At 74.0% G+C, this 56,138-nt stretch carries 55 protein-coding genes (1 of these 55 running past the window's edge); 16 read left to right on the forward strand and 39 right to left on the reverse strand.

All coding sequences use genetic code 11. The features are described 5' to 3' along the window. The coding region (locus tag AB0E62_RS10445) for an alpha-1,6-glucosidase domain-containing protein (protein WP_362191309.1) at positions 1-142 on the forward strand (142 nt) is incomplete at its 5' end. Positions 143-174: 32 nt separating this feature from the next. Further along, the gene (locus AB0E62_RS10450; RefSeq protein WP_362190783.1) at positions 175-537 is read left to right on the forward strand and encodes an isomerase; all 363 of its coding nucleotides are present in this window, start codon (positions 175-177) and stop codon (positions 535-537) included. Positions 538-544: 7 nt separating this feature from the next. Here the strand turns inward: AB0E62_RS10450 and AB0E62_RS10455 are convergent, their stop codons facing one another. The 12 genes from AB0E62_RS10455 to AB0E62_RS10510 form a co-directional block, all read right to left on the reverse strand. Beyond that, positions 545-1,234 carry a TetR/AcrR family transcriptional regulator gene (locus tag AB0E62_RS10455; protein WP_362190785.1) on the reverse strand — a complete coding sequence of 230 codons (690 nt, stop codon included), beginning with the start codon at positions 1,232-1,234 and terminating at the stop codon, positions 545-547. A 36-nt stretch (positions 1,235-1,270) separates the two neighbouring features. Further along, the gene (locus AB0E62_RS10460; protein ID WP_362190787.1) at positions 1,271-2,332 is read right to left on the reverse strand and encodes a PDR/VanB family oxidoreductase; all 1,062 of its coding nucleotides are present in this window, start codon (positions 2,330-2,332) and stop codon (positions 1,271-1,273) included. Then, on the reverse strand, positions 2,329-3,207 hold the full coding sequence (locus AB0E62_RS10465) for a metal-dependent hydrolase (RefSeq protein ID WP_362190789.1): 879 nt from the start codon (positions 3,205-3,207) through the stop codon (positions 2,329-2,331). The genes AB0E62_RS10460 and AB0E62_RS10465 overlap by 4 nt, the downstream gene beginning before the upstream one ends. A gap of 70 nt (positions 3,208-3,277) precedes the next feature. Next, positions 3,278-5,191 carry a hypothetical protein gene (locus AB0E62_RS10470; protein ID WP_362190791.1) on the reverse strand — a complete coding sequence of 638 codons (1,914 nt, stop codon included), beginning with the start codon at positions 5,189-5,191 and terminating at the stop codon, positions 3,278-3,280. A gap of 49 nt (positions 5,192-5,240) precedes the next feature. Continuing rightward, positions 5,241-5,741 carry a tetratricopeptide repeat protein gene (locus AB0E62_RS10475; protein ID WP_362190793.1) on the reverse strand — a complete coding sequence of 167 codons (501 nt, stop codon included), beginning with the start codon at positions 5,739-5,741 and terminating at the stop codon, positions 5,241-5,243. Between the two features lie 449 nt (positions 5,742-6,190). Further along, complete coding sequence (locus AB0E62_RS10480; RefSeq protein ID WP_362190795.1) at positions 6,191-6,844, reverse strand: response regulator transcription factor; 654 nt, start codon at positions 6,842-6,844, stop codon at positions 6,191-6,193. Further along, positions 6,829-8,106 carry a sensor domain-containing protein gene (locus AB0E62_RS10485; protein WP_362190797.1) on the reverse strand — a complete coding sequence of 426 codons (1,278 nt, stop codon included), beginning with the start codon at positions 8,104-8,106 and terminating at the stop codon, positions 6,829-6,831. Before AB0E62_RS10485 ends, AB0E62_RS10480 begins: the two co-directional genes overlap by 16 nt. 51 nt (positions 8,107-8,157) lie before the next feature. Beyond that, the gene (locus AB0E62_RS10490) at positions 8,158-9,180 is read right to left on the reverse strand and encodes an NAD-dependent epimerase/dehydratase family protein (protein ID WP_362190799.1); all 1,023 of its coding nucleotides are present in this window, start codon (positions 9,178-9,180) and stop codon (positions 8,158-8,160) included. A 61-nt stretch (positions 9,181-9,241) separates the two neighbouring features. Beyond that, a complete protein-coding gene (locus AB0E62_RS10495) occupies positions 9,242-9,832 on the reverse strand; it encodes a winged helix-turn-helix domain-containing protein (protein ID WP_362190801.1) in 591 nt (196 codons plus the stop codon). 121 nt (positions 9,833-9,953) lie between these two features. Continuing rightward, entirely contained in the window at positions 9,954-10,076 is a 123-nt protein-coding gene (locus AB0E62_RS10500; protein ID WP_362190803.1) for a hypothetical protein, read from the reverse strand. 262 nt (positions 10,077-10,338) lie between these two features. Continuing rightward, on the reverse strand, positions 10,339-11,370 hold the full coding sequence (glnII, locus tag AB0E62_RS10505; RefSeq protein WP_362190805.1) for a glutamine synthetase: 1,032 nt from the start codon (positions 11,368-11,370) through the stop codon (positions 10,339-10,341). Positions 11,371-11,620: 250 nt separating this feature from the next. Further along, on the reverse strand, positions 11,621-11,989 hold the full coding sequence (locus tag AB0E62_RS10510; RefSeq protein ID WP_362190807.1) for an ArsC/Spx/MgsR family protein: 369 nt from the start codon (positions 11,987-11,989) through the stop codon (positions 11,621-11,623). Positions 11,990-12,210: 221 nt separating this feature from the next. Between AB0E62_RS10510 and AB0E62_RS10515 the strand changes: the two genes are divergently transcribed. Next, positions 12,211-12,525: a hypothetical protein gene (locus tag AB0E62_RS10515; protein WP_362190809.1), complete on the forward strand. Its 315-nt coding sequence runs from the start codon at positions 12,211-12,213 to the stop codon at positions 12,523-12,525. Positions 12,526-12,574: 49 nt separating this feature from the next. Here the strand turns inward: AB0E62_RS10515 and AB0E62_RS10520 are convergent, their stop codons facing one another. Then, positions 12,575-13,315 (reverse strand): alpha/beta fold hydrolase, encoded by a 741-nt coding sequence (locus AB0E62_RS10520; RefSeq protein WP_362190811.1) that lies wholly within the window; start codon positions 13,313-13,315, stop codon positions 12,575-12,577. A gap of 172 nt (positions 13,316-13,487) precedes the next feature. Between AB0E62_RS10520 and AB0E62_RS10525 the strand changes: the two genes are divergently transcribed. Further along, a complete protein-coding gene (locus AB0E62_RS10525) occupies positions 13,488-13,763 on the forward strand; it encodes a hypothetical protein (RefSeq protein WP_362190813.1) in 276 nt (91 codons plus the stop codon). Between the two features lie 19 nt (positions 13,764-13,782). Here the strand turns inward: AB0E62_RS10525 and AB0E62_RS10530 are convergent, their stop codons facing one another. The 4 genes from AB0E62_RS10530 to glnA all read right to left on the reverse strand — a co-directional run bounded on the left by AB0E62_RS10530 (position 13,783) and on the right by glnA (position 17,497). Continuing rightward, a complete protein-coding gene (locus AB0E62_RS10530) occupies positions 13,783-14,367 on the reverse strand; it encodes a hypothetical protein (protein WP_362190815.1) in 585 nt (194 codons plus the stop codon). Between the two features lie 316 nt (positions 14,368-14,683). Next, complete coding sequence (htpX, locus tag AB0E62_RS10535; protein WP_362190817.1) at positions 14,684-15,604, reverse strand: zinc metalloprotease HtpX; 921 nt, start codon at positions 15,602-15,604, stop codon at positions 14,684-14,686. A 74-nt stretch (positions 15,605-15,678) separates the two neighbouring features. Continuing rightward, the gene (locus AB0E62_RS10540; RefSeq protein ID WP_362190819.1) at positions 15,679-15,936 is read right to left on the reverse strand and encodes a hypothetical protein; all 258 of its coding nucleotides are present in this window, start codon (positions 15,934-15,936) and stop codon (positions 15,679-15,681) included. Positions 15,937-16,087: 151 nt separating this feature from the next. Continuing rightward, positions 16,088-17,497, reverse strand: coding sequence for a type I glutamate--ammonia ligase (glnA, locus tag AB0E62_RS10545; RefSeq protein ID WP_362190821.1), 1,410 nt, complete (start codon positions 17,495-17,497; stop codon positions 16,088-16,090). A 210-nt stretch (positions 17,498-17,707) separates the two neighbouring features. Between glnA and AB0E62_RS10550 the strand changes: the two genes are divergently transcribed. Next, positions 17,708-18,175: an RDD family protein gene (locus tag AB0E62_RS10550; RefSeq protein ID WP_362190823.1), complete on the forward strand. Its 468-nt coding sequence runs from the start codon at positions 17,708-17,710 to the stop codon at positions 18,173-18,175. Between the two features lie 79 nt (positions 18,176-18,254). On the opposite strand, the gene AB0E62_RS10555 is transcribed toward AB0E62_RS10550, so the two are convergent. Then, on the reverse strand, positions 18,255-19,913 hold the full coding sequence (locus tag AB0E62_RS10555) for an FAD-dependent monooxygenase (RefSeq protein WP_362190825.1): 1,659 nt from the start codon (positions 19,911-19,913) through the stop codon (positions 18,255-18,257). A gap of 202 nt (positions 19,914-20,115) precedes the next feature. Here AB0E62_RS10555 and AB0E62_RS10560 point away from each other — a divergent pair, with 202 nt between their 5' ends. Genes AB0E62_RS10560 through AB0E62_RS10590 form a run of 7 tightly spaced genes read left to right on the forward strand, consistent with a single transcriptional unit; the run spans position 20,116 to position 25,295 of the window. Beyond that, positions 20,116-21,198 carry a SchA/CurD-like domain-containing protein gene (locus AB0E62_RS10560; RefSeq protein WP_362190827.1) on the forward strand — a complete coding sequence of 361 codons (1,083 nt, stop codon included), beginning with the start codon at positions 20,116-20,118 and terminating at the stop codon, positions 21,196-21,198. Positions 21,199-21,233: 35 nt separating this feature from the next. Beyond that, complete coding sequence (locus AB0E62_RS10565; protein ID WP_362190829.1) at positions 21,234-21,674, forward strand: cupin domain-containing protein; 441 nt, start codon at positions 21,234-21,236, stop codon at positions 21,672-21,674. Continuing rightward, positions 21,671-22,930, forward strand: a complete 1,260-nt coding sequence (locus AB0E62_RS10570; protein ID WP_362190831.1) for a beta-ketoacyl-[acyl-carrier-protein] synthase family protein — start codon at positions 21,671-21,673, stop codon at positions 22,928-22,930. The genes AB0E62_RS10565 and AB0E62_RS10570 overlap by 4 nt, the downstream gene beginning before the upstream one ends. A gap of 9 nt (positions 22,931-22,939) precedes the next feature. Next, a complete protein-coding gene (locus AB0E62_RS10575; RefSeq protein WP_362190833.1) occupies positions 22,940-24,184 on the forward strand; it encodes a beta-ketoacyl synthase N-terminal-like domain-containing protein in 1,245 nt (414 codons plus the stop codon). Between the two features lie 21 nt (positions 24,185-24,205). After that, positions 24,206-24,460: an acyl carrier protein gene (locus tag AB0E62_RS10580; protein ID WP_362190835.1), complete on the forward strand. Its 255-nt coding sequence runs from the start codon at positions 24,206-24,208 to the stop codon at positions 24,458-24,460. 1 nt (position 24,461) lies between these two features. After that, positions 24,462-24,941, forward strand: coding sequence for an SRPBCC family protein (locus AB0E62_RS10585; RefSeq protein ID WP_362190837.1), 480 nt, complete (start codon positions 24,462-24,464; stop codon positions 24,939-24,941). 21 nt (positions 24,942-24,962) lie between these two features. Beyond that, positions 24,963-25,295: a TcmI family type II polyketide cyclase gene (locus AB0E62_RS10590; RefSeq protein WP_362190839.1), complete on the forward strand. Its 333-nt coding sequence runs from the start codon at positions 24,963-24,965 to the stop codon at positions 25,293-25,295. A 75-nt stretch (positions 25,296-25,370) separates the two neighbouring features. On the opposite strand, the gene AB0E62_RS10595 is transcribed toward AB0E62_RS10590, so the two are convergent. The 6 genes from AB0E62_RS10595 to lipB form a co-directional block, all read right to left on the reverse strand. After that, complete coding sequence (locus AB0E62_RS10595) at positions 25,371-26,363, reverse strand: methyltransferase (RefSeq protein ID WP_362191311.1); 993 nt, start codon at positions 26,361-26,363, stop codon at positions 25,371-25,373. 112 nt (positions 26,364-26,475) lie between these two features. After that, positions 26,476-27,561, reverse strand: coding sequence for a right-handed parallel beta-helix repeat-containing protein (locus AB0E62_RS10600; RefSeq protein ID WP_362190841.1), 1,086 nt, complete (start codon positions 27,559-27,561; stop codon positions 26,476-26,478). A 123-nt stretch (positions 27,562-27,684) separates the two neighbouring features. Further along, positions 27,685-28,386, reverse strand: a complete 702-nt coding sequence (locus AB0E62_RS10605) for a DUF4191 domain-containing protein (RefSeq protein WP_362190843.1) — start codon at positions 28,384-28,386, stop codon at positions 27,685-27,687. 76 nt (positions 28,387-28,462) lie between these two features. Next, on the reverse strand, positions 28,463-28,660 hold the full coding sequence (locus AB0E62_RS10610) for a hypothetical protein (RefSeq protein WP_362190845.1): 198 nt from the start codon (positions 28,658-28,660) through the stop codon (positions 28,463-28,465). Positions 28,661-28,916: 256 nt separating this feature from the next. Beyond that, entirely contained in the window at positions 28,917-29,882 is a 966-nt protein-coding gene (lipA, locus tag AB0E62_RS10615) for a lipoyl synthase (protein WP_362190847.1), read from the reverse strand. Between the two features lie 114 nt (positions 29,883-29,996). Beyond that, positions 29,997-30,794 carry a lipoyl(octanoyl) transferase LipB gene (gene lipB, locus AB0E62_RS10620; RefSeq protein WP_362190849.1) on the reverse strand — a complete coding sequence of 266 codons (798 nt, stop codon included), beginning with the start codon at positions 30,792-30,794 and terminating at the stop codon, positions 29,997-29,999. Between the two features lie 239 nt (positions 30,795-31,033). Between lipB and AB0E62_RS10625 the strand changes: the two genes are divergently transcribed. Beyond that, a complete protein-coding gene (locus tag AB0E62_RS10625) occupies positions 31,034-32,503 on the forward strand; it encodes a regulator (RefSeq protein ID WP_362190851.1) in 1,470 nt (489 codons plus the stop codon). Positions 32,504-32,526: 23 nt separating this feature from the next. Here the strand turns inward: AB0E62_RS10625 and AB0E62_RS10630 are convergent, their stop codons facing one another. Further along, the gene (locus AB0E62_RS10630; RefSeq protein WP_362190853.1) at positions 32,527-33,975 is read right to left on the reverse strand and encodes an NAD(P)/FAD-dependent oxidoreductase; all 1,449 of its coding nucleotides are present in this window, start codon (positions 33,973-33,975) and stop codon (positions 32,527-32,529) included. A 180-nt stretch (positions 33,976-34,155) separates the two neighbouring features. Next, positions 34,156-35,052, reverse strand: coding sequence for a TIGR01777 family oxidoreductase (locus AB0E62_RS10635; RefSeq protein ID WP_362190855.1), 897 nt, complete (start codon positions 35,050-35,052; stop codon positions 34,156-34,158). A gap of 74 nt (positions 35,053-35,126) precedes the next feature. Here AB0E62_RS10635 and AB0E62_RS10640 point away from each other — a divergent pair, with 74 nt between their 5' ends. Then, complete coding sequence (locus tag AB0E62_RS10640; RefSeq protein WP_362190857.1) at positions 35,127-35,630, forward strand: GNAT family N-acetyltransferase; 504 nt, start codon at positions 35,127-35,129, stop codon at positions 35,628-35,630. A 19-nt stretch (positions 35,631-35,649) separates the two neighbouring features. Here the strand turns inward: AB0E62_RS10640 and AB0E62_RS10645 are convergent, their stop codons facing one another. After that, the gene (locus AB0E62_RS10645) at positions 35,650-36,675 is read right to left on the reverse strand and encodes a trypsin-like peptidase domain-containing protein (RefSeq protein ID WP_362190859.1); all 1,026 of its coding nucleotides are present in this window, start codon (positions 36,673-36,675) and stop codon (positions 35,650-35,652) included. A gap of 149 nt (positions 36,676-36,824) precedes the next feature. Between AB0E62_RS10645 and AB0E62_RS10650 the strand changes: the two genes are divergently transcribed. Continuing rightward, entirely contained in the window at positions 36,825-37,817 is a 993-nt protein-coding gene (locus AB0E62_RS10650; protein ID WP_362190861.1) for a peptidoglycan recognition protein, read from the forward strand. Positions 37,818-37,867: 50 nt separating this feature from the next. On the opposite strand, the gene AB0E62_RS10655 is transcribed toward AB0E62_RS10650, so the two are convergent. The 11 genes from AB0E62_RS10655 to cobT all read right to left on the reverse strand — a co-directional run bounded on the left by AB0E62_RS10655 (position 37,868) and on the right by cobT (position 53,958). Continuing rightward, the gene (locus AB0E62_RS10655; RefSeq protein WP_362191313.1) at positions 37,868-38,386 is read right to left on the reverse strand and encodes a DUF4240 domain-containing protein; all 519 of its coding nucleotides are present in this window, start codon (positions 38,384-38,386) and stop codon (positions 37,868-37,870) included. Positions 38,387-38,444: 58 nt separating this feature from the next. Further along, on the reverse strand, positions 38,445-39,428 hold the full coding sequence (locus tag AB0E62_RS10660; protein ID WP_362190863.1) for a WYL domain-containing protein: 984 nt from the start codon (positions 39,426-39,428) through the stop codon (positions 38,445-38,447). Between the two features lie 386 nt (positions 39,429-39,814). After that, positions 39,815-42,517: a pyruvate dehydrogenase (acetyl-transferring), homodimeric type gene (gene aceE / locus AB0E62_RS10665; protein WP_362190865.1), complete on the reverse strand. Its 2,703-nt coding sequence runs from the start codon at positions 42,515-42,517 to the stop codon at positions 39,815-39,817. 259 nt (positions 42,518-42,776) lie between these two features. Continuing rightward, positions 42,777-43,400, reverse strand: a complete 624-nt coding sequence (locus AB0E62_RS10670; protein ID WP_362190867.1) for a GntR family transcriptional regulator — start codon at positions 43,398-43,400, stop codon at positions 42,777-42,779. A 209-nt stretch (positions 43,401-43,609) separates the two neighbouring features. After that, positions 43,610-45,418, reverse strand: a complete 1,809-nt coding sequence (sucB, locus tag AB0E62_RS10675; RefSeq protein WP_362190869.1) for a 2-oxoglutarate dehydrogenase, E2 component, dihydrolipoamide succinyltransferase — start codon at positions 45,416-45,418, stop codon at positions 43,610-43,612. A 63-nt stretch (positions 45,419-45,481) separates the two neighbouring features. Then, a complete protein-coding gene (gene lpdA / locus AB0E62_RS10680; protein WP_362190871.1) occupies positions 45,482-46,870 on the reverse strand; it encodes a dihydrolipoyl dehydrogenase in 1,389 nt (462 codons plus the stop codon). A 299-nt stretch (positions 46,871-47,169) separates the two neighbouring features. Further along, on the reverse strand, positions 47,170-48,708 hold the full coding sequence (locus tag AB0E62_RS10685) for a leucyl aminopeptidase (RefSeq protein WP_362190873.1): 1,539 nt from the start codon (positions 48,706-48,708) through the stop codon (positions 47,170-47,172). 204 nt (positions 48,709-48,912) lie between these two features. Further along, positions 48,913-49,683, reverse strand: a complete 771-nt coding sequence (locus AB0E62_RS10690; protein WP_362190875.1) for an adenosylcobinamide-GDP ribazoletransferase — start codon at positions 49,681-49,683, stop codon at positions 48,913-48,915. A gap of 569 nt (positions 49,684-50,252) precedes the next feature. Next, positions 50,253-50,975: a hypothetical protein gene (locus AB0E62_RS10695; RefSeq protein ID WP_362190877.1), complete on the reverse strand. Its 723-nt coding sequence runs from the start codon at positions 50,973-50,975 to the stop codon at positions 50,253-50,255. Between the two features lie 21 nt (positions 50,976-50,996). Then, a complete protein-coding gene (locus AB0E62_RS10700; protein WP_362190879.1) occupies positions 50,997-52,778 on the reverse strand; it encodes a phosphatidylglycerol lysyltransferase domain-containing protein in 1,782 nt (593 codons plus the stop codon). A gap of 58 nt (positions 52,779-52,836) precedes the next feature. Next, entirely contained in the window at positions 52,837-53,958 is a 1,122-nt protein-coding gene (gene cobT / locus AB0E62_RS10705) for a nicotinate-nucleotide--dimethylbenzimidazole phosphoribosyltransferase (protein WP_362190881.1), read from the reverse strand. A 133-nt stretch (positions 53,959-54,091) separates the two neighbouring features. On the opposite strand from cobT, the gene AB0E62_RS10710 reads away from it, so the two are divergent. Continuing rightward, the gene (locus tag AB0E62_RS10710) at positions 54,092-55,075 is read left to right on the forward strand and encodes a class I SAM-dependent methyltransferase (protein WP_362190883.1); all 984 of its coding nucleotides are present in this window, start codon (positions 54,092-54,094) and stop codon (positions 55,073-55,075) included. Between the two features lie 88 nt (positions 55,076-55,163). Here AB0E62_RS10710 and AB0E62_RS10715 read toward each other — a convergent pair whose 3' ends face one another. Beyond that, positions 55,164-56,138, reverse strand: partial view of a bifunctional adenosylcobinamide kinase/adenosylcobinamide-phosphate guanylyltransferase gene (locus AB0E62_RS10715; RefSeq protein ID WP_362190885.1) — the 3' portion only. It continues 228 nt past the right edge of the window; 975 of the gene's 1,203 nt are visible here — the last part of the coding sequence; its start codon lies beyond the right edge, outside the window; it ends in the stop codon at positions 55,164-55,166.

The following is a 56,138-nucleotide window of genomic DNA, read 5'->3' on the forward strand; positions in this document are numbered from 1 at the left end:
CACCGGCACCCCCTACCACCTCCACCCCGTACAGGCCACCGGCACCGACGAGACCGTCAAGTCGGCCTCGTACACGACCGGTTCGGGCACCTTCAGCGTTCCGGCGCGAACCGTCGCTGTGTTCAGCCGGGCGGGGAACTAGGGTGAGGCGGTTGCCGTAGAACAGGAGCGCGCATGCCGCAGATCACCATCGAGTACTCCGACCTCATGGAGGACGCCTTCGACCGCGAGGGCTTCGCGCGGGCGCTGCACGAGGCCGCCGTGGAGATCGCGGCGGCGAAGCCGCACGCCTGCAAGACGCAGTTCCGGCCGAGCACGTTCACGGCGTTCGGGTACGAGGACCCCGGGGTACGCGCGCACGCCGTCGCGCACGTGACCATCGGGCTGCTCGCCGGGCGCAGCGAGGAGACGAAGGCACGGCTGACCGAGGCGGCCGTGGAACTGCTGCGGGGGCATGTGAAGGGGGAGGCGTTCACCCTGCACGCCTCCGCCGAGGTCCGGGACCTCGACCCGTCGTACCGGAGTGCCGCGGGATAGCGCCCGCTCAGGAACCGAGGGCGATGAGCCGGCCGGCCAGCACCGCGAAGGGGCCGTCGGCCGGCTCGTCCTTCAGCATCGCGCGCAGCAGTTCGGCCATGCCCTCGTCGTGGGCGGCGCTGACGGCGGCCAGCGCGGCGAAGTCGTGCACGAGCTGGAGCTCCAGCTCGGCGCGCGGCACCCGCCGGCCCTCCAGCCAGATCAGGGCCGTGGACTCGGCGAGCGAGATCCAGGAGCGGACCACCAGCTCCAGCCGCGGGGACGCCTCCGACACGCCCAGATGGGACAGGATCTGGTCGTAGGCGGCCTGCCGCACGGAGTCGATGAGCGCGTTGGTCGCCGACGAGCCGACCGCCGGGCCGCCCCGCAGCAGCGCCGAGAAACCGGGGCCGTGCTCGTCCACGAAATCGAAGTAGCGGCCCATCACCCGCAGCAGACGGGCGCCGAGGGAACCCTCGCGCGGCTCGTCGAAGCGGCTCGCCAGATCCTCCGACGCCCGCTTCAACGCGGCCTCGTACAGGCTGAGTTTGCCCGGGAAGTAGTGGTACACCAGCGGACGCGAGATGCCCGCGGCGGTGGCTATCTCGTCGATCGAGACCTCGTCGGGCGAGCGCCGGCTGAACAGCTCCAGGGCGACGCCGATCAGCTGCTGCCGACGCTCCTCGACGCCCATCCTGCGGCGAACCCCGGTCTTCATACGAACACCTTACCGAGCGGATTCGGCCGCCGTTGATCACATGTCGAGCACCAGCCGGTCACCCCGGGCGCGGGAGACGCAGATCAGCATCGAGTCGTGCCGTTCGGCGTCCGTCAGCAGCTCGTCCCGGTGCTCGACCTCGCCCTCCAGCACCCGCTGCTGACAGGTGCCGCAGAAGCCCTGCTCGCAGGAGTAGGCGGTGTCGGGCAGTTCCCGGCGTACGGCGGCCAGCACGCTGGAGCCCGCCGGGACCGTGACCGTCCGCCCGCTGCGGCGCAGTTCCACCTCGAACCCGGTGTCGCCGCCGGGCGCCGTGCGCGGCGCGAACCGCTCCAGGTGCAGCGTGGCCCCCTCGGGCAGCGCCTGTCCGACGGCCGTCATCAGGCCCTCGGGGCCGCAGCAGTACACCGCCGTGCCCTCGGCCGTGTCCGCGAACAGCGCGGCCAGGTCCGGCCGCCCGTCCTCGTCCTCGGCGACGACCGTCAGCCGGTCGCCCGCGAGCCGCGCCACCTCGTCCAGGAACGGCATCGAGGCCCGCGACCGCCCGCCGTACAGCAGCCGCCACTCGGCGCCGTCCGGCAGGGCCCGCAGCATCGGCAGGACCGGGGTGATGCCGATGCCGCCGGCGATGAAGACGTAGGCGGGCGCCGTGACCAAGGGGAAACGATTCCTCGGTCCGCGTACCTCCAGCTCCATGCCCACGGTGAGCCGCTCGTGCACCTCGCGGGAGCCGCCCCGGCCGTCCGCCACCAGCCGGGCGGCGAGCACGTAGGCCGAGGCGTCCCCGGGGTCCCCGCACAGGGAGTACTGCCGGACCAGCCCCGACGGCAGTACCAGGTCGACATGCGCCCCCGGCTCCCAGCGCGGCAGGCCGCGGCCCTCCAGACGCAGCCGTACGACCCCCTCGGCGACGGTCTCGTGCCCGGTGAGCAGCAGCCGCAGCGGCCGGGGGCGGGGGTGGCCGGAGACGGGCGGGTCCAGGGCGGGCAGCGGCCACAGCGGCGAGACGCCCACCCGGCGGCGCAGGGCCCGCCGGGTGAGCCAGGCGGCGGCCGTGGCGCCCGCGATCAGCGCGGTGGTGCGCGGCGCCGGGCTCACGCGGCCCTCCGCTCCGCCGCCATGGCCGCGGGAGAGGCGGCCAGATAGGCGAGGGCCTGCTCGGTGTCGCCCTCCTGGGAGGGGTGGTAGGCGCGGCTCAGATAGCGGGGGACGGACCGCAGCATGTCCCCGGTCCCGGGCAGCAGGCCCTGCCGGCCCCGGGCGTGGAAGTCCCTGAGCGTGGCCCTGCCGTCGGTGAGCGTCGGATCGTTCGCCAGGAAGAACCGGGTACCGCGCTGCCACAGGAACACCAGCGCCGCGAAGGCGGTGGCCCAGGTCCGCACCCGCCGGCGGTAGCTTCCGTCGAGATGCGTGAACAGTTCGAAGGCGACCGAGCGGTGCTCGACCTCCTCCGCACCGTGCCAGCGCAGCAGGTCCAGCATGGTCGGGTCGGCGCCGCGCCGGTCCAGTTCCCCGGCGTTCAGCACCCAGTTCCCGAGGAACGCCGTGTAGTGCTCGATGGCCGCGATCAGCGCCACCCGCTCCAGCAGCCACCACCGGCGCGGCCGGCCCGGCGGCAGGGTCCGGTCGCCGAGCAGCTTCTCGAAGAACCAGTCGACCTGCGCGGTGTACGGCGTCGGGTCGAGCCCCAGCTCCCTCAGGCGGGGCAGCACCCCGTCGTGCGCCTGGGAATGGACGGCCTCCTGCCCGATGAAGCCGATGACGTCCTCGCGGAGCCGGTCGTCCCGGATCAGCGGCAGTGCCTGCTTGTACACCCGCACGAACCAGCGCTCCCCGGCGGGCAGCAGCAGGTGCAGCACATTGATGGTGTGCGTGGTGACGGGATCCCCCGGCACCCAGTGCAGCGGTGTGTCCTCCCAGGAGAAGGACACCTGGCGTGCCTTGAGCGGCACCCGGGCCTGCGTATTAGACATGGCGTCAATGTACTGACGGGTAGCGCGGCTGAGAACCCCCCGCGCCCCACCTCGTACGACGCCGCGCCGGCTACCCCAGGCCGCTGATCTCCCGCCCGTCCGCCGAGACGCCCTTCAGCTCGGCCCGCGCCCCCTGCTCGGCCCGCGCCACCAGCAGCGGCCCCGGCCCGGACGCGGTGACCCCGCCCGTGGCCTCGATCGACGCCGTGTCCTTGCTGCCCGCCGCCAGCAGGTACCAGTTCCCGCCCGCCGACTTCCACAGCACCCCGGCCAGCACCCGCGGATCACGCGCACCGCAGGCCGGCACGTCCGCGCCCTTGGCGACGACCGCCCCGGCCGCCCCGCCCGGCGCCCGGAACTGGGCCAGCGCGGTCGTTCCCTCCCCGCGCCAGGTCTCCGCCCGGGTGCACACCCAGGCGGCGGAACCGGTGCCGTCCGGCAGCGGCTGCTCGGCGTACGCCCAGGCGTTCACGCTGCGGACACCCGCCGAGCGCTCGGCCGCCAGCGAGCAGGCGAACGGCGCCCAGGTGCGCAGCCCGCGCGCGCCGGAGGCGTCCCGGGCGGCGCCGGGCCGGCCGGCCGTCAGCCGGGCCGGGACCAGCTCGCCGAGATCGGTGCCGAGGTGGGTGCCGGAGGCGTCGGTCAACTGGAGCACGGTCCACGAGGCGCAGCCGCCGGACTGGAGGGCGGGGCTGGCCAGCGGCCCGGTCACGCCGTCGGCGAGGGGCAGCGGAACGGCGGCCGAGTCCGGCTTCACCAGGTCCCGCTGGGCCGCCTTCGTCACCCAGGGCGCGGTCAGGTAGCGGACGTTGCCGTCGGAACGGCCCAGCACCAGCGCGCTCGCCCCGGGACCCGTCGCGCCGTCGACCCGGGCGAAGTCCAGGGCCGCGCCCTGCGTGCCGTCCTTCGGCTCGGCGTACCGGGCGATGCGCAGACCGTCGTACAGGAGCACCACGCGGGCGGCGTCGACCTCGCCCGCGTACAGCAGCTGCGGCGGGCCGGCCGGGCCGCCGGAAGGGGTGCCGGGGGTCGCCGAGACCCGGACGCTCCTGCCGGGACGGGCCCATACGGCGAGGGCGCGGCGCAGCAGGGCCTGATCGCCGGTGAGCGGGCCGCGCGCGGGCCACACGGAGAAGTCGGTGCGGTCCGCGGTCTTCCAGGCGGCGGGGGAGACCCGGGTCAGCCTGCCGGGATCCAGGGCGGCCTCGGCGGCGGGGTTCCCGGCGTACACGGGGGCGGCGGCGCCGTCCGGGCCCCAGCCGGCGCCCGGCAGGGCGACCAGCGCGGCGCACACCGCGAGCGCGGCGGCCGCGGCCAGGGCGGCCTTGGTGTGCTGGCGGCGGCGCAGCAGTTCGGTGGGCCGGGCCTGGAGCGTGCACGGGTCGAACTCGGGGGAGGAGAGCAGGCCCGGATGCGCGGGCACGCTGTTCGCCGAGGCCAGCGCGCCGCCCGGGTCGGACACCCCGGCCGCCTTCAGCAGCTTGCGGATGTCCGGGTCGGACAGCTGCTCCAGGCCGCGCAGCACATAGGCGGCGCGGGCCGGGCCCGAGAGCGTGGACAGCCGCTGGTCCAGGGCGAGTTCGTCGGCGCCGCCGGAGCGCGGGAACAGCCTGAGCCCCCACACCTGCGGCAGCGGCGGCGGCAGCTGGGCCAGGCGGGGCAGGCCCCGGCGGGGGCGGGCCGCCGCCAGGGCCGTGCGCAGCACCCGCTCGCGCAGGAACGCGTACCCCGGGTCGTCCTCCCGGCCGCCGCCCTGGGCCGGGATCGGCGAGGGCCGCTTGCGGCCCCGGGGCAGCGCGCGCTGGGCGAGGGCGTGTGCGGTCAGTACGCGGCGGCCCCGGCCGAGCCCCGGTGGCAGCACGAGGTAGGCGAGCCGGACCAGCCGGGGGTAGTGCTCGGCGAGCGTGGCCTCGGCCTGCTCGGCGTCGGCCGGGCCCGGGGCGGCGGAGGGTGCGTGGCGCGGGGAGAGATCCTGTGACTGCACGTCCGGAAGAACGAGCGAGCCGGTGGAGGGTCACCGCCGGGCGGCCGGTTCAGGCCTCCGGTTCGACCAGGGCGCGCGCGTAGTTGGCCATCGACCGCTGGTAGCGCGGCAGATGCGGGGCGAGCGCGCCGAGCACCAGGGACAGGCCCTCGCGGTCGCGGCCGAGACTGGACAGGCACAGGGCGAGGGTCGCGCGCACCGCGTCGTCCAACTCGTCACAGGGCGCGTCCAGTTCGGGGGTGAGCAGCTTGACGCCCTCCTCCGGCTGCCCGGTGTTCCGCAGGGAGCTGGACAGCTGGATCCTCGCCCGGCGGCCCTTGTATCCGGTGAGGCCGCGGGCCAGCGCCTCCCGGTACAGCGGTACGGCCTTGTCGGAGTGCCCGGTCGAGTCCCAGGCACAGGCCTGCTCGAAGGGGCCGAGCGGGCTGCCGTCGGGCAGTTCGGCGACGAGGGCGTCGATCAGCGCGCGGAACTCGTGCGCGCGCTCCTGCGGATAGTCGTCGAGGGTGGCCCAGGCGGCGGTCACGCGGTCTTCCCAGTCTTGGTTCACCGCGTCACTCTCGCACGCGTGTCCGCTTCCGGTCACCGGATTCGAGCACCCCGGCCCCGGGAGCCGGATCCGTGGGGGCGCCCGTCGCGGCCGTGCCGCTCGCGCCGGCCGACGCGGCGCCGGTCCGCACGTCCGGTGCGCGGCCAGGTCCGCCGGGCCGTCCGCCGCACCGCACGAGGCCGGTCCGTGCCCGCCGCCCTCACCACCGGCCGGGGCCGGGCCGAGCGGAGTGGACCGCCGGCGCGAAGGACCGCGGCGGCCACCGCCCGGTCGGCCGCACACGGGCCGCCGCCGGCTGCGGGAGGGCGGTCAGGGCGCTGCGCGGCGTGCCGGGCGGCGTGCTCCACGCGGGCGCCGGCCGCCCCGCGCCCGGCGGTTGACGCGGCGCGCGGGCAGGGTGAAGCCCGGTGACGAGGCGTGGGGGTGGCGGGCCGGTCCGGGCGGAGAGATCACCGGTCCCGGTCCAGATGGGCGAGCACCGCGAGGACCCGTCGGTTGTCGTCGTCGGAGACCTCCAGGCCGAGCTTGGCGAAGATGTTGGAGGTGTGCTTGGCGATGGCCCGTTCCGTCACCACGAGCTGGGCCGCGATGCCCGCGTTGGACCGGCCCTGGGCCATCAGCTCCAGCACCTCCCGTTCGCGCGGCGTCAGCCGGGCGAGCGGCCGGTCGGCGGCCGACCGCCGGGCCAGCAACTGCTGGATCACCTGCGGGTCCATGGCCGTACCGCCCGCCGCCACCCGTCGTACGGCGTCCACGAACTGCTCCGCGTCGAACACCCGGTCCTTGAGCAGATAGCCGATCCCGCCCTCGCCGTCGGCGAGCAGCTCGCGCGCGTACAGCTGCTCCACGTGCTGGGAGAGCACCAGCACCGGCAGCCCGGGCCGGGCCCGGCGGGCGGCGAGCGCGCACTGCAGGCCCTCGTCGGTGTGCGTGGGCGGCAGGCGCACGTCCACCACGGCCACGTCCGGCGTCAGCTTCTCCAGGGCTTCGGCGAGTTCCGGGCCGGACTCGACGGCGGCGGCGATCTCGAAGCCGAAGGCCTGAAGCATCCGCACCAGCCCGTCGCGCAGCAGGAAGAGGTCTTCGGCTAGGACAACACGCACGGGATCTCCATGGTCACCATGGTGGGACCGCCAGCGGGGCTGCTGACGGCCAGGACGCCGTCGAATGTACCGAGCCGGCGCTCGATGCCCGCGAGCCCGGAGCCGGCCCCGGCCGCCGCACCGCCCCTCCCGTTGTCGGTCACCGTGAGCCGCAGCCGGCCGTCGGTGTGGTGCACGTCGATCCAGACCCGGTCGGCCCCGGAGTGCTTGACGGCGTTGGTCAGCACCTCGTTGACCGCGAAGTAGGCGGCCGACTCCACCGGCGCCTGTGCCCGGCCGGACAGCTCCACGCTCACCTCGGCCGGCAGCGGCAGCCGCAGCGCCAACGCCCGTACCGCGTCGCCCAGTCCGCGTTCGGCGAGGACCGGGGGATGGATGCCGCGCACCAGGTCGCGCAGCTCCTCCAGGGCCTCGGCGGAGTTCCGGCGGGCCTGCGCGATCAGCTTCTTCGCCGCCGCCGGGTCCCGCTCGACCAGCATCTCGACGGTCCCGAGGTCCATGCCCATGGCGACCAGCCGGGCCTGCGCGCCGTCGTGCAGGTCCCGTTCGATCCGGCGCAGCTCGGCGGCCGAGGTGTCCACCGCGTCCCGGCGGGTCTCGGTCAGCACCCGGACCCGCTCGGTGAGGTCGCCCCGGCCGCCGCCGAGGACGGCCCGGGTGAGCAGGAAGTGCGCGGTGAGCAGCCGCGGGGCGAAGCGGTGGGCGACCACCAGCAGCACGACGGCGAGGGCGCCGGCGAGCAGCGCGGTCGCCTGCCCGGTGACCGGCACGAACGTGTACCAGTACGTGTCGTCGGGGCCCTTGACGAACGCCCGCCACAGCCCGGCCGCCACCAGGAGCCCCTGGACCGGCAGGAACACCAGCACGGCCGGGAGCACCGCGGTGACCGTGCCCGCGGTCAGGTCGGTCAGCAGCCACAGCACGTCCCGCCAGGACTGCGGGTCCCGGAGCACGGTGACCGTGCGCGTCCACGGACCCGCACCCGGCGGAACGGGCCGGTAGACCACCGGGATCGCCACCCCGCTCCACTCGGCGGCGATCCGGCGCCGGGCCTCCGCGTACCTGCGCACCGCGCCGAACACCGGCGGCACCAGGAACAGGCCGAGGCCCAGCGGGAGGAGTTCGAGGGACACGAGGGTGAAGGCGAAGCACAGCATCGTCACGGGCGGCATGGCCAGGGCCAGTACCAGGCCCTGTACGGCGGCCAGCACCGCCTGCCGGGTACGGGTGCGGAAGTCGTCCCGCTGGACGTCGGTGTTCATGGCGTCAGTCTGGCCGACCCCACGGGCCCGGTCACGGGGCGGAAGCCCACGTCAGGGGGTGGTGCCAGGTACACCTCCGGCCAGGCCCAGCACCTGCGCCTCCACTCGGGGGTCCAGTCCCGGGCGGCCGCGGTCCGGCCGGTGCGGCCCGGCGCCGCCCAGCCCGCTCAGCCAGCGCCAGGTGTCCGCGACCGTCTCCTCGGCCGGCCGGCACACCAGGCCGGCCGCCACCGCCCGCGACACGTCCGCACCGTGCACGGCACCGTGCGCCTCGCCGCCCGGCGGCATCCACACCGGCAGCTCGGTCCACGGTTCGATCCCGGCGGCCAGGATCGTCTCCGGAGCGGTCCAGCGCAGCTCCGCGTCCGCGCCGGTCGCCCGTACACAGGCGTCGAGCAGGGCGCCCATGGTGGTGTGCCCGGGCGGGCTGACCAGGTTGTACGGCCCGCTCAGGCCGCGTTCCAGCGCGCCGAGCAGCCAGCCGGCGAGGTCGCGGGCGTCGACGTACTGGAGCGGCAGCTCGCGCGGGCCGGGGGCCAGGACCGGGCCGCCGCGCGCGATCCGGTTCAGCCACCAGGGCAGCCGGCCCACGTTCTCGTACGGCCCGAGGATCAGCCCGGCCCGGACCAGCAGCGAGCGGGCCGCGCCGAAGGCCTCCACGGCGGCCAGTTCACCACCGCGCTTGTCCGCCGCGTAGTCCGTGGCCCCGGCGTCGGCGGCGCCGTCGACCAGCGGGGCGTCCTCCGCGGCGCCGGGCGGCCAGGGCCAGGCGTACACCGACCGGCTGGAGACGTACGCGTACCGCCCGGCCCGGCCGCGCAGCAGCCGGGCCGCCTCGCGCACGGCGCGCGGGGCGGCCGACCAGGTGTCCACCACCGCGTCCCAGCCGGCGCGGTCCGCGGTGAGCGCGGCGAGCCCTCCGGGTGCGGTGCGGTCGCCGCGCAACGACCGCGCCCCGGGCGGGGGTTGGTGCCGTCCCCGGTGGAAGACGGTCACCTCCCAGCCCCGTCCGAGCGCGGCCTCCACCACGGCGCGCCCCACGAACTCCGTACCGCCCAGCACGAGAAGTCTCATGCCGGTGATCCTGCCCGGTCCGGGGCCGTGGGCGCGCGGGCCTCTGCCGTGGGCAGAACGGTCAGCGGGCCGTCGGCGGGGTGTACTTGTAACCGACCCGGCGCACGGTCTGGATCGACTGGCGGTGCCGGTCGCCGAGCTTGCGGCGCAGCCGGGCGATGTGCACGTCCACGGTGCGGCCGTCGCCGACGTGGCCGTACCCCCACACCGTGGTGACCAGCTGGTCGCGGGTGTGCACCCGGTGCGGGTGCGCCACCAGGTGGGCGAGCAGCTCGAACTCCAGGTATGTCAGGTCGAGTTCACGGCCGTCCACGCTGGCGGTGCGCCGCACGGGGTCGATCCGCACCGGCGGCTCGGCGCCGGGCTCCGCGTCGGCGTGCCCGGCCGGTGCCGCCGGCTGGCCGGGGACGGCGACCGGCAGGAACGGGGGCCGCTGGTCGGCGGGGACCAGCACCAGGTAGCCGACCATCGGCGGCTGGCCCGGCAGGGTGGGCAGGGTGTGCTGCGGCGCGGGCAGCCAGGTGGCGCCCGGCGGCAGGAAGTCCGCGACGTCCACCACCTCGTCCCGGTCGACGGCGCGCAGCCGGTGCCGGGTGCCGTTCGGGGCGGGGGTGGGCAGGGTCGCGGTGGAGAGGGATCGGGTGGTCGCCATGAGAGGTCAGCTCTTTCGCGCGAGAGGAGTTCGTCGGACGGTGCGGCGGCCCCGATTCGTGGTCGGGCGTCGCCGGAGGACGTACGTCGTTTCGCGCTGGCCGAAGGCCGGGGGTACGGCTTTAGAGGGCCCGCGCGTTCATCGCGGGGCGACACACACGGTCGAAGTCGTGGTGCTGACGGGAAGGCCAGAACGGCTGGAGGTCGTAGCGACCCGTCGCGGTGATCTGCTGGAGGCTGGCCATGGTCCCATTGAAGCAGAGCCGCGCGGCGGGCAGGAGTCTTCTCTCACTGCTTGGACGTTTCCGCAGTGAGAAATCGACGCCGAAACCTCGGGTGAACCCGGCTTTCCGCGCTGGTCAGCGGGTTGGCGGCGGGCCGCGGGAAGGTGGAGTGCCGTCTCACTCCTCGGACAGCGGTACCGGGCCGGCCACCGCGCCGGGGTACGGGGTACGCGACGGGGGCGCCCGCCGTGACGGCGGGCGCCCCCGGGTGGCGCGGGACGGATCAGACCTGGCCGGCCTTCTCCAGCGCGGCGCAGCAGGTGTCCACCAGCAGGCGGGTCACCACGTACGGGTCGACGTTGGCGTTCGGACGGCGGTCCTCGATGTAGCCCTTGCCGTCCTTCTCGACCTGCCACGGGATGCGCACCGAGGCACCCCGGTCCGAGACGCCGTAGGAGTACTTGTCCCAGGGGGCCGTCTCGTGCAGGCCGGTCAGGCGCTCGTCGATGCCGGCGCCGTAGTTCTTCACGTGGTCCAGCGGCTTCGAACCCTCGCCGAGCGACTCGCAGGCGGTGATGATGGCGTCGTAGCCCTCGCGCATGGCCTTGGTGGAGAAGTTGGTGTGCGCGCCCGCGCCGTTCCAGTCGCCCTTGACCGGCTTGGGGTCCAGGGTCGCGGAGACACCGAAGTCCTCGGCGGTGCGGTACAGCAGCCAGCGGGCCACCCACAGCTGGTCGGAGACCTCCAGCGGGGCCAGCGGGCCGACCTGGAACTCCCACTGGCCGGGCATGACCTCGGCGTTGATGCCGGAGATGCCGAGGCCCGCCTTCAGGCAGTTGTCGAGGTGGGCCTCGACGACGTCCCGGCCGAAGATCTCGTCGGCGCCGACACCGCAGTAGTAGCCGCCCTGCGGGGCCGGGAAGCCGTTCTCGGGGAAGCCGAGCGGACGGGAGCCCTCGAAGAAGGTGTACTCCTGCTCGATGCCGAAGATGGGCTCCTGCGCGGCGAACCGTTCGGCCACCTCGGCCAGCGCGGCGCGGGTGTTGGTGGGGTGCGGGGTCAGGTCGGTGTCCAGCACCTCGCACAGCACCAGGATGTCGTCGCCGCCGCGGATCGGGTCCGGGCAGGTGAACACCGGCTTGAGCACGCAGTCCGAGGAGTGGCCCGCGGCCTGGTTGGTGGAGGAGCCGTCGAAGCCCCACAGCGGCAGCGCGTCGAGACCGGCCGGGGCACCCGTGATGATCTTCGTCTTGGAACGGAGCTTGGCCGTCGGCGCGGTGCCGTCGATCCAGATGTACTCGGCCTTGAAGGTCACGGGGGCCACTCCTTCGGGGGTGGGTCGGGCGCATCCGCCTGCGCGGGTGCCGCGTTGCTGCGGCACGGGGCGCCGCTCGAACTGCGGGCAGCCTGTCAACAGGCCGTTTCCCGGCCATTGCCCGAATGTGAACCCCGTGTTACCTGATGTCTGTGTGCCGAGGCTCACGTGGTGAGGGGGAGCGGTCCCGGCCGTCCGGATTGCGTACGACCGGGTCACCCGCACGGGACTCCTGGTGCGGCGGGAGCCGTCAGCGCCTGCTGTGGGAGAGGGCCTCCCGTACGGCGTCCTCGCTGCGGGCCACCAGCGCCGTCCCGTCGTCCGCGGTGATGATCGGCCGCTGGATGAGCTTCGGATGCCCGGCGAGCGCGGCGATCCAGCGGTCCCGGGCGCTCGCGTCGCGCGGCCACTCCTCGAGCCCCAGCTCCTTGGCCGCCGCCTCCTGGGTGCGCGTGATGTCCCAGGGCTCCAGGCCCAGCCGGTCCAGTACGGCCCTGATCTCGTCCTCGTCCGGCACGTCCTCCAGATACCGCCGCACGGTGTACTCGGCCCCCTCGGCGTCGAGCAGGGTGAGCGCGCTACGGCACTTCGAGCAGGCGGGATTGATCCAGATCTCCATGGGCGACACGGTACGCGGTACCGGTTCTGTTCGAATTCAGGGCGCCTCGGCAGCCCCACCCCCACCACCCGTTGACGGTCCGCCAATTTCCTGCGTGAGCTGGGAATTCACCCGCTTCCACGACCGGACGATTGTCAGTGGCCCCCGGTAGAATTGAAGCAGTGTTCGAGACCGGGCGCCGGGCCGCCGGCGGCCGGTCTGACCGCGACAGGAGGATGCCTGTGCCCGCTGCCGCCCTCAAGCCGAAGCCGTTGCCCACCCAGTCCACCGCCCAGCACCCCGTGCTGTTCGACTCGCCCTACGAGCCCGAGGCGAAGCGACCGCTGCCCGCCGGACGGCCGCGTGAGTGGTACGTCACGCACAACCGGCGTCTGAAGGCCATGCGCCTCGCCATAGCCTTGCTCGACTCCGGGATCTATCTGCCGGACCAGGCCCGGAACGAGACGATCCGTGGCACGGCCGAGCGGATCGGCATGCGGCCGCCCTCCGACACCACGTGCCACATGGTGCGGGCGCTGATGCGTTACTCGCGGTGAGCCGCGTGCCGGTTGTCCTCCCCCCGGCCGGGGAGGACAACCGGCACGGTCAGCGAAGGGGCACCTCCGCGTGCCCGTCCAGGCCCGCCAGCAACTGCGTCACGAACTCCCGCCGGTCCCCGTCGTGGTCGCGGAACCACAGGCCGAGGATGTGCTCGGCGTCCGGGAGGTCGAAGCGGGAGAACCGGGCGCGCTCCGAGAGCGCCTCCTGTATGGCCTCGGTGACCGCCGCCGGGACGACCGTGTCGTGCCCCGGCACCGCCAGCACCGCCCGGCCCGCGTACGAGCGCAGCACCTCCAGGGCGGGGGAGTCCCGCCAGCTGTCCGGCGTGCGGATCAGCTCCGAGAAGCGGCTGTCGCCGTTGCCGAACGGCACGTCCCAGGCCTCCGGGCGGTAGACGGCGGGCGCGCACAGCCCCACGGCCGCGACCCGCCGCCCGTAGTGCCGCATCAGATCCGCGACCGTCTGCCCGCTCATGCTGAATCCGACGATGACCAGCTGGTCGTCCGCCGGGGCGTGCGCGTCGAGCACCCCCACCGCCTGCTCGTACCGGCGGCGCAGGCTCGACTCCGCGAGCGCGCCCGTGCTTTCGCCGTGCCCGGAGAAGTCGAAGGCGAGCGCGCGGCAGCCCCGGCCGGCGAAGTCGGCGAGGAACGGCAGCAGTCGCTCCTTGCTGCCGTTGCCCGCGCCGTGCAGCAGCAGCGCCGTGGCCCGGCCGGACGGCCCGGCGACCGCCCCGCTGAGCCGTTCACCGTCGTACGCGTACGTGAAGGTGGAGAGTCGGTTCATGCGGGCCATTCACTCACGGCGCCCTCCCCGGCCCGCGGAAACCCCCGGAAACCCTCTCAGGGGCGCGCGGAAAACGGGATGCGCCGGTGATCGCGCCCTCCCTAAGCTGCACGTACGGAGACGAAACAGACACGCTCCGCTTCCATCCCCCCTCACCCCACGGAGGTCCGTCATGCGTGGCATTCTCGCGACCGGGACCGTGGTCCTGGTGATCCTCGGAATCGGAAACCATCTCTGGTGGCTCGCCGCGGTGGCGCTGTTGTACGGGTACGCGACCCACGGCCGCGGCTCCCCCGGCACGGCCCCGCCCGGCGCCGCCCCGGGCGCCCTCCCCGACAGCTACCGGGCGTACCGGGAGCGCCGGGACCGGCAGGCCCGCTGGGAGCGCCGCTACCGCCGTGAGCGGCCCTTCGAGACCCGCCGGCAGGACCGGGAGAAGGCGCGGTGAACGGGGGCGCCGCCGGCCGTCACAGGCCGGGGGCGCCCCACACCGGGAACCAGCGGTCCAGGTCCGGCTCGATCGGCAGGTCACCGCCGAGGACGGACCGCAGCTGGAGCTCCAGCGCCGTGTCCCGCCGCTCGGCGGCACCGGGCAGCGGGGCGAACGGGTAGAAGGTGCCGCGCTTGTAGAGGTACACGAGCGCCGGGCGCCGTCCGCCGCCGTCCGTGAAGGAGACGAGCGAGCACAGCAGCTGCGGACCGAAGCCGGCCGCCTCCAGCGAACTGTTCACCGCGTGCAGATCGGCCACGAGCTGCGGCAGCTGCCCGGGGGAGCGGCGGGAGACCAGCCAGGAGTAGCCGTAGGCGTCCCGCCGCGGTTCCACCGGCGGACCGGCGCGGTCGCTGTCCGCGTCCAGCAGCGCCCGCACCTCCTCGCGGATCCGCGCGAAGGCCGCCCCCTCCACCGTGGCGAAGCACACCGCCCCGCACCCCGTCGGCGCGAGCCCGGCCGCCGCCTCCAGCGTCACCGCCGCCGACGGCAGCGCGAACAGCCGGTCCAGATCCGGCACGACGGGCCGGCTACGGCCCAGCAGCACATCCAGCAACCGCACGCTTCGCCCACCTCCACCGTGGCCTCGGCCCGGCTCGATCACCCTCGCACGCCCGGCCGACGCTCCGTGTCCGGCCGGCGTTTCCCTTGCCCGGCCGGTCGTCCCCGTCCGTCCGGGCGTCGGTGCCCGGCCGGTCGTCCCTGTTCGTTCGGCGGTCCACCGGTTCGGCTGCCTCGCCCGGCCGGCCGTCCCCGTCCTTCCGGCCCGTGCGACCCGCCACCCGTCCCCCGCCGGCCCCGCCCCCGGGTCGGACCTCGCCTGCCGACCCGCTCGCCCGGCCGGCTTCCCGTCCCCGGGCGGCTCCGGCCCCCACCGGTCAGCCCGCCGTGCCCGGCGCGGTCGGTTCACCCAGCTCCGCCGAGATCCGGCCCAGCTGCTCCAGCCGCTGCCGCAGGGTGGGGTGGGTGGAGAAGAAGCGCTCGATGCCGGGCTCCCGGCCGGTCGCCGGGGTGAAGAAGAACGCGTTGAACGCCTGGGCCGTGCGCAGATCCTTCGTGGGGATGCGCGCGATCTCCCCGGAGACCTTGGTGAGCGCCGCCGCCAGCGCCGAGGGCCGGCCGGTCAGCAGTGCCGCCGCGCGGTCGGCCGCCAGCTCCCGGTACCGGGACAGCGCCCGGATCAGCACGAAGCTGATGGCGTAGACGGCCACCGAGACGCCGAGGACGGCGGCGAGGACGATGGCGGTGTTCTGGTCCCGGCGTCCGCCGCCGAAGATCTGCGAGTAGAAGGCGAACCGCACGACCAGGCCCGCGAGCACCCCGAGGAAGGACGCCACCGTGATCACGGCGACGTCCTTGTGGGCGACATGGGACAGCTCGTGCGCGAGCACGCCCTCCAGCTCGGCGGGCTCCAGCCGGCGCAGCAGCCCGGTGGTCACACAGACCACGGCGTGGTCGGGACTGCGCCCGGTCGCGAACGCGTTCGGCATGTCCATCTCGGACACGGCGACCACGGGCCTCGGGAGGTCCGCGATCGCACACAGCCGGTCGACCACGGCGTGCAGCTCGGGACACTCCTCCCGCGCCACGGGCCGGCCGCGCATCGCGAACAGGGCGATCCGGTCGGAGAACCAGAACTGGGCCACGAACAGCGCCCCGACCAGGACGGCGACCAGCACCCAGGACCTCAGCAGCACGATGAGCGCCGCGACGAAACCGACGTACAGCAGCCCGAGCAGGAACAGCGTCAGGCCCATGCGCACCGTCAGCCGCCGGTCACTCCGGAACCGGCTCCGCATCTCGCATCACCCCGCAGTCAGGGACTCGCCCCGCTGTCCAGTGTGCACCCGCCGGCCCCGTCCGGACCGGCCGCTCAGTAGGGAGAGCGCAGCTGCGCGTACCCCAGCAGCACGATCACCGCGGCCACGCAGCCGAGCACCACGGCCGTCGACACCCAGGACGACCGGCGCGGGCCCACCGGGTCCGGGTCGGCCCGGAAGGGCGCCGGCTCCGGCGGGTTCTCCTTCCACCGGGCGGCGAGCATCCGGGCCCGCGCGGAGGGCTCCTTGTGCTCGGCCGAGTTCGCCCACGCGTGATCGAACTCGCGCTCCCAGTCGTCCTGTCCCGCCATCCCCCTGCAACCCCTCTCATCCGACACTCCGGAGGCATGATCCTCCGACAATAGGAAGTCTGGGAACCGGGAAAGGTTGCACAGCCCGCGAAAGACCGAGACCCCGCCACTCACGGGGAGCGGCGGGGTCTCGGCTGTGGTGCCGGGTCCGTCACACGTCGAAGTACAGCTCGAACTCGTGCGGGTGCGGGCGGAGCTGGAGGGGCGCGATCTCGTTGGTGCGCTTGAAGTCGATCCACGTCTCGATCAGGTCGGACGTGAACACGTCGCCCTGGAGGAGGAACTCGTGGTCGGCCTCGAGGGCGTCGAGGACGGCACCCAGGGAGGTCGGGACCTGGGCGACGTTCGCGTGCTCCTCGGGAGCCAGCTCGTACAGGTCCTTGTCGATCGGCTCGGCCGGCTCGATCTTGTTCTTGATGCCGTCCAGGCCCGCGAGCAGCAGCGCCGAGAAGGCGAGGTACGGGTTGCCGGAGGAGTCCGGCGCGCGGAACTCGACGCGCTTGGCCTTCGGGTTGGAGCCGGTGATCGGGATACGCATCGCGGCCGAGCGGTTGCGCTGCGAGTACACCAGGTTGATCGGCGCCTCGAAGCCCGGCACCAGGCGGTGGTACGAGTTCACCGTCGGGTTGGTGAAGGCCAGCAGCGACGGGGCGTGCTTGAGGATGCCGCCGATGTAGTAGCGGGCCATGTCCGACAGGCCCGCGTACCCGGCCTCGTCGTAGAACAGCGGGTCGCCGTTGCTCCACAGCGACTGGTGCACGTGCATGCCCGAGCCGTTGTCACCGAAGATCGGCTTCGGCATGAAGGTCGCGGTCTTGCCGTTGCGCCAGGCCACGTTCTTCACGATGTACTTGAACAGCTGGAGGTCGTCGGCGGCGGCCAGCAGCGTGTTGAACTTGTAGTTGATCTCCGCCTGGCCGGCGGTGCCCACCTCGTGGTGCTGGCGCTCGACCTTCAGGCCCTGCTTGTCCAGCTCCAGGGAGATCTCGGCGCGCAGGTCGGCGAAGTGGTCGACCGGCGGTACCGGGAAGTAGCCGCCCTTGTAGCGGACCTTGTACCCGCGGTTGTTCTCCAGGGCGCCGGTGTTCCAGGCGCCCGCCTCGGAGTCGATGTGGTAGAAGGACTCGTTCGCCGAGGTGGCGAAGCGCACGCTGTCGAAGACGTAGAACTCGGCCTCGGGACCGAAGTACGCGGTGTCGGCGATGCCCGTCGACGCCAGGTACGCCTCGGCCTTCTTCGCCACGTTGCGCGGGTCACGGGAGTACTGCTCGCCCGTGATCGGGTCGTGGATGAAGAAGTTGATGTTGAGCGTCTTGTCCCGGCGGAACGGGTCGACACGCGCGGTGGACAGGTCGGCGCGCAGAGCCATGTCGGACTCGTGGATGGCCTGGAAACCGCGGATCGACGATCCGTCGAAGGCCAGCTCCTCGTCCGGGTCGAACGCCTCGACGGGCACCGTGAAGTGCTGCATGACGCCCGGCAGGTCGCAGAAGCGGACGTCGACGAACTTGACGTCCTCGTCCGCGATGAACTTCTTGGCCTCGTCGGCGTTCTGGAACATCCAGCTCCTCCTACTCCCGACCGTCCTCGCCGGGGTGGTAGATCGTTCGTGCGGCCAGTGCGGTGGCACACGCTGGCCTCGACCCTAGGGACGGGTGATTTCTCGGGCGTGACCCGTTTGTTTCGCAGAAGTTAACCGGCCACATGTCCACCGTAGCTCCCGCGCCCCCCTGCGCACAGTGTCCGAAACCGGGCGCAGTACCGTGGACGGGTGGACAACAGGCAGGCAATCGGATCGTGGCTCTCCGGCCCCCGCGCGGCCATGGAAGAGGCGGGTGCCGACTTCGGCTACCGGGGCGAGCAGCTCGGGCTCCCGGAGCACGGGCCGAACTCGATCGCCCGGCCCGGCCGGCGGCTCGGCGCGCTCGCGGTGGACTGGGCGCTGTGCGTCCTGATCGCATACGGCCTGATCACCCACGGCAACGGACCGCTCACGAGCAACTGGGCGCTGGGCGTCTTCTTCGTGCTGAGCGCCCTCACCGTCGGCACGGTCGGCTGCACGCCGGGCAAGCGGCTTTTCGGCATCCGGGTGGTCGCCCTGCGCACCGGCACGGTCAGCCCGGGCCGCGCCCTGCTGCGCACGGTCCTGCTGTGCCTCGCGATCCCCGCGCTGATCTGGGACCGCGACGGCCGCGGCCTGCACGACCGCCTCGCCCAGACGGTCGAGGTCCGCATCTGAGCCGGCCCCGGCGACCACGGCGGAAGGGTCACCCGCACCACCGGTACGGGTGACCCTTCGCCGTGTCACCCTCCTGCCCTCACCCCCGTCGCAGCACCGCCCGCACCACCCGCCGCAGCTCCCCCTCCGGATCGGCCACGGCGCCGGACGCGCGCCAGGCCACGAAGCCGTCCGGGCGGACCAGGACCGCGCCGTCGGCCGTCGTGCCGTGCAGGGCCGCCCAGTCGGTGCCGCCGCCGGGGCCCTCGCCGTCGTAGGTGAGGTCGGCGCCGGGGCCGGTGCCGACGCGGTAGGGCTCCAGCCGTACGCCGTCCGTGTCCGCGACGCGCCGCGCGGCGGTCTGCCAGGCCGCGCCCGCGGCCGAGCCGGCGTCGCTGAGCAGGACCAGCGAGCGCTCGTAGAGGTCGATCGTGGAGATCCGCTCGCCGGCCCGGCGCAGCCACAGGTGCGGGGCCCGGCTGCCCGGGTCCGCGGTCAGCCGGACCCCGTCGGGGACGACCGGCTGGGCCGGGTCGGCGTCCAGGACGGCGCCCTCCAGATAGCGGTAGGCGAGGACCACCGGGAGGATGCCGCTGCGCGGGCCGCCGCCGACGCCCGGGGTGGGGGCGAACCCGGGGTGGCTGTGCTCCACGGAGCGGGCCGAGGCGCGGGCGCTGGTGGCCAGGGCGACCGGCCTGCGCTCGGTGTCGTAGGTCTCCAGCAGGTCGGGCCCGGCCCAGCCGCCGAGCACGGCGGCCAGCTTCCAGGCCAGGTTGTGCGCGTCCTGGATGCCGGTGTTGGAGCCGAACGCGCCGGTCGGTGACATCTCGTGGGCCGAGTCCCCGGCGAGCAGCACCCGGCCGGCCGTGTACCGCTCGGCGACCCGTTCCGCCGCGCGCCAGGACGCCTTCCCGGTGATCTCGACGTCGAGGTCGGGCACGCCGACGGCCAGCCGGATGTGCCGCTGGAGCCGTTCCTCGGTGAACTCCTCCAGCCGCTCGCCGTGCTCCGGGTGCCACGGCGCGTGGAAGACCCAGTGCTCCTTGTTGTCGACGGGCAGCAGCGCGCCGTCGGCCTCCGGGTTGGTGAGGTAGCAGCAGATGAAGTGCCGGTCGCCGACGGTCTCGGCGAGCAGCTTGGACCGGAAGGTGACGCTGACGTTGGCGAACAGGTCGCCGGGGCCGCTCTGCCCGATGCCGAGCCGGCCCCGGACGGGGCTGCGCGGGCCGTCGCAGGCCGCCAGGTAGTCCGCGCGGACCGTGTACAGCTCGTCGCTGTCCCGGTCCCGGACGTACGCCGTCACCCCTTCGGGGTCCTGGGAGAAGGACTCCAGCTCGTGGTAGTAGCGCAGGTCGCCGCCGAGCGCCCGGGCCCCCCGCAGCAGCACCGGCTCCAGGTCGTTCTGGCTGCACAGGCACCACGTGGTGGGGCTGAACTTCGCGAGCCCGCCGCCCGGGTCGATGTGCCGGAACAGCCACTCCCCGGCGTCACCCGCCAGGGTGGGCGTCTGCAGGATGCCGTGGTTGTCCGCGAGCAGCGAGGCCGCCGCCTTGATGTCCGGCTCGAGGCCGGCCACCCGGAACAGCTCCATCGTGCGCAGGTTGTTGCCGCGGCCGCGCGGGTGGATCGAGGTCCCGGAATGCCGCTCGACGAGCATGTGCGGTACGCCGAGACGGCCCAGGAACAGGGAGAGGGACAGGCCCACCAGGGAGCCGCCCACGACGAGGACGGGCACCCGGTGATCGGCTTTCTGCTGCATCAGGGCTCCAGGGGCAGGGTTCGGGATGCGGGGCGCATTGGTGTTTGTGTGCCCTGTGGGACGGCTTTCGCGTGCTCAATCACCCGCGTGGTTCACGCGAGTCGCGCGACGCGGGGGAAGCGGCACAGGATCAAGAAGCGCTGACGTCGCGTCATTCGGCCGCCGGCGTTGCCTCTGCCCCCGTGAAGGAGATGTGCGCAGCATGACCACCTTGTCGGAAAAGCCCTCGGCCCCGTCGACGCGCCAGGTGTCGAAGCGGGTCTCCCAGTCGGTGTTCGACGGCTCCCGCCTGCGGGTCGTCCTCCTCGTGGACGTCCACGACGGCGCCCAGCAGCAGTTCCTGGAGGCCTACGAACAGCTGTGCAACCAGGTGGCACAGGTTCCCGGCCACGTCAGCGACCAGCTGTGCCAGTCCATCGAGAACCCCTCCCAATGGCTCATCACCAGCGAGTGGGAGAGCGCCCCGCCGTTCCTCACCTGGGTGAACAGCGAGGAGCACGTGCGGATGGTGGAACCGCTGCACAGCTGCGTGCGGGACACCCGGTCGCTGCGCTTCCACGTGGTCCGGGAGACCGGGGGAGAGGCCGCGGTCTCCGCCGAGCGCCGACGGCTCCAGTCCTCCCCCCGGATCGGCGACGGGGTGATCCGGCACGCGCTCACCTTCACGGTGCGGCCCGGCAGCGAGGCGGAGGTGCGGCGGATCCTGGCGGACTACGCCTCGCCCCGGGCCCGGGTCGACGAGACCACCCGGCTGTGCCGGACCTCGCTGTTCATGCACGGCAACCGGGTGGTGCGGGCCATCGAGGTGCGCGGCGACCTGCTCGCGGCGCTGCGCCACGTGGCCCGGCAGCCCGAGGTGCGGGCCGTGGAGGAGGCCATCAACCCCTATCTGGAGCAGGAGCGGGACCTGAACGACCAGGAGTCCGCGCGGGTGTTCTTCACCCGGGCGGCGCTGCCCGCCGTGCACCACGTCACCGCCGACGAGCTGACCGAGGGCGAGCGGCTGGCCCGCTTCTACCCGGCCCGCCCGGGCAGCGGCATGCGGCTGGCGGAACTCCTCGCCCAGCGGGACGAGGCGGCGGCGGACGACCCGGACAGCTTCGTGCTGCGCAGCACGATCTTCCAGCGCGACGACGTCGTCGTCCGGCTGCTGGACGTACGCCCCGGCGTCGGCGCCCGGGCCGCCCTGGAGGAGCCCGGACACCTGGCCGGGCTGGAGGCCCTGCTGGACGGCGAGCCCGTCGGCATGGACCTCGTCACCGACCGCCGTTCGCCCGACGCCTGACCCCGGCAGGCCGGCCCAACCTACGGAGGAACACCGTGACCTCATCCCTTCCGAAGATCATCGACCTGAGCGAGATCGAGCCCAACACCCGGCGCGGTGGTGATCTGCGCGCGATGCTCACCCCCACGACGGCGGGCGCCACCAGCGGTTTCATGGGCGTGGCGATCGTCCAGCCCGGCGACCGCATCGGTGAGCACTACCACCCCTACTCCGAGGAGTTCGTCTACGTCCTGTGCGGGCAGCTGGAGGTGGACCTGGACGGCGAGCCGCACCCGCTGCGGCCCGAGCAGGGCCTGTTGATCCCGATCAACATGCGCCACCGGTTCCGCAACGTCGGCAACGTGGAGGCGCGGCTCGTCTTCCACCTGGGCCCGCTCGCCCCGAAGCCGGCCCTCGGCCACGTCGACACCGAGGAGACGGCGCGGCCCCTCGCCGCCGTCGCCGAGCCGGCCGCCCGGGAACAGGTCCGCTCATGACCCGGCGCGTGGCGGTCACCGGCATAGGCGTCGTCGCTCCGGGCGGGATCGGCGTACCGGCGTTCTGGGACCTGCTGGCCGAAGGCCGTACCGCGACGCGGGGCATCACGTTCTTCGACCCGGCCGGGCTCAGGTCCCGGATCGCGGCCGAGTGCGACTTCGACCCGGCCGCGTACGGCCTGGACGCGGAGCAGGTCCAGGGGGCGGACCGGTACATCCAGTTCGCCCTGGTCGCCGGCGAGGAGGCGGTGCGGGACTCCGGTCTCGACCTGGCCCGGGAGGACCCCTGGCGGGTCGGTGTCTCCCTGGGCACCGCCGTCGGCGGCACCACCCGCCTGGAGCACGACTACGTCCTGGTCAGCCACCGCGGCCAGCGCTGGGACGTCGACCACACCGAGGCGGAGCCCCAGCTGCACCGGGCGTTCTCGCCGAGCACCGTGGCCTCCGCGGTGGCGGAACGTTTCGGCGCACGGGGTCCGGTGCAGACCGTCTCCACCGGCTGCACCTCCGGCCTGGACGCCGTCGGCTACGCGTTCCACACCGTCCAGGAGGGGCGGGCCGACATATGCGTCGCCGGGGCCTCGGACTCCCCGATATCCCCGATCACCATGGCCTGCTTCGACGCGATCAAGGCCACGAGCCCGAACAACGACGACCCGGCGCACGCCTCCCGGCCCTTCGACAACAACCGTGACGGCTTCGTCATGGGCGAGGGCGGCGCGGTGCTCGTCCTGGAGGAGCTGGAGCACGCCCGGGCCCGCGGTGCCCATGTGTACTGCGAGTTCGGCGGCTACGCCACCTTCGGCAACGCCTACCACATGACCGGCCTGACCAAAGAGGGCCTGGAGATGGCGCGGGCCATCGAGACCGCCCTCGGCCAGGCGCGGCTCGACCCCACGGCGATCGACTACGTCAACGCGCACGGCTCCGGCACCCGGCAGAACGACCGCCACGAGACGGCGGCCGTGAAGCGGGCGCTCGGCCACCACGCCTACGACACCCCGATGAGCTCCATCAAGTCCATGGTGGGGCACTCCCTCGGGGCGATCGGCGCCATCGAACTGGTCGCCTGTGTGCTGGCCCTCGCCAAGCAGGTCGTACCGCCGACCGCGAACTACGAGATCCCCGACCCGGAGTGCGACCTGGACTACGTCCCGCGCGTCGCCCGCGAACGCAAGCTGAGCAGCGTGCTGTCCGTGGGCAGCGGGTTCGGGGGCTTCCAGTCCGCGGTGATCCTGACCCGGCCGAGGGAGTGAGGACACACGATGAGCGAACCGAAGGACCGGCAGGCGGCCATCACCGGCATCGGGGTGGTCGCACCCAACGGCACCAGCACCGACACCTTCTGGAAGGCGACCCAGGAGGGCCTCAGCGTCCTCGACCGGGTGACCCGCGAGGGCTGCGAGCACCTTCCCCTGAAGGTGGCCGGTGAGGTCCGCGCCTTCGACCCGGCGGCCACCATCGAGGAGCGCTTCCTCGTCCAGACCGACCGGTTCACGCACTACGCCATGGCCGCGGCCGACCTCGCGCTGGACGACGCCCGGCTCGCGCCGTCCGGCATCCCGGACGCGCCGTACTCCATCGGCGTGGTCACCGCCGCCGGATCCGGCGGCGGCGAGTTCGGCCAGCGCGAACTGCAGCGACTGTGGGGCAAGGGCAGCCGGTTCGTCGGGCCGTACCAGTCCATCGCCTGGTTCTACGCCGCCAGCACCGGCCAGGTCTCCATCCGCCGCGGCTTCAAGGGGCCCTGCTCGGTCGTCGCCTCCGACGAGGCCGGCGGGCTGGACGCCCTCGCCCACGCGGCCCGGGCGGTGCGCCGGGGCACCGACGTGATCGTGGCCGGCTCCACCGAGGCGCCGCTCGCGCCGTACTCGATGGTCTGCCAGCTCGGCTACGCGGAGCTGAGCCGGGAGACCGACCCGGCCCGGGCCTACCGCCCCTTCACCGACGGGGCGTGCGGGTTCGTGCCGGCCGAGGGCGGCGGCATGCTCGTCGTCGAGGCGGCGGGCACCGCCCGGGAGCGCGGCGCCGGCATCCGGGCCGTCGTCGCGGGCCACGGGGCCACCTTCACCGGGGCCTCCCGCTGGGCGGACTCCCGCGACGGCCTCGCGCACGCCATCCGGCAGGCCCTCGCGGAGGCGGGGGCGGCCCCCGAGGAGATCGACGTGGTCTTCGCCGACGCCCTCGGGGTGCCGGAGGCCGACCGGGCCGAGGCGCTCGCGCTCGCCGACGCCCTCGGCGCACACGGCACCCGCGTCCCGGTCACCGCGCCGAAGACCGGGATCGGCCGCGGCTACTGCGCGGCCCCCGTGCTGGACACCGCCGCGGCCGTGCTGGCGATGGAGCACGGCCTGATCCCGCCGACGCCGAACGTCTTCGACGTCTGCCACGACCTCGACCTCGTGACGGGCCACGCGCGCGTCGCCGAACCGCGCACGGCACTGGTGCTCAGCCGCGGACTCATGGGGTCGAACTCGGCGCTGGTGCTGCGAGCCGGCACCAGGCAGTGAGCACAGCAAAGGAGGAAGCACATGCCGCAGATCACCGTGGAAGAACTCGCCGCGCTGATGAAGAAGGCCGCCGGGGTCACCGTCAGCCCGGAGCAGCTGATGGAGAGGCCGGACACCGGTTTCGACGTCCTGGGCGTCGACTCGCTCGGCCTGCTCGGCATCGTCGGCGAGCTGGAGAACACCCACGGCACCCCGATGCCGGTCGACGCCGAACGCTGCAAGACGCCGCAGCAGTTCCTCAACCTCGTCAACACCACCCTGATGGCAGGAGCCTGACATGGCAGGACACACCGAGAACGAGATCACCATCGCGGCCCCGCTGGACCTGGTCTGGGACATGACCAACGACCTGGAGCGCTGGCCCCAGCTGTTCAGCGAGTACGCGTCGGTGGAGGTCCTCAAGCGGGAGGGCGCCAAGACCACGTTCCGGCTCACCATGCACCCGGACGAGAACGGCACCGTCTGGAGCTGGGTCTCCGAGCGCGAGCCGGACCGCGACTCCCTGACCGTCACCGCCCGCCGGGTGGAGACCGGCCCCTTCGCCCACATGGACATCCGCTGGAGCTACGAGGAGGTCCCGGCCGGCACCCGGATGGTGTGGGTCCAGGACTTCGCGATGAAGCCGGAGGCGCCGGTCGACGACGACTGGATGACCGACAACATCAACAAGAACTCCAAGGTCCAGCTCGCCCTGATCCGGGACAAGATCGAGAAGGCGGCGGCCGGCCGGCGGCCCGCCCCGGCCCTGGCCGACTGAGCCGGAGAGCAGGAGACGACCGTGCACCAGGCCCTGATCGTCGCCCGCATGGCCCCGGGCTCCGCGCCGGACATCGCCAAGGTGTTCGCGGAGTCCGACCGCGGAGAGCTGCCGCACCTCGTCGGGGTGACCCGGCGCAGCCTCTTCCAGTTCGGCGATGTGTACATGCACCTCATCGAGTCCGAGCGCGAGCCCGGACCGGCCATCGCCAAGGTCACCTCGCACCCCGAGTTCCGGGAGGTCAGCGAGCGGCTGTCGGCGTACGTCAGCGCGTACGACCCGGAGACCTGGCGGTCCCCGAAGGACGCCATGGCCCAGCGCTTCTACGTATGGGAGCGCGACGCCGGAGTCTGACACCCTCGTCCGGAGCACCGGTGCCGGGCCCGCGCCTGACGCGGACCCGGCACCGGTGTGCCGTGGGGAGGGGGCTCAGCCGCGGACCGTGCAGTCGAACGCGTGCAGGAACGGGTTGACCGGGCGGATGTCGTCCACCTCCAGGCCCGCCGCCCGCAGCCGGCCGGTCATGCTGGCGGTGGTGTGCTTGGCCCCGCCGACGTTGAGCAGCAGCAGCAGGTCCATGGCGGTGCTGAACCGCATGGACGGCGTGTCGTCCACCAGGTTCTCGATCACGACGACCCGGGTGCCGGGGCCGCCCGCCTCGACCACGTTGCGCAGCAGCCGGGCGGTGGACTCGTCGTCCCACTCCAGGATGTTCTTGATGATGTAGACGTCGGCCCGCACCGGGACGGCCTCGCGGATGTCGCCGGGCACGATCCGCGTCCGGCCGGCCAGGTCGCCCTCGCGCAGCCGGGGCAGGGCGTTGTCCACCACCCGCGGCAGGTCCAGCAGGTAGCCCAGCATGGCCGGGTACTTGTCGAGCAGGCTGGCCACCACGTGCCCCTGCCCGCCGCCGAGGTCGGCGACCGAGTCGCTGCCGGACAGGTCGAGCAGCGCGGCGACCTCCCGGGCCGACTGCTCGCTGGAGCGGGTCATGGCGCGGTTGAAGACGTCGGCGGACTCCGGGGCGTCCTCGTTGAGGTACGCGAAGAACTCCTTGCCGTACAGGTCCTGCACGACGTTGTGCCCGGTGCGCACCGCCCGGTCCAGCCGGGGCCAGGCGTCCCAGGTCCACGGCTCGGTGCACCACAGGGCGATGGCCCGCAGGCTGTTCGGGTCGTCCTCGCGCAGAAGCCGGGACATCTCGGTGTGGGCGAAGGTGCCGTCGGGCCGCTCGGCGAAGACGCCGTAGCAGGACAGGGCGCGCAGCAGCCGGCGCAGCGGCCCGGGCTCGCTGTGCACGGCCGCCGCCAGGCTCTGGACGGTCATGGGGGCGTCCCCGAGGGCGTCGGCGACGCCGAGCCGGGCGGCGGCGCGGACGGCGGCGGCGCAGGCCGCCCCGAACACGAGCTCGCGCAGCCGCATCGACGGCGGCGGGGTGGGGGGTGCCCCGGGCTCCGGCGCGGTGGAGAGCGCGGGGGATGGTGCGGTCATGTGCCGCCTTCCTTCCTTGCGTGGGTCGGGTACGGCTGTCCGGTCAGCACAGTCCTGCGGGCCTGGAGGCGCGGCAGGAGTTGCGCTCGAAGGCGTTGCCGCTCTTCGCCGCCTCCTGGTTGACCAGGTCCGCGGGGGAGTTGGCCGACAACTGGTTGCCGGTGATCCGGTTCTGCTCGCTGGTGGCGCCGACGAAGCTCTTGAACAGGACGATGCCGCCCGACAGCGGGGACTTCCCGGAGTGGCCGGTGACCGTGTTCCGGGTGATCAGGGCCTTTTCGGTGCCGGTCAGGACGATGCCGGAACCCTGGAGGTAGGGCAGCCGGGCGGTCTTCGGGCAGTACTTGTTGTTCCGCTCGACCAGGTTGCCGCGCACGGTCAGCGCGCCCGCCCGCGGCTTGTTCTCGTCGCCCACGACGAACACGCCGGCGCAGTTGCCGGTGACGTGGTTGCGCCGGACGGTGAGGTTGCGCAGCCGGCGGACGGTGAGGCCGATCCGGTTGTCCTCCAGCAGGGTGTGGTCGACCACCGTGCCCCGGCTGTCCTTGGCGCCCTGCTCGGCCTTGACGCTGTTGGCGAGGAACAGGCCGGCGTCGCCGTTGCGCCGGGCGATGTCACGGCGGAAGACGCCCCGGGTGGAGTGCTCCTGGGCGATGCCCCACTGGCCGTTGCCGTCGGCGGTCACCCCGGTCACGGTCAGCCGGTCGGTGCCCATGGACCACACGCCGACCTTGGCGAAGCCGGTCACCCGCAGATCGGCGACGGTGACGTCCCGGAGGGCCTTGTTCTTCCCGCCGACGACGCAGATGCCGTTGCCGGCCCCGAGGCAGGTGGGGGTGGCCCCCTTCGCGGGCGGCCCGGCCTGGGCCTTGGCGGGCGGCCGGATGACGGTGCGCGGGCCCGCGCCCCGCAGGGTCACCGCGGCGGTCCTGACGGTGACGCTCTCGTGGTAGGTGCCGGCCAGGACCCGTACGGTGTCGCCGGGCCGGGCGGCGTTCACCGCCTTCTGGATGGATTCGCCCGGGTGCACCACGAGGGTCCGGTGGGCCGCCGACGCCGGGGCGGCGCCGGCGAACGCACCGACGAGGGCCGTGGCGCAGGCGAGGTACGTAATATGGCGTTTTGTCACATCCCGAAGGCTAAAAGCGGATGAGCTGATAACCGGCTGGATGCTCCGTTCGGTGGCGTGTCAACGAAGCCCCGTACCCTCCAACGGGGTACGGGGCTTCGTCGATGGCGTACAGGGGTGCGGTCAGCGCCCGCGGGGGCCGCCCTTCGGGAGCTTCATGCCTTTCGGCATAGGGCCCTTCGGCAATGGCATGTTGCTCATCAGGTCGCCGAGCGCGCGCAGCCGGTCGTTGGTCGCGGTCACCTGGGGGCCGGTCAGCACCCGCGGGAACTTCAGCAGGGTGGTGCGCAGCTTCTTCAGCTCGACCTGGCCCTCGCCGTTGCCCACGATCACATCGTGCACCGGAACGTCCGCGACGATCCGGTTCATCTTCTTCTTCTCTGCGGCCAGCAGACTCTTCAGCCGGTTCGGGTTGCCCTCGGCGACCAGCACGATGCCGGCCTTGCCGACGGCCCGGTGCACCACGTCCTGGCTGCGGTTCATCGCCACCGCCGGAGTCGTCGTCCAGCCCCGGCCGATGTTGTCCAGCACGGCCGCGGCGGCGCCCGGCTGGCCTTCCATCTGGCCGAAGGCGGCCCGCTCGGCCCGGCGGCCGAACACGACGGCCGTCGCCAGCAGGGCGACCAGCAGACCGAAGATGCCCAGGTAGACCGGGTGTCCGATCAGGAAGCCGATCGCGAGGAAGACACCGAGCGTGCCGATGCCGACGGCCGCGAGTACAAGGCCGATCTTCTTGTCGGCCTTGCGGGTCATCTGGTACGTGAGGGCGATCTGCTTCAGTCGCCCGGCATTCGCGGCGTCCGCCGCGGTTTCCTTCCTCGCCATGCCACGAAGTCTACGTGCCCCCGGGAGCGCCCACGACGGCAGTGCCCGGCGGGAGCGGTCCGGGGGCGGGGCGGGGTCAGGAGCGGGCGGCGGCCTGCTCCAGGTACCGCTGGGCCTCCACCCGGTCCTTGGCCCGGCGGCGGTCCTCCAGGACGGAGGTCCAGGCGTTGCGGCGGGCGGTGCGCTGGCCGCCGCTCAGCAGCAGGGACTCGACGCGGCGGAGCGCGTCGGTGAAGGACGGGATGGCGCCGGCGCGCACGGGTGCTGCCTGCATGATCGGGATCCCCCCTCGAAACGGTGGAGACAGGGGCATGGCACCAGGGTCACTGTCCGGTGTTACCAGGGCGTGACCGGCCGGTCAAACAGTCATGAACCCCTCGGTGCGGAGGCCGGAACGGCGACGCGGCCCCGGCGCCGCCCTCATCAGCGAGGACGGCCGGGACCGCGTCGACTCGGCCATTACCGGGCAGTAGCGATTTGTGCGACGATTCACACGCGCGGCGCACACCGCTTCGCCCGCGGAGCGGGGCTCACACCGCCTGGGCGGCGACGAACGCGCCCCGCTTCTCGACGGCCATCTGGTACAGGCGCCCGGCGCGGTACGAGGAGCGCACCAGCGGGCCGGACATCACACCGGAGAAGCCGATCTGCTCGGCCTCCTCCTTCAGCTCCACGAACTCCTGCGGCTTCACCCAGCGCTCCACGGGGTGGTGCCGCACGGAGGGGCGCAGGTACTGGGTGATGGTGACCAGCTCGCAGCCCGCCTCGTGCAGCTGCTTCAGCGCGTCGCTGACCTCCTCGCGGGTCTCGCCCATGCCGAGGATCAGGTTCGACTTGGTGACCAGGCCGAAGTCGCGGGCCTCGGTGATGACCTTCAGGGAGCGCTCGTAGCGGAAGCCGGGGCGGATCCGCTTGAAGATCCGGGGGACCGTCTCGACGTTGTGCGCGAAGACCTCGGGGCGCGACTCGAACACCTCGGCCAGCTGCTCGGGGACCGCGTTGAAGTCGGGGGCCAGCAGCTCCACCTTCGTCCGGCCGCCCTCGCGCTGTGCCGTCTGGGCGTGGATCTGGCGCACGGTCTCCGCGTACAGCCAGGCACCGCCGTCCGGCAGGTCGTCGCGGGCCACGCCGGTGATGGTGGCGTAGTTCAGGTCCATCGTCACCACGGACTCGCCCACCCGGCGCGGCTCGTCGCGGTCGAGCGCCTCGGGCTTGCCGGTGTCGATCTGGCAGAAGTCGCAGCGCCGGGTGCACTGGTCGCCGCCGATGAGGAAGGTCGCCTCGCGGTCCTCCCAGCATTCGTAGATGTTCGGGCAGCCGGCTTCCTGGCACACCGTGTGCAGGCCCTCGCTCTTCACGAGGTTCTGCATCTTCGTGTATTCGGGGCCCATTTTCGCCCGGGTCTTGATCCACTCGGGCTTGCGCTCGATGGGGGTCTGGCTGTTGCGGACCTCCAGGCGCAGCATCTTGCGTCCGTCCGGTGAGACTGCGGACACGTCGGCTCCCTGTGACTTCGATTCTTCGGCGTACACCAGGGTACGCCCGTGCTCATCGCGCCCTGCCGGTGAGACCAACCTCGCGACCACAGGGCGCATTCCCGCGGCCGGCGATCAGGCGGACGCCTTCTCGATCTCCCGGGGCCTGAGGACCGCGTTCTCCAGGACGTCCCTGAGGTGCCTCTCCACCACCGGAACGACCTCCTCGACCGTGATGTCCCGGCCCAGCTCGGCCGCGAGGGAGGCCACGCCCGCGTCGCGGATGCCGCACGGGATGATCCGGTCGAACCACTTCATGTCCGGGTTCACGTTGAACGAGAAGCCGTGCATCGTGACGCCCTTGGCCACCCGGATGCCGATCTGCGCGATCTTGCGGTCCTCGCGCCGCTGGCCCGCGTTGGAGGGGGCGTACTCGGGGCCGTTGAGCCGGGGGTCGAACTCCTCGTCGGTCAGGCGCGGGTCGAAGTCCAGGGAGAGCCCCCCGAGCGCGGGCCGCTGCTCGACCGGGTCGCCGAGCACCCACACGCCGCTGCGGCCCTCGACCCGGGTGGTCTCCAGGCCGAACTCGGCGCAGGTGCGGATGAGCGCCTCCTCCAGCCGGCGCACGTGCGCGACCACGTCCACCGGGCGGGGCAGCTTCTGGATCGGGTAGCCCACCAGCTGGCCCGGGCCGTGCCAGGTGATCTTGCCGCCGCGGTCCACGTCGATGACCGGGGTGCCGTCCAGCGGGCGCTCGCTGTCCTCGGTGCGCCGGCCGGCCGTGTACACCGGGGGGTGCTCCAGGAGGATCACGGTGTCGGGAACCTCGTCGGCGAACCGGGCCGCGTGGATCCGGCGCTGCTCGTCCCAGGCCTCCTGGTAGTCGACGGCATCGGCACCGAATCCCCTGCGGACGAACCGCAACTCACTCACGGCAAGCGCCTCCCTCGGCGATGGGTGTGTCAGGCATGTATCGCGCCCACGCCACTGTACGTCCGACCGGTTCACGTCAGCCCTGCGGGCGTTCCTCACACGATCGGATGAATGCGGGGCAAACTGTGTGATCGTGCGCTCACTCTCCGCTACATTCGCGCCGTTCGTGAGGCCATAAGGGCTGCTCAACGGCAATCCGGGCACGCGACAGGCCCGGAAGGCAGGAGACCGCACCGCAGATGACGGACCGACCCGCGCAGCGCACCCCCAACCGCCAGCTCGCCGCGCTCATCGCAGAAGCCGGGTTCTCCAACGCGGGTCTGGCCCGTCGCGTCGATCAGCTCGGTCTGGAACACGGGCTGGACCTCAGATACGACAAGACATCCGTCACCCGCTGGCTGCGCGGACAGCAGCCGCGCGGGACGACCCCCGCCCTCATCGCCGAGGTCTTCACCCGCCGGCTCGGGCGCCGGCTCACCGCCCAGGATCTCGGCCTGGACTCCTGTGCGCCGGTCTACGCGGGGCTGGAGTTCGCGGCCACCCCGGAGGAGGCCGTCGACATCGTCAGCGGCCTGTGGCGCAAGGACTCCGGCAGCCACGCCGAGCTGCGCAAGATCGCCTTCACCCCGGCGGGACTGGTCGTGCCCAGCCGGGACTGGCTGATCGGCAAGCCCGACGACCGGGTGGCCCGCGAGCCGGGGCCCCGGGTACCGGCGCAGGCCCGGCCCGGCACGCCCCGCACCCCGCTGCCGCCCGGCGCGGCGGCCGTGGCCCGGGCCCGCGCGACCGCCGAGCGCGCCCCCGGCCACCGGGTCACCGCCGGCGACATCGCCGCGCTGCGCTCGGTCGGCGAACTGTTCCGCACCCTCGACGACCGGTTCGGCGGCGGCCACGCCCGGCAGGCGCTGGTGCGCTATCTGGAGCACGAGTGCGAGCCGATGCTCCGCGGCAGCTACGGCGAGCAGACCGGCCGCCGGCTGTTCGGCGCCGCCGCCGACCTGACCCGGCTGGCGGGCTGGACCTCGTACGACATCGCCGCGCACGGACTGGCCCAGCGCTACTTCGTGCAGGCCCTGCGGCTCGCCCAGGCCGCCGGCGACCGGGCCTACGGCTCCTACGTCCTGGTCACCATGAGCCGCCAGGCCGTCTACCTCGGCCACGGCAGGGAGGCCGTGCAGCTCACCCGGGTCGCCCAGCAGGGCGTCGGCAGCGGCGCGCCGCCCGTCGTCCAGTCGCTGCTGCACGCCTCCGAGGCGCGGGCGCACGCCGTCCTGGGCGAGGTACGGGCGTGCACCGCCGCACTGGTGCGGGCCGAACGCGCGCTGGAGGCGGCCCGGCCCGGGGACGAGGTGCCGTACTGGGCCCGGTTCTTCGACGAGGGGCAGCTCGCCGACGAGTCCGGGCACTGCCACCGGGACCTCCAGCAGTTCCGGGCCGCCGCGCAGCACGCCGAACGCGCCCTCCAGCTGCGGGCGCCCGTCTTCGCCCGCAGCCGGCTGTTCTGCCGGGTCGTCCTCGCCACCGCACGGCTCGGCCTCGGCGAGCTCGACCAGGCGTGCGCGCTGGCGGCGGAGGCCGCGGGGCAGGCCGCGGAGATGCGGTCCGCCCGCGCGGTGGAGTACGTGAAGGACTTCGAACGCCGGCTGGAGCCGTACCGGGACGCGGCGCCGGTACGGACCTACCGGGAGAAGGTCGCGGCGCTGGGGTAGGACCGCCTCGCCGCTCCGATCGGCTACGCCGCCCTCGGCAGCACCGGCGCCGGGTCCGCGCGGTGCAGCGAGCCCGCCGCGCCCAGGTCCGCCAGGATCGCCGACGCCGCCCGGCGGGCGGAGTGCAGCGCGCCCTGGACCGTGCCGGCGTCGCGGTGGTCCCCGCAGACGTACAGGCCCGCCAGCAGGCGCACCGGGCGGCGCGGGTCGTGCGGGGGACGCATGGCCGGGACCGCCTCGGGGGTGTGGTGCACGGCCAGCGTCTCCCAGCGGCGCGTGGAGGTGCCGTAGAGGCGGGCGAGGTGGATGCGGACGGCGGTGTCGACGCCCTCCGGCGGCGGGCCCAGCACCGTCGAGGAGATCAGCACCCGGCCGGCCGGTGCCCGGCTCGGGTCCACGGCGCTGAGCACCGCCGTGTGCGCCACCGGCCCGCCCCGGTCCGCGTCCAGCAGCAGCGAGGCACCGGTCGGGAACGCCTCAGCGGGCTCGTCCGTGGTGTGGTGGACCACCGTCACCGGATGGAAGTCCGGTACCCGCAGGCCCGGCAGCAGCTCCGCCGCGGCCCGCGCGTCCGTGGCCAGCAGCACCGCCCGGCAGCGGACCTCCCCGTGCTCGGCGGTGGCCACCGAGGTCGTGGACACCGACGTGACCCGCACCCCGGTGTGCACCGTGCCCGGCGGCAGCGCCCGCGCCAGCAGCTCCGGCAGCGCCTCCGCCCCGCCCTCCGGCACGCACAGCCGGCCGCTCGCGAAAGCGCGCAGCGCCAGGTCGGCGCACCGGCTGGAGGTGGTCAGCTCCGGGTCGCACAGCAGCGCGGCCAGCAGCGGGCGCAGGAAGCCGTCGATGGTGCGCGCCGGCACCCCGCGCCGGGCCAGCGCCTGGGCGGCGGGCAGTTCGGGGCGGGCCAGGACGCGCTCGACGGGGGTCGCCGCGAGCCGGCCGAGCGCGGCGCCCAGCCGGGCCTGGTCCACCGCGCCGCCCACCGGCGCGCCGCCGGACCGGCCGGGCGTGACCGTCGTCCCCCGGCCGGTCGTGGCCCGGGCCGCCGACGCCCCGACGGCGGCCCGGGCGGCCGGGACCCTGACGGCCGTGCCCCGGGGCGGGCCGGCGAAGGCGCGCACCGCGTGGAGTGCGCCCCGTGCGCCCCTCGCGCTCCCGCCGGGCGCCGGGGCGCCCGCGCGCTGGAGGCGCCCGTCGCGGTGCAGCAGCACACCTGGTGCGAAGCGGCGCACGGCCAGCTGGGCGAGGCCCGGGGTCAGCCGGAGTTCGGGGTAGGACGTGGACAGCAGCTGTCCGACGCGGTCGAGCCGGAAGCCGTCGACCTTCTCCGTCGACATGCGGCCGCCGACGTACGGGGCGGCCTCCAGGACCGCGGTGGTGATTCCGGCACTGGTCAGCCGGTGAGCGGCCGAGAGACCGGCGATGCCGGCCCCCACGATGACGACGTCCACCTGGTACGCGGGCTCAAGCACGAGGCCCCTCCTGTGGTTACGCGGCCGGTGGAGGAGCCATGCCTCCGACTGGCGCCACGGATACCCGAGTTCGGATCGAGGTTAGGGCGGTGATCGGTCGGCAGGAGTCGCGCATCAACAGGGCACGGTCGCATGGAGGTCGCATACGGTCACTTTTGTTCGCCCGTGTTGCCAACCGGCTCATTGCGCCGCGCGGATCGCCTCCTCGATGCCCGGGAACGCGAACCGGAACCCGGACTCCAGCAGTCGCCTGGGCACCACCCGCTGACTGCCCAGCACATCCCCGGCCATCTCCCCGAGCACCGCGCGCAGCACCCCGGCCGGCACCGCGCACACCGCCGGCCGGTGCAGCACCCGGCCCATCGCCGCCGTGATCTCCCGGTTCGTCAGCGGCCGCGGAGCGGTCAGGTTGACCGGGCCGGACAGGTCGTCCCGGTCCATGAGGTGCCGGATCGCGGCCACCTCGTCGTGCAGCGCGATGTACGACCAGTACTGCCGCCCGTCGCCCAGCCGCCCCCCGAGCCCCGCCCGGAACAGCGGGAACAACCGCCCCCAGGCCCCGCCGCCCCGGGCCACCACCAGCCCCGTGCGCAGGAACACCGTCCGCACCCCGGCCTCCTCGGCGGGCGCCGCCGCCCCCTCCCACTCCTCGCACAGCCCGGCCAGGAAGCCGTCGCCCGCGGGCGCCTCCTCGTCCACCACCCGCTCGCCGGTGTCGCCGTAGAAGCCGATCGCGCTGCCGTTCAGGAAGACGCGGGGCGGCTCGGGCAGCGAGGCCACCGCCTCGGCCAGCGCGGCCGTGCCCAGCACCCGGCTGTCCCGCAGCACCCGCTTGTACTCCGGGGTCCAGCGCCGGTCGCCCACCCCGGCCGCCGCCAGATTGACCACCACCTCGCACCCGGTCAGCCCGGCCGCGTCGACCCGGCCGCCCTCCGGGTCCCAGCGGACCTCGTCCGGGCCCCGGGGCGCCCGGCGCACCAGCCGCACCACCTCGTGCCCGTCGGCGGTCAGGGACCGCACCAGGGCGCTGCCGATGAGACCGGACGCGCCGGCCACCGCGATACGTGAACGTTCCATGGCCCCAAGCATGACCCCACCCGCGCCCCGGAAAACGGCTGGACACCCGGACCGCGCGCCATAGGGTGACCTTCATGCCCGAGCCCCGCATACGCACCGCCCAGGCCGACGACGAGGAGGAACTGGCCGCCCTCGACCGGGCCATATGGTCCCCCCTGCACGCCGTCATGCCCCGGCCGACGCCGCCGTACCCGCCGTTCTTCGACGACCGGCACCCCCCGGAGGACTTCCTCGTCGCCGAGGCCGGCGACGCCCGCACCGGCCGGCGCCTGCTCGGCTACATCCGCCTCGCGCGCCCCACCCCGCTCGCCGCCAACGCGCACGTCCTGCAGATCCAGGGGTTCGCCGTCGCCGAGGAGGCGCGCGGCCGGGGCGTGGGGCGCGCGCTGATCCGGGCCGCCGCCGGCCTCGCGCGCGAACGCGGCGCCCGCCGGCTGACCCTGCGGGTGCTCGGGCACAACACCCCGGCCCGGGGGCTGTACGAGTCCGAGGGGTTCGCCGTCGAGGGCGTACTGCCGGGGGAGTTCTTCCTCGACGGCCGCTACGTCGACGACGTGTGCATGGGCCGCTCCCTGTAGCCCGGTGCGGTCCGGTGCGCTACGCGGCGACCAGCACGCCCGTGTCCACCCGGGCCGTCGCCGTGGCCGCGCGCCGGGCTGCACCCACCACCTCGGCCACCGTGAGCGCGTACCCCGTCCCGGCGTCCGAGACGGACCGGGCGAAGACCACCCCGGCCACCCGGCCGTCCGGGGTCAGCAGCGGGGCGCCCGAGTCGCCCGGCAGCACCTCGGAGCGGATCGTCCAGACGTCCCGGACGACCGTGCGCTCGTCGTAGATGTCCGGGCTCGCCGCCCGGACCCGGTCGGCGAGCGTCGCCGCCCGCAGCGCGAGGTCCCCGTCCTGCGGATAGCCCGCCACCACCGCCGGGTCCCCGCGCCCGGCGTCCGGGGCGAACCGCAGCGCCGGGGCGCGCAGCCCGGGCACGTACAGCACCGCCACGTCCCGGGCCGGGTCGAAGAACACCACCCGGGCCGGGTACGGCCGCCCGGCCCCGCCGACCCGCACGCCCGGCCGGTCGATGCCGGCCACCACGTGCGCGTTGGTCAGCACCCGCCGGGACGCGTAGACGAACCCGCTGCCCTCCCGGCCCTCGGCGCCCGCGCTCCCCTCGATCTTCACCGTGCTGCGCCGCGCCGCCCGGGCCGCGGCCGGGGAGACGCCGTCGTCCGCCGGCCGGGCCGCCGCCCCGGAGGCGAACGGGCCGGACACCCCGGAAGAACCCGCTCCGGGCAGCGCGGACGCGGCCCGGGGGGACCAGTCCCGCCCCTGTGCCGCCGGCGTCCCGGACGGGGCCGTCACCAGCACGCCCGCCGCCAGCGAGGCCGTCACCAGCACCGCCACCGCGCCCCCGACGCCGTCCGCCGCCCGCAACGGGCCCCGGCCCGGCCGCCCGCGCGGCCGCGGCGCCGCCCGGCCCGTCGCCCCCGGCGGCGGCCACACCCCGACGACCGCGCCGCCCTCGCACCAGGCCGGCGGGACACACCCGGCCGCCGGACCGCGCCGGTGTCCCGACACCGCGCAGCAGACGGCCACCACGACGAGCAGCAGATCCAGCCGGTTCACGGGAGCCGCCTCTCTCTCGACACTCCGGTACGGGACGGACCGGACCGGGTACGCGCGCACCCCTCGGAACGGCCCCGACCGGGACGGTGGTTGCGCCAGGTGGCAGAGCGCGCGTCGCGGGTACGGCCCGGCGGCTTGACAGTGGGATCATGCGTGTCCCCCGAAGAGTCCCGCAGGCCCCGGCACGGCCCGCCGCGGGCAGCCCCCGTACCGCACGGCGGACACCCGGGGCGCTGCTGGTGCTGCTCGGCTGCCTGCCCGGGCTGCTCGCCGTCGGCGCGCTGGTGGTGTGCGCCCGCGGCGCCGACCGCGCCGCCGTCTCCCGGCCCGACCGCCCCGCCGCCGGAGCCCGGCCGCCCCTCGGGCACCGGGCCGCCCGCCCGCGCATCGTGCCGCGCTCCGCCTGGCTGGACCGGGTCACCGGGCACACCCAGCCGCCGCCGCGCTACGACGACAAGGTGGTCGCCGTCTTCCTGCACCACACCGACTCGCCCAACGACTACGCCTGTGCCGACGCGCCGCGCATCATCCGCGGCCTGTACGCGGGCCAGACCGGCGCCCGGCACTGGGACGACATCGGCTACAACTTCCTGGTCGACCGCTGCGGCACCGTCTACGAGGGCCGCGCCGGAGGCATCGACCGCCCCGTCACCGGCGCCCACACCCAGGGCTTCAACCACCGCACCGCGGGCATCGCCGCCCTCGGCACCTTCACCGCCGGCGTGCCCGTGCCCCGGGCCATGACCGACGCCATCGCCGCCCTCGCGGCCTGGAAGCTCGGGCTCGCCGACATCGACCCGCGCGGCCGGGTCCGGCTGGTCTCCAGCAGCGGCCAGAGCCGTTACAAGGCGGGCGCCGGCGCCACCCTGCCCGCCCTGGCCGGGCACGACGCCGGGTTCCCCACCAGCTGCCCCGGCGAGGCACTCACCGCCCGGCTCCCGGCCATCCGGGAACGGGCCGCCCTGCTCCAGGGCCGCCCGCCCACGGCGCCACCACGGAAGACCCACAGTCCGCGCCCCACCGGGCGTACCACGGTCGCACCCAGTGCCAGTGCCAGTGCCAGTGCCAGTGCCAGTGCCGGCAGCGGCACCGGCCGGGCCGAGCCGGCCGGAGGCGGAAAGCGGCACGGGAAAGAGCCGTGACGGCGGTCGCGGCGGCCTGACGCGGGAGCCTTCCGGCACGGGCGGCGGCCTCATGCCCGGAACCGCTCCCACAGCCGGGGGAACCGCCCGGCGAGCACCCGGTCGTCCTCCAGGTCCAGCGGCGTGCCCTCCGGCTCGGCCGGTGCCGGGGCGAGGCCCAGCTCGGAGGCGACGGTCCCGGTCAGCTGCTCGTACGCCTCGTCCGCCGCGTACCCCAGCTCCTCGCCGTCGCCGTCGATCTCCTCGTCGAACTCGCCCAGCAGCCCGGCCAGCGCGTCCGGGTCGTGCAGGGCCCCCTCGAACACCTCCCGCCCCTGCCCGATCAGCCAGCACCGGAAGTAGTCGAACGCGTCGTCGCTGCACCCGTCCAGCAGCAGCCAGGCCGCACCCCACAGGTCCCAGCGGTAGGCGCGGTTGTAGCGGGCCTCGAAGTGGCGGGCGAAGTCCAGGACCCGCTCGGGGTCCAGCGCGAGCAGCCGCTCCACCAGCAGGTCGGCCTGCTCCTCGGGGTCGCCTCCGGCGGCCTCGCGGGTGGAGTCGATCAGCTCCCAGAACTCCGTCTCGTCCATCACGCCACCAGCATCGGGCCTGAGCCGGTGGCACGCACCCGGAGTACGCCCGGGGTGCTCAGCCGTCCCCGCGGTGGTACAGGGCGGCGGCGCGGGCCGCGTCCGCCGCGAACCGCTCGCGCAGCGCGGGGGGCGCCAGCACCTCGGCCTCCGGCCCGAGCGCCGTCAGCTGCTCGTGCGCGACCTCCTCCGACTCCACCGGCAGCGTCACCGTCACCCGGCCCGCCGCGTCCGGCGCACCCGGCTCCGCGAGGGCCGCCCGCGCGGCGAGCGGATCGACGGCGTGCGGCAGCCGGCGCACCCCCTCGGGGGAGAGCCGTACGACGACCTCGGCGCGCAGGATCGACCGGGCGAACCGCTCCGCCTGCTCCGCCCAGAAACCGGGCAGATCGAACTCCGGATCACGGTCGAACCCCTCGCCCAGCCGGTCCACGGCGGTGAACCGGTCGATCCGGTACGTCCGGAAGGAACCGCTGCCGCTCACCCGCGCGCACAGGTACCAGACCCCGGCCTTCAGCACCAGCCCGTACGGCTCCAGCCGCCGCTCCACCGTGCCCTCCCCGCGCCGGTAGCGGGCGAGGACCCGGTCGTCGCCCCACACCGCCTCGGCGAGCACCGGCAGCAGCGCGGGCGGCTCCGGCTCCCGGAACCAGGCGGGCGCGTCCAGGTGGAAGCGCTGCGCGGCGGTGTCCGGGGCGTCCCGCAGCGAGGGCAGCAGGGCCGCCGACACCTTCAGCCGGGCCGCCGACGCGGCGTCCTCGAGCCCCATCTCCCGCAGCGCCCCCGGCACCCCGCTCAGGAACAGCGCCTCGGCCTCGCCCCGGGCCAGCCCGGTCAGCCGCGTCCGGTACCCGCCGACCAGCCGGTACCCCCCGGCCCGCCCCCGGTCGGCGTACACCGGCACCCCCGCCTCCGACAGCGCCTGGGCGTCCCGCGTCACGGTCCGCTCCGACACCTCCAGCTCCCGCGCCAGCTCGGCGGCGGTCATCACGGGCCGGGACTGGAGCAGCAGAACCATCTTGATGAGCCGGGCCGCACGCATGCGCCCATGATGCCGAAGACACGGACGGCACGTCCCACCCGGCCCACGGCCCGGCCGGTTACCGCGCGGACCGCGGGCCGTCACGTCGGCAGGGGACGGCCAGGCAGCGGCGCGGGCGGATCGCCGTCCGGGCCGGAGAGGCGGGCGGCCGTGTCCACCGGGCCCCAGGCCGTGGCGTCGGGAAGGAGAGCGGGACGCGGGGGGCGGCGGGCCGGAAAAGGAGACGTGGCGGGCCGGAAAAGGAAACGCGGCGGACGGGAAGGCGCCCGCACCCGCGAAGGTGCGCGCCCTCCTGTCCGCCGCGACGGCGCTCGGCCGTCATGGCGTCCGGCCGCGACGGCGCGGCCCGGCGGTGCCGGGCCGGCCGTCACTTCCCGTCGGCCCTTTTACAGGCCGTACTTCTCCCGGGCCTCCTTGACGGCCGTCGCCTTGACCTCGCCGCGGCGGGCGAGCTGGGCGAGGGCGGCCACGACGATCGACTCGGCGTCGACGCCGAAGTGGCGGCGGGCGGCCTCACGGGTGTCCGACAGACCGAAGCCGTCGGCGCCCAGCGAGGACCAGTCCTGCTCGACCCACTGCGCGATCTGGTCCGGTACCTGGCGCATGTAGTCGGACACCGCGAGCACCGGGCCCTCGGCGCCCTGGAGGGCCTGGCGGACGTACGGCACCCGGTCCTCGCCGCGCAGCAGCGCCGCGTCGGCCTCCAGCGCGTCCCGGCGCAGCTCGGTCCAGGAGGTCGCGGACCACACGTCCGCGGCCACGCCCCACTCCTCGGCCAGCAGCTTCTGCGCCGCAAGGGCCCAGTGGATCGCCGTGCCCGAGCCCAGCAGCTGGATGCGCGGGGCGCCCGCCGCGACGGCGATGCCCGCCGACTCCGCCGTGTTGAAGCGGTACAGGCCCTTGACGATGCCCTCGTCGATGCCGAGGCCCTGCGGCTTGGCCGGCTGCGGCAGCGGCTCGTTGTAGACCGTCAGGTAGTAGAAGACGTTCTGGTCCTCGCCCGGCTTGGCCTCGCCGTACATCCGGCGCAGACCCTCACGGACGATCACCGCGATCTCGTAGGCGAACGCGGGGTCGTACGACAGCGCGGCCGGGTTGGTCGCGGCGATCACCGGGGAGTGGCCGTCGGCGTGCTGGAGGCCCTCGCCCGTCAGGGTGGTGCGGCCCGCCGTCGCGCCGACCAGGAAGCCGCGGCCGAGCTGGTCGCCGAGCTGCCACATCTGGTCGGCCGTGCGCTGCCAGCCGAACATCGAGTAGAAGATGTAGAACGGGATCATTGCCTCGCCGTGCGTCGCGTACGACGTCGAAGCGGCGATGAAGTCGGCCATCGAACCGGCCTCGGTGATCCCCTCGTTGAGGATCTGGCCGTTCTCGGCCTCCTTGTAGTACATCAGCTGGTCACGGTCGACCGGCTCGTACGTCTGGCCCTTGGGCGAGTAGATGCCGAGCGACGGGAAGAGGCTCTCCATGCCGAAGGTGCGCGCCTCGTCCGGGACGATCGGCACCCAGCGCTTGCCCGTCTCCTTGTCGCGGACGAGGTCCTTGACCAGGCGGACGAAGGCCATGGTGGTGGCCACGTTCTGGGAGCCGGAGCCCTTGTCGAAGGAGGCGAACGCCTTCTCGGCCGGGGCCGGCAGCGCGGGGATCGCGTGGGTACGGCGGGCCGGGGCCGGGCCGCCGAGGGCCGCGCGGCGCTCCTGGAGGTAGCGCACCTCGGGGGAGTCGGTGCCCGGGTGGCCGTAGGGCACCACGCCGTCGACGAAGTCGCTGTCCTTGATCGGCAGGTCGAGCCGGTCGCGCATCGCCTTGAACTCGTCCACCGAGAGCTTCTTCATCTGGTGGTTGGCGTTCTTCGACGCGAAGCCCTCGCCGAGGGTGTGGCCCTTGACCGTCTGGGCCAGGATCACGGTCGGCGCGCCCTTGTGCTCGACGGCGGCCTTGTACGCGGCGTAGACCTTGCTCGCCTCGTGACCACCGCGCGAGACGTGGAAACACTCGAGGATCTTGTCGTCGCTCAGCAGCTTGGCCATCTCGGCCAGCGCCGGGTCCTTGCCGAAGAAGTCCTCGCGGATGTAGGCGGCGTCGCGGGTCTGGTACGTCTGGACCTGCGCGTCCGGCACCTCGCGCAGCCGGCGGACCAGCGCGCCCGTGGTGTCCAGGGCGAACAGCTCGTCCCAGGCCGTGCCCCACAGCGTCTTGATCACGTTCCAGCCGGCGCCGCGGAACTGGGCCTCCAGCTCCTGCACGATCTTGAAGTTGGCGCGGACCGGGCCGTCCAGGCGCTGGAGGTTGCAGTTGATGACGAACGTGAGGTTGTCCAGCTGCTCGCGCGAGGCCAGCGCGAGGGCGGCCGTGGACTCCGGCTCGTCCATCTCGCCGTCGCCCAGGAAGGCCCAGACGTGGGAGGCGGAGACGTCCTTGATGCCGCGGTTGGTCAGGTAGCGGTTGAACCGCGCCTGGTAGATCGCCGACAGCGGGCCGAGACCCATGGAGACCGTGGGGAACTCCCACAGCCAGGGCAGCCGGCGCGGGTGCGGGTAGGAGGGCAGGCCGTTGCCGGCGGCCTCCTGCCGGAAGTTGTCCAGGTGCTGCTCGGACAGCCGGCCGTCGAGGAAGGCGCGGGCGTAGATGCCGGGGGAGGCGTGGCCCTGGATGTACAGCTGGTCGCCGGAGCCGTCGCCCTCCTTGCCCTTGAAGAAGTGGTTGAAGCCGGTCTCGTACAGCCAGGCGGCCGAGGCGAAGGTCGCGATGTGGCCGCCGACGCCGTGCTTGGCGCCGCGGGTCACCATCGCCGCCGCGTTCCAGCGGTTCCACGCGGTGATCCGGGCCTCCAGCTCCGGGTCACCGGGCAGGGCCGGCTCCGCGGAGGTGGGGATGGTGTTGACGTAGTCCGTCTCGAGGAGCTTCGGCAGCGCGATGCCGCCCGCCTCGGCGCGCTCCAGCGTGCGGCGCATCAGGTACGCGGCGCGGTGCGGTCCGGCCTCCCTGGCCACGGCGTCCAGGGAGGCCTGCCATTCGGCGGTCTCCTCCGGGTCGCGGTCCGGGAGCTGGTCGAGCGCGCTCGGCTGGATGGCGTTGGGGTCGGTCATGTCGCCGCCTTCCTCAGTCGAAGGGGGTTCCCTCATCGTCAAGGGTTCGGGGGTGCCCTAGGTCTTTGGCAGGACAGGGCAGCGGACTTCGGTGGAAGTCCGTCGGCGACTGTAACTCTCTGATCGATGATCGATCAAAGGGTTGAGGTCGAAAAAGTCTCGATTCCGAGAAAGTCGGCACCCGGTGCCTTCGAAATGGGCACCCGGTGCCGCCTGGGAGAGGGGTTTTCGCAGGTGAGCGAGGGTGTGCTCGACTGGGTCAGGCGCGCGGGGCGCACCCCAGCACATGCGCCTTCACCAGCTCCGCGATCCGCGGGTCACGGCGCTTGAACGCCTGCACCAGCTCCTCGTGCTCCTCCGCGTACGACTGCTGCACCGTGCCCAGCCAGCGGATCGACAGCGCCGTGAAGACCTCGATGCCCAGCCCTTCCCACGTGTGCAGCAGCACCGAGTTCCGCGCGGCCCGCACCAGCTCCCGGTGGAAGCCGACCGTGTGCCGTACCTGGGCCGTGCCGTCGGCCTCCCGGTCGGCCTCGTACAGGGCCGTGACGTGCGGTTCCAGCGCCGAGCAGTCCTCCGCCAGCCGCTCCGCCGCCAGCTCGGCCGCGATGGCCTCCAGACCCGCCCGGACCGGGTAGCTCTCCTCCAGGTCGGCGGCGGTCAGATTGCGGACGCGTACGCCCTTGTTCGGGGCCGACTCGATCAGCCGCAGCGACTCCAGCTCGCGCAGCGCCTCCCGCACCGGGGTCTGGCTGACCTCCAGCTCGGTCGCGATCCGGCGCTCCACGATCCGCTCGCCCGGCTGCCAGCGCCCGCTGACGATCCCCTCCACGATGTGCTCGCGGATCTGCTCGCGCAGCGAGTGGACGACGGGCGCGGTCATGAGGGCTCCTTAGGGAGGGGCCGTCCTGCGGCCCCCGGGGGCTTTGACGCTTAGACAATACGGCTGCTTCAGTCCGCGGGGAGGGCGCGCGGGGGCGCTTTGCCGCAGGTGAGACGAGCCTTACACGCTGCGCACCCGGACAAACACGAACACCCCGCCCGGAAAAACTCCGGACGGGGTGTCGCATGGCCGTACTGCCGGTCAGGGCGTCAGAGGCCCAGCTCGACCTCGAACTCGCCCGCCTCCAGGATCGCCTTGACCGTCGTCAGGTAACGGGCCGCGTCGGCGCCGTCGACCAGGCGGTGGTCGTAGGAGAGGGTCAGGTAGGTCATGTCGCGGACGCCGATGACCGTGCCCTCCTCGGTCTCGATGACGGCCGGACGCTTGACCGTGGCACCGATGCCGAGGATCGCGACCTGGCCCGGCGGCACGATGATCGTGTCGAACAGCGCGCCGCGCGAACCGGTGTTGGAGATGGTGAAGGTCCCGCCGGACAGCTCGTCCGGGGTGATCTTGTTGGCGCGGACCTTGCCCGCCAGCTCCGCCGTGGCCTTGGCGATGCCCGCGATGTTCAGGTCGCCGGCGTACTTGATGACCGGGGTCATCAGGCCCTTCTCGGAGTCCACCGCGATACCGATGTGCTCGGTGTCGAAGTAGGTGATGGTCCCCTCGGCCTCGTTGATCTTGGCGTTGATGACCGGGTGGGCCTTCAGCGCCTGCGCGGCGGCCTTGACGAAGAACGGCATCGGGGAGAGCTTGACGCCCTCGCGGGCCGCGAAGGAGTCCTTCGCCCGGGCGCGCAGCTTCATCAGGCGGGTGACGTCGACCTCGACGACCGACGACAGCTGCGCCTGCTCGCGCAGCGCCTTGACCATGTTGTCGCCGATGACCTTGCGGATGCGGGGCATCTTGACGGTCTGGCCGCGCAGCGGGGAGGCCTCGAGCGCCGGGGCCTTCTTCGCGGCGGCGGCCGGGGCGGCCGCGGCGGGCGCCGGGGCAGCGGCGGCGGGGGCCTTCGCGGCCTCGGCGGCGGCGAGGACGTCCTGCTTGCGGATCCGGCCGCCGACGCCCGTGCCCTTGACGGTGGCCAGGTCGACGCCGTTCTCGGCGGCGAGCTTGCGCACCAGCGGGGTCACGTACGCGCCCTCGTCGGTCGCCTGGGTGGCGGTCGGCGAGGTCGGCGCGGTGGCCGGGGTGACCGGAGCCGGAGCCGGAGCAGGAGCCGGGGCGGGGGCCGGGGCCGGCGCGGGGGCCGGGGCCTCGGCGGCGGGAGCCGGAGCCGGAGCAGGCGCCGGGGCGGGCGCGGGCGCCGGGGCGGGGGCCGGAGCCGGGGCAGCCGCGGGGGCGGCCGGGGCGGCCTCGGCGGCGGGAGCCGGAGCGGCACCCGGGGCACCGATGACGGCGAGCTTGGCGCCGACCTCGGCCGTCTCGTCCTCGCCGACCACGATCTCCAGCAGCACACCCGAGGCGGGGGCGGGGATCTCGGTGTCGACCTTGTCCGTGGAGACCTCGAGCAGCGGCTCGTCGGCCTCGACGGTCTCGCCGACCGACTTCAGCCAGCGGGTCACGGTGCCCTCGGTGACGGACTCGCCCAGCGCGGGCAGGACCACGTCGGTGCCCTCGGCGCCACCGGCCGGGGCGGCCTCGGCGGCGGGCGCCGGAGCCGGGGCCGGAGCCTCGGCGGCCGGGGCGGGGGCCGGCTCGGCGGCGGGGGCCGGAGCCTCGGCCGGGGCCGGGGCGGCCTCGGCGGCGGGGGCCGGAGCGGCGGCGGGCGCACCCGTGCCGTCGTCGATGAGGGCCAGCTCGGCGCCGACCTCGACCGTCTCGTCCTCGGCCACCTTGATGGAGGCCAGGATGCCCGAGGCGGGGGCGGGGATCTCGGTGTCGACCTTGTCCGTCGAGACCTCGAGCAGCGGCTCGTCGGCCTCGACGCGCTCGCCCTCGGCCTTCAGCCAGCGGGTGACAGTGCCCTCGGTGACGCTCTCGCCGAGCGCCGGAAGGGTTACGGAAACCGCCATGGTTTCGGTTGCTCCTAACGAATTGCGGAAGTCTGTGGTCGTCGCGCCCGAAGACGGAAGGCGTCAGTCGTGCATGTGGAGGGGCTTGCCGGCCAGGGCCAGGTGGGCCTCGCCGAGCGCCTCGTTCTGCGTCGGGTGGGCGTGGATGAGCTGGGCCACCTCGGACGGCAGCGCCTCCCAGTTGTAGATCAGCTGCGCCTCGCCGACCTGCTCGCCCATGCGGTCGCCCACCATGTGGACGCCGACCACGGCACCGTCCTTGACCTGGACGAGCTTGATCTCGCCCGCGGTCTTCAGGATCCGGCTCTTGCCGTTGCCGCCGAGCGGGAACTTGATGGAGACGACCTTGTCCGCGCCGTAGACCTCCTTGGCCTTGGCCTCCGTGATGCCGACGGAGGCGACCTCCGGGTGGCAGTACGTCACCCGCGGAACACCGTCGTAGTCGATCGGGACGACCTTCAGACCGGCCAGGCGCTCCGCCACCAGGATGCCCTCGGCGAAGCCGACGTGCGCGAGCTGGAGGGTCGGGACCAGGTCACCGACGGCGGAGACGGTCGGGACGTTGGTGCGCATGTACTCGTCGACGAGCACGTAGCCGCGGTCCGTCGCGATGCCCTGCTCCTCGTAGCCGAGGCCCTGGGAGACCGGGCCGCGGCCGACGGCGACGAGCAGCAGCTCGGCCTCGAACTCCTTGCCGTCCGCCAGGGTGACCTTCACACCGTCCTGGGTGTACTCGGCCTTCTGGAAGAACGTGCCCAGGTTGAACTTGATGCCGCGCTTGCGGAAGGCGCGCTCGAGAAGCTTGGAGGAGTTCTCGTCCTCGACCGGGACGAGGTGCTTCATGCCCTCGATGATCGTGACGTCGGCACCGAAGGACTTCCACGCCGAGGCGAACTCGACGCCGATGACGCCGCCGCCCAGGATGATGGCGGACTTCGGCACGCGGTCCAGGACCAGGGCGTGGTCGGAGGAGATGACGCGGTTGCCGTCGATCTCCAGGCCCGGCAGGGACTTCGGCACGGAGCCGGTCGCCAGCAGGATGTGGCGGCCCTGGACGCGCTGGCCGTTCACGTCGACGGAGGTGGGGGAGGACAGCCGGCCCTCGCCCTCGATGTACGTCACCTTGCGCGAGGCGATCAGACCCTGCAGACCCTTGTACAGGCCCGAGATGACCTCGTCCTTGTACTTGTGGACCGCCGGGACGTCGATGCCCTCGAAGGAGGCCTTGACGCCGAACTGCTCGCTCTCGCGGGCCTGGTCGGCGACCTCGCCCGCGTGCAGCAGAGCCTTGGTGGGGATGCAACCCTTGTGCAGGCAGGTGCCGCCGACCTTGTCCTTCTCGATCAGGGCGACGTCCAGGCCCAGCTGAGCCCCGCGCAGGGCCGCGGCGTAACCACCGCTACCACCGCCGAGGATCACTAGGTCGAAAACGGTGCTGGCGTCGTTCGCCACGTCACGTCCTCCATGCATGTGCGCCGTGCGCCGGTCGGCGATGACCGGCAGGCGGCTGGTGTCCGGCCGCTTGATGCTTCGGCCCTTCGGTGGGGGCCCTGTCCTGCCGGGCTCCATCTTTGCACTTGTCGGACGAGATCGAGACGCCGGGCCGGTGTGTGAGACGTCCCACGTTCACTGGTGACGAACAGGGGAGCAGTACGCGCGTTCGATGTGCGTACGGCTCCGTGACGGGGCGCATCGGGCGCCCGCGCCACGGAGCCGTCGCACGAGGAGCGGGTCGAACTCCCGGGCGGGCGTCAGCCCAGGTCGCCCTCGGCCGTGAGCTCGGCCAGCCGGACCAGCGTCCGCACCGCGGACCCCGTGCCGCCCTTCGGGGTGTACCCGAACGGGCCGCCCTCGTTGAACGCCGGCCCGGCGATGTCCAGGTGCGCCCAGGCGATGCCCTCGCCCACGAACTCGCGCAGGAACAGACCGGCCACCAGCCCGCCGCCCCAGCGCTCGCCCATGTTCGCGATGTCGGCCACCGGGGAGTCCATGCCCTTGCGCAGGTGCTCCGGCAGCGGCATCGGCCAGGCCGGCTCGCCGACCTCCTCGGCCGCCTCGTGCACCGCGGTGCGGAAGGCGTCGTCGTTGGCCATGACACCGAACGTCCGGCTGCCGAGCGCCAGCATCATCGCGCCGGTCAGCGTGGCGACGTCCACGATGGCGTCCGGGTTCTCCTGCGAGGCCGCCCACAGCGCGTCGGCGAGCACCAGCCGGCCCTCGGCGTCGGTGTTGAGCACCTCGACCGTCTTGCCGCTGTACATGCGCAGCACGTCGCCCGGGCGGACGGCGGAGCCGGACGGCATGTTCTCGGCCAGCGCCAGCCAGCCGGTGACCTCGACCTGGAGGCCGAGCCGGGCGGCGGCGACGACCGCGGCGAACACGGCGGCGGCACCGCTCATGTCGCACTTCATCGTCTCGTTGTGACCGGCCGGCTTGAGCGAGATGCCGCCCGAGTCGTAGGTGATGCCCTTGCCGACGAAGGCCAGGTGCTTGTCCGCCTTCGGGTGCTTGTACGACAGCTTGACCAGGCGCGGGGTGGCCGCCGAGCCGCCGCCGACGCCGAGGATGCCGCCGTAGCCGCCCTTGGCCAGCGCCTTGTCGTCGAGCACCTGCACCTTGATGCCGTGCTCCTTGGCCGCGGTCTGCGCGAGGGCGGCGAAGGCGGCGGGGGTGAGGTCGTTCGGCGGGGTGTTGACCAGGTCGCGGGCGCGGTTCAGCTCCTCGCAGACCGCGACCGCGCGGGCGAGCGCGCCCTTGTGGGCGGCGTCGCGCGGCTTGCCGCCGAGCAGCGCGGCCTCGCCCAGCGGGGCCTTGCCGTTCCTGGCCTTGGCCTTCTTCGCGTCCTGGGCGCCGCTCTTGTAGACGTCGAAGGAGTAGGCGCCGAGCAGCACGCCCTCGCCGATGGCACCGAGCGCGCCGGGGCCGTCGACGGGCAGCGCGAACGCGGCCTTCTTGGCGCCGGTGAGCGCGCGGGCGGCCACACCGGCGGCCTGGCGCAGCGCCTCGGCGCCGAAGCCGGCGTCGTCGCCCGAGGGGGCCGCGCCCAGGCCCACCGCCACCACGAGCGGGGCCTTGAAGCCGGCCGGCGCGGGCAGCTTCGTCAGCTCGCCCTCGGCACCCGAGGCGCCGAGGGTCTCCAGGACGCCGGCCAGCTTGCCGTCGTACGCCTTGTCCACGGCCTCGGCGCCCGGCGCGACGACGGGCCCCTGGGCGCCCTTGGCGACACCGATCACGATCGCGTCGGCCCGCAGGCCGGGCGCCGCGGCGGTGCTGAGAGTCAGAGCAGTCACGGTGGTGAATTCTCGCTTCCGTGTGAAGTTGCAGTGGCCGAAATGGGGTGGGTCGACCGGGCCCGAGAGCCGACCCTAGGTCCAGGCCTGGGGACAGGTGGCAACCGGGGCCTTCACCCTGTCGGCGAACACCCGGGACGAGAGTACGCGGGTGGGTGCGTTCGATCATTCCTTCGGGTGGTTCCCCGCGTGTGGCGACAGGCCTCAGCGGCCCAGCGCGAGGACCACGAGCGCGGTCGTCGCCGCCGTCTCCGCGAGCGCGCCGAACACGTCCCCGGTCACTCCGCCGAACCGGCGGACGCAGCGCCGCAGCAGCAGGTCGGCGACCACGAGGGCGGCGGCCACCGCGAGGGCGGTACGGACGCCGTCGTAGCCGCCGAGGCAGGCGCCCGCCGCCCCGGCCGCCGCCGTCACCCCGGCCGCGGCGCCCAGCGCGGCGGGCCCCGGCACCACTCCGGCCACCGCCGCCCCCAGCCCCTCCGGGCGGGCGGCCGGCACCCCGGCGCGGGCGGCCAGGGTGAGCGCCAGCCGGGCCGCGACCGCCGAGACCACGGCCGCGAGGGCGCCCCGCGTCCAGGAGGCGCCGTAGAGCTGGGCCAGCACGGCCACCTGGGCCAGCACGGCCAGGACGAGGGTGAGCACCCCGAACGGCCCGATGTCCGACTGCTTCATGATGCGCAGCGCGTCCTCGGCGGGCTTGCCGCTGCCCAGCCCGTCGGCGGTGTCGGCCAGCCCGTCCAGGTGCAGCCCCCGGGTCAGCGCGGCCGGTACGGCGACCGAGGCGACCGCGGCGAGCAGCGGACCGGCGCCGAGGACGAGCAGCAGCAGGCCGAGTCCGGCCGCGCCCCCGCCCACGACCAGCCCGGCCACCGGGGCGCACAGCATCCCGCCGCGCGCCGCCGCCCGGTCCCAGCGGCGCACCCGTACGGGCAGCACGGTGAGCGTGCCGAACGCGAACCGCAGACCGTCGGACACGGAGGACGACGGGGACGGGGGAGAGGAGGGAGAGGGAGAGGAGGACGTGAACACCGGCGCAGGGTACCGGTCGGTTCCGGACCCCCTGGGCACCCGGGCATGCGGTTCCGGTTCCCCGGGGGCTTCCGGCCGGCGAACGGCCGTCGGGCCGGCACCGGCAGCCGCCCGGCGTTCCGGATGCGGGCGGGGCGGGCTCCGGGCTCCGGGCCTGGGCCGCCGGCCGGTGCGTCCGCCGCCCGGCCCTCCGGGGGCGGGGTGGCTGGTGTGTCCCTCGGCCGGTTCCGGTCGTCCGGCCGTCCGGCGTCCGGGGGAGGGGCGGGGCGGCCTCCGAGCCGGGGCCCGGAGGGCCGGGCCGTGGATCCGTCGTCCGGCCCGGGTCATCCGGTCTTCCCGGGGCGGGGTGGGGCGGGCTCCGGCCGGGAGGTGGGGGGCGTGGTGCTCGGCCATTTCCGGTCCTCCGGCGTTCCGGGACCGGGCAGGGCGGGCTCCAGCTGGGCGGTGGGGGCGTGGTTCTCGGCCGGTTCCGGTCGTCCGGTGTTCCGGGGTGGGGTGGGGCGGGGCGGGCGGGCTCAGGGGCGGCCCGCCGGTAGGCCCGGGCCTCCTCCGGGCCAGGCGGACGGTACGCGGTCCGGGCGGGGCGGGTGCCGGTCGCGCAGGGCGGCCAGCAGGCACAGCAGGCCCACCACGGTGAGCGCGGCCAGGTGCTCCTTGCCCGCCAGGTTCTCCTTCAGCAGCACCTCGGCGACCATCGCCACGGTCACCGCGCCCGCCGTCGCGTAGGCGCCGTACCGCCAGCCCACGTACACCGCGAGCCCCACGACCGCCGCCGACGGACCGGTGTCCACCACCTGCGCGTCGGTCCACGGCAGGCCGAACGGGGCGTGCGCGCCGAGGAGGACGCCGAGGCGCGCGTACAGGGTCCCGGCGAGCGTGGCGGCGTAGGCGAGGGTCAGCGTCCGCCACCGGCCCAGGCACAGCTCGGCGATCCCGAACACCAGCAGGATCTGCGCCAGCGCCCCCCACACCGGCAGGTCCGGCGCGGGCACGAACAGGGACAGCGGGGTGCGCAGCAGGGCCGGCCCGAGCGCGTCGTCGGCCCGTACGGCGCCCAGGTCCTGCACCAGCGGGTATCCCCACGGCTGGTTCTGCACGTACTGGAGCAGCGCCGTCAGGCCCACCGCGGCCCCGGTCAGGGGCAGCGCCGCCGGTCCCCTTCGGCGCAGCGGGCCGCGCACGGCGGCGTACAGCGGGCCCCACTCGGCTCGGGCCCAGCGGGCGAGCGTTCCCCTCATGTGCTCCTCATCCCCGTACGGTCATCGGTGCGTCCGCAGCTGCCCGCGGTGCCGCCCGGGCAGCCCCGGCGCCTCCAGGAACCCCTCCGCGCGGGCCGAGGCGAGGCCGATGCGCGGCAGGTCCGCGCTCTTCTCGAAGAGCAGGAACCGCGGTTCCCAGACGGGCCGGTACTTGGCGTTGGCGCGGTACAGCGACTCGATCTGCCACCAGCGGGAGAAGAAGCCGAGCAGCGACCGCCACAGCCTCAGCACCGGTCCGGCACCGAGGCGCGCGCCACGTTCGAAGACCGAGCGGAACATGGCGAAGTTGAGCGAGACCTGCGTGATCCCGATCTCGCGGGCGCGCCGCAGCAGCTCGATGACCATGAACTCCATCAGCCCGTTCGCCGGACCGCCGGTGTCCCGGTCGCGCCGCATCAGATCCAGCGACAGCCCGTGCGGGCCCCACGGCACGAAGGACAGCAGCGCCCGCAGCCGCCCCTCGGCGTCCACGCACTCCAGCATCACGCACCGGCCGTCACGGGGGTCCCCGAGCCGGCCCAGCGCCATGCTGAAGCCGCGCTCGGTCGCGCCGTCCCGCCAGTCGTCGGCGCGCTCGACGAGGTACGCCATCTCGTGCGCCGGAATGTCCTCGTGGCGCCGGACGCGCACCCGGTACCCGGCCCGCCGCACCCGGTTGTACGCCTGCCGCACGGTGCGCATGGCCCGCCCCTCCAGCGTGAACCCGTCGACCTCCACGACCGCCTCGTCCCCGAGTTCCAGCGCGTCCAGGCCGTGCCGGGCGTAGACCGTCCCGGCCTCCTCGCTCGCGCCCATCACCGCCGGGATCCAGCCGTGCGCCCGCGCCTCGGCCAGCCACGGCACGATCGCCCCCGGCCAGGCCTCCGGGTCACCGAGCGGATCCCCGGACGCCAGGCTCACCCCGCCCACCACGCGGTAGGCGACGGCGGCCTTCCCGGTCGGTGACCACACCACGCTCTTCTCCCGGCGCAGCGCGAAGTAGCCGAGCGAGTCCCGGTCACCGTGCCGCTCCAGCAGCTCCCGCAGCCGCTTCTCGTCGTCCTCGGTGAGCGGGTCGACGGCCCGCCGGGAGCGGAAGGCGGCGTACGCCACGGCGAGCAGCAGCGCGGTGCTGAGCACGTTCACCGCCACGTTCGCCCAGTTGGGCGGGTCGACGCCGGGGAAGCGGGACTCCTCGGCCGCCACGGACACCAGCCGCAGCGTGCCGTAGTACCAGCGCTCCGGGAACGTCGAGCGGGCCGCGTCCGGTGCCTGGTTGGTGACCGTCACGAGCAGTCCGGCCAGCAGGCTCGCGGCCAGGCCGCCGCCGACGGCCACGGTCGCCGCGAGCCGGGGGTTGGACCGGTCGCCCTTGGCGTAGAACTCCCGGCGGCCGACGAGCAGCGCGCCCACGAAGGCGGCCGTCAGCGCCAGGGAGACCCAGTTCTGCGGGTGGCGCCGGATCTCCGGGAAGGTCATGGCGAACGCGAGCAGGGTCAGCAACAGCCCGCTCAGCACCAGGTTCAGGATCCACGCGGCCCGTTTGCGGCGGCGCGTGGTGACGGCCAGGAAGGCGGTGAAGACGCCGGAGGCGAAGCCGGCCGTCAGCAGGTACGGCGTGAAGAAGTCATCCTGGTTGTGCCGGCGCACGTCCTGGCCGAGCGAGACCCACACCGCGCTGAGGAAGTTGACGAACGCGACGGTCCGCAGGTACCAGACGGCGCAGGTGGCGGCCCGCCGGGAAGCCCCGGCGGCCCACCGCACCCTCAGTCGCCGCACCGCGGCAATCCGGGCATCTTCCATAAGGGAGGATCATATGGCTGTGATTGCCGCATATCGCACTTTTCGCCCCCCTGTGGCATCAGTCCACGGATTGTTCCTTCTCCGCCGCCTCGTTCCCGGCAAGCTCCGCCGCCTCGTTCTCGGCAAGCTCCGCCGGCTCCTTCTCGGGAAGCTCGGCGGCCAGCGCGGCGGCGGCCCGGACCAGCGGCAGCGCCAGCAGCGCGCCCACGCCCTCACCGACCCGCACGCCCTGCTCCAGCAGCGGCTCCAGGGCCATCCGGTCCAGCGCCTTGGCCTGCCCCGGCTCCCCGCTCGCGTGCCCGGCCAGCCACCAGTCCGGCGCCCGGAACGCGATCCGCTGGGCGACCAGCGCGCACGCGGTGGCCACCACCCCGTCCAGGATCACCGGCAGCCTGCGGACCGCGCACTGCAGCAGGAACCCGGTCATCGCCGCGAGATCCGCCCCGCCCACGGCCGCCAGCAGCCGGAGCTGGTCCCCGAGCACCGGCCGGGCCCGCCGGAGCGCGTCCCGGATCGCCGCGCACTTGCGCATCCACGTCAGGTCGTCGATCGCGAGCCCGCCGCGCCCGGTCACCACCGACGCGTCGGTGCCGCACAGCGCGGCGATCAGCACCGCCGCGGGCGTGGTCCCGCCCACGCTGACATCGCCGAGCACCACCAGATCGGTCCCCGAGTCGGCCTCCTCGTCGGCGACCGCGACCCCGGCCCGCAGCGCGGCCTCGGCCTCCTCCACGGTGAGCGCGTCCTCGATGTCGATACGGCCGCTGCCGCGCCGCACCCGGTGCCGCACCACGTCCGCCGGGAACGCCTCCGGCGGGCAGTCCAGTGCCATGTCCACGACCCGGACCGGCACCTCCAGCCGGCGGGCGAGCACGGACACCGGGCTCGCGCCCTCCAGCACCGCCCGCACCAGCTGTTCCGCGCCGCCCGCGGGCCGCGCGGAGACGCCCAGCCCGGCCACGCCGTGGTCACCGGCGAAGAGCACCACCCGCGGCCGTTCGACCGGCCGTACCGGCACCTCGCCCCGGGCGGCGGCCAGCCACTCGCCCAGCTCGTCGAGGCGGCCCAGGGCCCCGGGCGGCACGATCCGGCGCTCCCGCAGGGCCTCGGCGTCACGGCGTACGCCCCCGTCCGGGCGCTCGATCAGATCGGTGAAGTCGTCCAGTTCAAGGCTGCTCATTCGCCGAACAGTACCGCCCGGCCGCGCACGGTTCCGCGCCACATCGGCACCACACCGCCACGATGTCTTTGCACCGGGGATCGGCATCCCATACGTTCCGCTTTGCCGCGGAATGTCGCACAGGGAGCCGCCCATGCCGACCTCGCCCCTCACCCCGCAGTTCACCACCCCCTACGACCCCTTCCAGGAGCCGCGCCGCGAGGACTGCCCCTGGTGCGGTTCCCGGGGACTGCGGACCCGGCTGCGCGCCCCCGACCCGCTGCGCCACCGCGGGGGCACCTTCACCCTCGACGCGTGCGGCGACTGCGGCCACGCCTTCCAGAACCCCCGGCTGAGCGCGGAGGGGCTCGCCTTCTTCCGCCGGGACTCCTACGAGAGACAGCTGGAGGAGTTCGCCGGCCGGCTCCTGTCCCCCCGCGCGGTCCGGCGCCGGCACCGGGCCGCCGCCTGGCGTCTGTCGGCGCTCGGCGAACCGGAGAGCTGGCTGGACGTCGGCACCGGGCACGCCCGCTTCCCCGAGGCGGCGAAGGAGTTCTTCCCGTACACCAGCTTCGACGGGCTCGACCCCACGGCCCGGGTCGAACAGGCGCTGCTGGAGGGCCGGGTGGAGGAGGCGCACCGGGGCTATCTGACGACCCCCGGGATGGCGGCCCGGCTGCGCGCCCGCTACGACGTGGTCACCATGTTCCACCATCTGGAGCACGCCCCCGACCCGCGCGCCGAACTCCGCGCCGCGCTGACCGTGCTGCGTCCCGGCGGCCACCTGGTCGTCGAAGTCCCGGACCCCGCCTGCCTGTTCGCCGCGCTGCTGGGCCGGTGGTGGCTCCCCTACGGGCAGCCGCGCCATCTGCACCTGGTGCCGCGGGCCAACCTGTGCGCGGAACTGGCCGGGCTGGGCTGCGCGGTCCTCGTCGTGGACCGCAAGGCCGCGCACCTCCCCTACGACCTCTCGGCGGCCGTCGCCCTGTCCCTGGTCCACGCCCACCCGGCGGTCCAGCTGGCCGCCGCGCCGGCGCTGGCGCTGGCCTCGGCCCTGGACCACGGGGGCGCTCCGCTGTTCCGGCGGACACGGTTCTGCAACGGGTACCGGGTGGTGGTGCGGAAGGGCGGGGGGTAGTTCCGGTTCGCCGCCGCCTGCGGGTGTGCCGTGGTTGCTCGCGCAGTTCCCCGCGCCCCTTCGGGGCGCCCCCCTTCGGGGCGCCCGCTCAGCCCCGCAGCACCAGCGCCTGGCCCGCCACCACCAGGACGACCTGTTCGCACTCGCTCCCGAACGCCGTGTTCAGGCGGCCGAGTTCGTCGCGGTAGCGGCGGCCGGAGGCGGTCGCGGGGACGATGCCCGAGCCGACCTCGTTGGACACCGCGACCACGGTCCGGCGGGTGGAGCGCACCGCGTCGGTCAGCTCCCGCACCCGCTCCCGCAGCGTCTTCTCGCCCCCGCCCGCCCACTCCGCGTCGTCCCACGCCCCCACGGCGTCCATGGCGTCGGCCAGCCACAGGGACAGGCAGTCGATCAGCACCGGCGGGCCGTCCTCGGCCAGCAGCGGCACCAGGTCCGTCGTCTCCGCCGTACGCCACGACCCCGGCCGCCGCTCCCGGTGCGCGGCCACCCGTGCCGCCCACTCGCTGTCGCCGCTGCGCGTGCCGCCCGTCGCCACGTACAGCACGTCCGGGAACGTCTCCAGCCGCCGCTCCGCCTCCACCGACTTGCCCGAGCGGGCACCGCCCAGCACCAGCGTCCGGCGCGGCACGTCCGGCACCTCCTCGTACGCCCCGACCACCAGCGTCGTCCCGTCCGGCACCGCCCGCGCCCCGGCCGCCGCGAGCCGGCGCCGCAGCTCCCGGCCGCCCGGCACATCGTGGTCGAGGTGGACGGCGACCACGTCCGTCGTGGGGCCCGCCGAGCCGACCGCGCGGAGCCGGGCGAGCGCGTCCGGCCGGGTCACGACGTCGGCGAGGACCATGTCGTAGGACTGCGCGCCGGCCTGCTCCAGGCCGGCCGGTGCCCCGCCCGGCGGCAGGTACAGCAGCCGCTGCCCCTCCGGCCCGGTCACCGCGTACCCGGTGCCGCCCGCGTCCATCGCCACCGCCCGTACCCGATGGCCCGTCAGCAGCGCCAACTCCCGCCCGTCCGGCACCCGGGCGGGCTGCGGCAGCCCGGCCGGCACCTCCACCGCGGGGCC

Origin of the sequence: Streptomyces sp. NPDC038707, from assembly GCF_040636485.1 — a bacterium.
Classification (GTDB): Bacteria; Actinomycetota; Actinomycetes; order Streptomycetales; family Streptomycetaceae; genus Streptomyces.

Coding starts and splice junctions, on each gene's coding strand:
- AB0E62_RS10450 (WP_362190783.1), top strand. CDS start 175: ATGCCGCAGATCACCATCGAGTACTCCGACCTCATGGAGGACGCCTTC.
- AB0E62_RS10455 (WP_362190785.1), bottom strand. CDS start 1,234: ATGAAGACCGGGGTTCGCCGCAGGATGGGCGTCGAGGAGCGTCGGCAG.
- AB0E62_RS10465 (WP_362190789.1), bottom strand. CDS start 3,207: ATGTCTAATACGCAGGCCCGGGTGCCGCTCAAGGCACGCCAGGTGTCC.
- AB0E62_RS10485 (WP_362190797.1), bottom strand. CDS start 8,106: ATGAACACCGACGTCCAGCGGGACGACTTCCGCACCCGTACCCGGCAG.
- AB0E62_RS10490 (WP_362190799.1), bottom strand. CDS start 9,180: ATGAGACTTCTCGTGCTGGGCGGTACGGAGTTCGTGGGGCGCGCCGTG.
- AB0E62_RS10495 (WP_362190801.1), bottom strand. CDS start 9,832: ATGGCGACCACCCGATCCCTCTCCACCGCGACCCTGCCCACCCCCGCC.
- AB0E62_RS10500 (WP_362190803.1), bottom strand. CDS start 10,076: ATGGCCAGCCTCCAGCAGATCACCGCGACGGGTCGCTACGACCTCCAG.
- AB0E62_RS10510 (WP_362190807.1), bottom strand. CDS start 11,989: ATGGAGATCTGGATCAATCCCGCCTGCTCGAAGTGCCGTAGCGCGCTC.
- AB0E62_RS10520 (WP_362190811.1), bottom strand. CDS start 13,315: ATGAACCGACTCTCCACCTTCACGTACGCGTACGACGGTGAACGGCTC.
- AB0E62_RS10525 (WP_362190813.1), top strand. CDS start 13,488: ATGCGTGGCATTCTCGCGACCGGGACCGTGGTCCTGGTGATCCTCGGA.
- htpX (WP_362190817.1), bottom strand. CDS start 15,604: ATGCGGAGCCGGTTCCGGAGTGACCGGCGGCTGACGGTGCGCATGGGC.
- AB0E62_RS10540 (WP_362190819.1), bottom strand. CDS start 15,936: ATGGCGGGACAGGACGACTGGGAGCGCGAGTTCGATCACGCGTGGGCG.
- glnA (WP_362190821.1), bottom strand. CDS start 17,497: ATGTTCCAGAACGCCGACGAGGCCAAGAAGTTCATCGCGGACGAGGAC.
- AB0E62_RS10555 (WP_362190825.1), bottom strand. CDS start 19,913: ATGCAGCAGAAAGCCGATCACCGGGTGCCCGTCCTCGTCGTGGGCGGC.
- AB0E62_RS10560 (WP_362190827.1), top strand. CDS start 20,116: ATGACCACCTTGTCGGAAAAGCCCTCGGCCCCGTCGACGCGCCAGGTG.
- AB0E62_RS10570 (WP_362190831.1), top strand. CDS start 21,671: ATGACCCGGCGCGTGGCGGTCACCGGCATAGGCGTCGTCGCTCCGGGC.
- AB0E62_RS10575 (WP_362190833.1), top strand. CDS start 22,940: ATGAGCGAACCGAAGGACCGGCAGGCGGCCATCACCGGCATCGGGGTG.
- AB0E62_RS10580 (WP_362190835.1), top strand. CDS start 24,206: ATGCCGCAGATCACCGTGGAAGAACTCGCCGCGCTGATGAAGAAGGCC.
- AB0E62_RS10585 (WP_362190837.1), top strand. CDS start 24,462: ATGGCAGGACACACCGAGAACGAGATCACCATCGCGGCCCCGCTGGAC.
- AB0E62_RS10595 (WP_362191311.1), bottom strand. CDS start 26,363: ATGCGGCTGCGCGAGCTCGTGTTCGGGGCGGCCTGCGCCGCCGCCGTC.
- AB0E62_RS10605 (WP_362190843.1), bottom strand. CDS start 28,386: ATGGCGAGGAAGGAAACCGCGGCGGACGCCGCGAATGCCGGGCGACTG.
- AB0E62_RS10610 (WP_362190845.1), bottom strand. CDS start 28,660: ATGCAGGCAGCACCCGTGCGCGCCGGCGCCATCCCGTCCTTCACCGAC.
- AB0E62_RS10625 (WP_362190851.1), top strand. CDS start 31,034: ATGACGGACCGACCCGCGCAGCGCACCCCCAACCGCCAGCTCGCCGCG.
- AB0E62_RS10635 (WP_362190855.1), bottom strand. CDS start 35,052: ATGGAACGTTCACGTATCGCGGTGGCCGGCGCGTCCGGTCTCATCGGC.
- AB0E62_RS10640 (WP_362190857.1), top strand. CDS start 35,127: ATGCCCGAGCCCCGCATACGCACCGCCCAGGCCGACGACGAGGAGGAA.
- AB0E62_RS10650 (WP_362190861.1), top strand. CDS start 36,825: ATGCGTGTCCCCCGAAGAGTCCCGCAGGCCCCGGCACGGCCCGCCGCG.
- AB0E62_RS10655 (WP_362191313.1), bottom strand. CDS start 38,386: ATGGACGAGACGGAGTTCTGGGAGCTGATCGACTCCACCCGCGAGGCC.
- AB0E62_RS10660 (WP_362190863.1), bottom strand. CDS start 39,428: ATGCGTGCGGCCCGGCTCATCAAGATGGTTCTGCTGCTCCAGTCCCGG.
- aceE (WP_362190865.1), bottom strand. CDS start 42,517: ATGACCGACCCCAACGCCATCCAGCCGAGCGCGCTCGACCAGCTCCCG.
- AB0E62_RS10670 (WP_362190867.1), bottom strand. CDS start 43,400: ATGACCGCGCCCGTCGTCCACTCGCTGCGCGAGCAGATCCGCGAGCAC.
- sucB (WP_362190869.1), bottom strand. CDS start 45,418: ATGGCGGTTTCCGTAACCCTTCCGGCGCTCGGCGAGAGCGTCACCGAG.
- AB0E62_RS10695 (WP_362190877.1), bottom strand. CDS start 50,975: ATGAGGGGAACGCTCGCCCGCTGGGCCCGAGCCGAGTGGGGCCCGCTG.
- AB0E62_RS10700 (WP_362190879.1), bottom strand. CDS start 52,778: ATGGAAGATGCCCGGATTGCCGCGGTGCGGCGACTGAGGGTGCGGTGG.
- cobT (WP_362190881.1), bottom strand. CDS start 53,958: ATGAGCAGCCTTGAACTGGACGACTTCACCGATCTGATCGAGCGCCCG.
- AB0E62_RS10710 (WP_362190883.1), top strand. CDS start 54,092: ATGCCGACCTCGCCCCTCACCCCGCAGTTCACCACCCCCTACGACCCC.